53 protein-coding genes and 1 pseudogene (1 of these 54 running past the window's edge) are annotated in these 57,671 nt (G+C 39.2%); 21 read left to right on the forward strand and 33 right to left on the reverse strand.

The window, feature by feature from the left end; translation table 11 throughout:
• Positions 1-403: 403 nt before the first annotated feature.
• Positions 404-663: pseudogene (locus PSH54_RS17645) on the reverse strand (transposase); the annotation flags it as partial.
• A 285-nt stretch (positions 664-948) separates the two neighbouring features.
• Here PSH54_RS17645 and PSH54_RS17650 point away from each other — a divergent pair.
• Together PSH54_RS17650 and PSH54_RS17655 are read left to right on the forward strand one after the other, a co-directional pair.
• The gene (locus PSH54_RS17650) at positions 949-1,260 is read left to right on the forward strand and encodes a hypothetical protein (protein WP_055253528.1); all 312 of its coding nucleotides are present in this window, start codon (positions 949-951) and stop codon (positions 1,258-1,260) included.
• A 95-nt stretch (positions 1,261-1,355) separates the two neighbouring features.
• Entirely contained in the window at positions 1,356-1,721 is a 366-nt protein-coding gene (locus PSH54_RS17655) for a hypothetical protein (protein WP_273606721.1), read from the forward strand.
• Positions 1,722-1,867: 146 nt separating this feature from the next.
• On the opposite strand, the gene PSH54_RS17660 is transcribed toward PSH54_RS17655, so the two are convergent.
• Complete coding sequence (locus PSH54_RS17660; RefSeq protein ID WP_273606722.1) at positions 1,868-2,899, reverse strand: methionine synthase; 1,032 nt, start codon at positions 2,897-2,899, stop codon at positions 1,868-1,870.
• 29 nt (positions 2,900-2,928) lie between these two features.
• Entirely contained in the window at positions 2,929-3,903 is a 975-nt protein-coding gene (locus PSH54_RS17665) for a DUF1852 domain-containing protein (protein WP_273606723.1), read from the reverse strand.
• Between the two features lie 556 nt (positions 3,904-4,459).
• Here PSH54_RS17665 and PSH54_RS17670 point away from each other — a divergent pair.
• The 4 genes from PSH54_RS17670 (at position 4,460) to PSH54_RS17685 (ending at position 7,235) form a co-directional block, all read left to right on the forward strand.
• Positions 4,460-5,473 (forward strand): DUF5924 family protein, encoded by a 1,014-nt coding sequence (locus PSH54_RS17670; protein WP_273606724.1) that lies wholly within the window; start codon positions 4,460-4,462, stop codon positions 5,471-5,473.
• Positions 5,474-5,544: 71 nt separating this feature from the next.
• Complete coding sequence (locus tag PSH54_RS17675) at positions 5,545-5,781, forward strand: hypothetical protein (protein ID WP_029772273.1); 237 nt, start codon at positions 5,545-5,547, stop codon at positions 5,779-5,781.
• Positions 5,782-5,798: 17 nt separating this feature from the next.
• A complete protein-coding gene (locus PSH54_RS17680) occupies positions 5,799-6,254 on the forward strand; it encodes a hypothetical protein (RefSeq protein WP_273606725.1) in 456 nt (151 codons plus the stop codon).
• Between the two features lie 75 nt (positions 6,255-6,329).
• Complete coding sequence (locus PSH54_RS17685) at positions 6,330-7,235, forward strand: cation diffusion facilitator family transporter (protein ID WP_138685729.1); 906 nt, start codon at positions 6,330-6,332, stop codon at positions 7,233-7,235.
• Between the two features lie 13 nt (positions 7,236-7,248).
• Here PSH54_RS17685 and PSH54_RS17690 read toward each other — a convergent pair whose 3' ends face one another.
• Complete coding sequence (locus PSH54_RS17690) at positions 7,249-8,448, reverse strand: Nramp family divalent metal transporter (RefSeq protein ID WP_024032231.1); 1,200 nt, start codon at positions 8,446-8,448, stop codon at positions 7,249-7,251.
• 429 nt (positions 8,449-8,877) lie between these two features.
• Between PSH54_RS17690 and PSH54_RS17695 the strand changes: the two genes are divergently transcribed.
• Together PSH54_RS17695 and PSH54_RS17700 are read left to right on the forward strand one after the other, a co-directional pair.
• Positions 8,878-9,678 (forward strand): hypothetical protein, encoded by an 801-nt coding sequence (locus PSH54_RS17695; protein WP_273606726.1) that lies wholly within the window; start codon positions 8,878-8,880, stop codon positions 9,676-9,678.
• A 162-nt stretch (positions 9,679-9,840) separates the two neighbouring features.
• Positions 9,841-10,500: an NADPH-dependent FMN reductase gene (locus tag PSH54_RS17700; protein WP_273606727.1), complete on the forward strand. Its 660-nt coding sequence runs from the start codon at positions 9,841-9,843 to the stop codon at positions 10,498-10,500.
• A 58-nt stretch (positions 10,501-10,558) separates the two neighbouring features.
• Here the strand turns inward: PSH54_RS17700 and PSH54_RS17705 are convergent, their stop codons facing one another.
• A complete protein-coding gene (locus PSH54_RS17705; RefSeq protein WP_273606728.1) occupies positions 10,559-12,574 on the reverse strand; it encodes a TonB-dependent receptor in 2,016 nt (671 codons plus the stop codon).
• 235 nt (positions 12,575-12,809) lie between these two features.
• On the opposite strand from PSH54_RS17705, the gene PSH54_RS17710 reads away from it, so the two are divergent.
• On the forward strand, positions 12,810-14,627 hold the full coding sequence (locus tag PSH54_RS17710) for a protein kinase domain-containing protein (protein WP_273606729.1): 1,818 nt from the start codon (positions 12,810-12,812) through the stop codon (positions 14,625-14,627).
• A 54-nt stretch (positions 14,628-14,681) separates the two neighbouring features.
• Here PSH54_RS17710 and PSH54_RS17715 read toward each other — a convergent pair whose 3' ends face one another.
• The gene (locus tag PSH54_RS17715; RefSeq protein ID WP_273606730.1) at positions 14,682-15,206 is read right to left on the reverse strand and encodes a hypothetical protein; all 525 of its coding nucleotides are present in this window, start codon (positions 15,204-15,206) and stop codon (positions 14,682-14,684) included.
• Positions 15,207-15,229: 23 nt separating this feature from the next.
• Positions 15,230-16,225: a YHYH protein gene (locus tag PSH54_RS17720; RefSeq protein ID WP_443197782.1), complete on the reverse strand. Its 996-nt coding sequence runs from the start codon at positions 16,223-16,225 to the stop codon at positions 15,230-15,232.
• A gap of 164 nt (positions 16,226-16,389) precedes the next feature.
• On the opposite strand from PSH54_RS17720, the gene PSH54_RS17725 reads away from it, so the two are divergent.
• Positions 16,390-16,821 carry a DUF3859 domain-containing protein gene (locus PSH54_RS17725; RefSeq protein WP_004586517.1) on the forward strand — a complete coding sequence of 144 codons (432 nt, stop codon included), beginning with the start codon at positions 16,390-16,392 and terminating at the stop codon, positions 16,819-16,821.
• A gap of 255 nt (positions 16,822-17,076) precedes the next feature.
• Here PSH54_RS17725 and PSH54_RS17730 read toward each other — a convergent pair whose 3' ends face one another.
• The 3 genes from PSH54_RS17730 to acuR all read right to left on the reverse strand — a co-directional run bounded on the left by PSH54_RS17730 (position 17,077) and on the right by acuR (position 19,239).
• Positions 17,077-17,493 carry a VF530 family DNA-binding protein gene (locus PSH54_RS17730; protein ID WP_004586518.1) on the reverse strand — a complete coding sequence of 139 codons (417 nt, stop codon included), beginning with the start codon at positions 17,491-17,493 and terminating at the stop codon, positions 17,077-17,079.
• Positions 17,494-17,566: 73 nt separating this feature from the next.
• Positions 17,567-18,556, reverse strand: coding sequence for an acrylyl-CoA reductase (NADPH) (gene acuI / locus PSH54_RS17735; RefSeq protein WP_273606731.1), 990 nt, complete (start codon positions 18,554-18,556; stop codon positions 17,567-17,569).
• Between the two features lie 50 nt (positions 18,557-18,606).
• Positions 18,607-19,239 (reverse strand): acrylate utilization transcriptional regulator AcuR, encoded by a 633-nt coding sequence (gene acuR, locus PSH54_RS17740; RefSeq protein ID WP_273606732.1) that lies wholly within the window; start codon positions 19,237-19,239, stop codon positions 18,607-18,609.
• Positions 19,240-19,847: 608 nt separating this feature from the next.
• On the opposite strand from acuR, the gene rmf reads away from it, so the two are divergent.
• Positions 19,848-20,018: a ribosome modulation factor gene (gene rmf, locus PSH54_RS17745; RefSeq protein ID WP_004586522.1), complete on the forward strand. Its 171-nt coding sequence runs from the start codon at positions 19,848-19,850 to the stop codon at positions 20,016-20,018.
• Positions 20,019-20,087: 69 nt separating this feature from the next.
• Here the strand turns inward: rmf and fabA are convergent, their stop codons facing one another.
• Positions 20,088-20,603, reverse strand: coding sequence for a bifunctional 3-hydroxydecanoyl-ACP dehydratase/trans-2-decenoyl-ACP isomerase (gene fabA / locus PSH54_RS17750; protein ID WP_004586523.1), 516 nt, complete (start codon positions 20,601-20,603; stop codon positions 20,088-20,090).
• 204 nt (positions 20,604-20,807) lie between these two features.
• Here fabA and PSH54_RS17755 point away from each other — a divergent pair, with 204 nt between their 5' ends.
• Genes PSH54_RS17755 through PSH54_RS17765 form a run of 3 tightly spaced genes read left to right on the forward strand, consistent with a single transcriptional unit; the run spans position 20,808 to position 22,916 of the window.
• The gene (locus PSH54_RS17755) at positions 20,808-21,665 is read left to right on the forward strand and encodes a 6-carboxytetrahydropterin synthase (protein ID WP_024033642.1); all 858 of its coding nucleotides are present in this window, start codon (positions 20,808-20,810) and stop codon (positions 21,663-21,665) included.
• A complete protein-coding gene (locus tag PSH54_RS17760; protein WP_273606733.1) occupies positions 21,658-22,476 on the forward strand; it encodes a M23 family metallopeptidase in 819 nt (272 codons plus the stop codon). The genes PSH54_RS17755 and PSH54_RS17760 overlap by 8 nt, the downstream gene beginning before the upstream one ends.
• Positions 22,477-22,481: 5 nt before the next feature.
• Positions 22,482-22,916, forward strand: a complete 435-nt coding sequence (locus PSH54_RS17765; RefSeq protein ID WP_024033640.1) for an acyl-CoA thioesterase — start codon at positions 22,482-22,484, stop codon at positions 22,914-22,916.
• A gap of 209 nt (positions 22,917-23,125) precedes the next feature.
• On the opposite strand, the gene PSH54_RS17770 is transcribed toward PSH54_RS17765, so the two are convergent.
• The 5 genes from PSH54_RS17770 to PSH54_RS17790 are packed head-to-tail and all read right to left on the reverse strand — an operon-like array spanning position 23,126 to position 28,709.
• Positions 23,126-24,448 carry a Na+/H+ antiporter family protein gene (locus PSH54_RS17770; RefSeq protein WP_273606734.1) on the reverse strand — a complete coding sequence of 441 codons (1,323 nt, stop codon included), beginning with the start codon at positions 24,446-24,448 and terminating at the stop codon, positions 23,126-23,128.
• Positions 24,449-24,456: 8 nt separating this feature from the next.
• Positions 24,457-26,418, reverse strand: coding sequence for a transglutaminase family protein (locus PSH54_RS17775; protein WP_273606735.1), 1,962 nt, complete (start codon positions 26,416-26,418; stop codon positions 24,457-24,459).
• On the reverse strand, positions 26,411-27,424 hold the full coding sequence (locus PSH54_RS17780; RefSeq protein WP_443197783.1) for a DUF58 domain-containing protein: 1,014 nt from the start codon (positions 27,422-27,424) through the stop codon (positions 26,411-26,413). Before PSH54_RS17780 ends, PSH54_RS17775 begins: the two co-directional genes overlap by 8 nt.
• Positions 27,408-28,313: an AAA family ATPase gene (locus PSH54_RS17785; RefSeq protein WP_096041756.1), complete on the reverse strand. Its 906-nt coding sequence runs from the start codon at positions 28,311-28,313 to the stop codon at positions 27,408-27,410. The genes PSH54_RS17780 and PSH54_RS17785 overlap by 17 nt, the downstream gene beginning before the upstream one ends.
• A 12-nt stretch (positions 28,314-28,325) precedes the next feature.
• Positions 28,326-28,709, reverse strand: coding sequence for a response regulator (locus tag PSH54_RS17790; RefSeq protein ID WP_273588242.1), 384 nt, complete (start codon positions 28,707-28,709; stop codon positions 28,326-28,328).
• 466 nt (positions 28,710-29,175) lie between these two features.
• On the opposite strand from PSH54_RS17790, the gene PSH54_RS17795 reads away from it, so the two are divergent.
• The 6 genes from PSH54_RS17795 (at position 29,176) to PSH54_RS17820 (ending at position 35,914) form a co-directional block, all read left to right on the forward strand.
• Positions 29,176-30,498 (forward strand): hypothetical protein, encoded by a 1,323-nt coding sequence (locus PSH54_RS17795; RefSeq protein WP_273606737.1) that lies wholly within the window; start codon positions 29,176-29,178, stop codon positions 30,496-30,498.
• A gap of 139 nt (positions 30,499-30,637) precedes the next feature.
• Positions 30,638-31,942: an ABC transporter substrate-binding protein gene (locus PSH54_RS17800; RefSeq protein ID WP_273606738.1), complete on the forward strand. Its 1,305-nt coding sequence runs from the start codon at positions 30,638-30,640 to the stop codon at positions 31,940-31,942.
• Positions 31,943-32,060: 118 nt separating this feature from the next.
• Positions 32,061-32,933: a carbohydrate ABC transporter permease gene (locus PSH54_RS17805; RefSeq protein ID WP_024033631.1), complete on the forward strand. Its 873-nt coding sequence runs from the start codon at positions 32,061-32,063 to the stop codon at positions 32,931-32,933.
• Positions 32,934-32,935: 2 nt separating this feature from the next.
• A complete protein-coding gene (locus tag PSH54_RS17810; protein ID WP_273606739.1) occupies positions 32,936-33,766 on the forward strand; it encodes a carbohydrate ABC transporter permease in 831 nt (276 codons plus the stop codon).
• Positions 33,767-33,776: 10 nt separating this feature from the next.
• Complete coding sequence (locus tag PSH54_RS17815; protein ID WP_273606740.1) at positions 33,777-34,790, forward strand: ABC transporter ATP-binding protein; 1,014 nt, start codon at positions 33,777-33,779, stop codon at positions 34,788-34,790.
• A 164-nt stretch (positions 34,791-34,954) separates the two neighbouring features.
• Positions 34,955-35,914, forward strand: a complete 960-nt coding sequence (locus PSH54_RS17820) for a sugar-binding transcriptional regulator (RefSeq protein ID WP_004586535.1) — start codon at positions 34,955-34,957, stop codon at positions 35,912-35,914.
• Positions 35,915-36,797: 883 nt separating this feature from the next.
• Here the strand turns inward: PSH54_RS17820 and PSH54_RS17825 are convergent.
• The 14 genes from PSH54_RS17825 to PSH54_RS17890 all read right to left on the reverse strand — a co-directional run bounded on the left by PSH54_RS17825 (position 36,798) and on the right by PSH54_RS17890 (position 52,247).
• Positions 36,798-37,574 carry a DNA/RNA non-specific endonuclease gene (locus PSH54_RS17825; RefSeq protein ID WP_248530882.1) on the reverse strand — a complete coding sequence of 259 codons (777 nt, stop codon included), beginning with the start codon at positions 37,572-37,574 and terminating at the stop codon, positions 36,798-36,800.
• Positions 37,575-38,040: 466 nt separating this feature from the next.
• Positions 38,041-38,865, reverse strand: a complete 825-nt coding sequence (locus PSH54_RS17830) for an alpha/beta fold hydrolase (RefSeq protein WP_273606741.1) — start codon at positions 38,863-38,865, stop codon at positions 38,041-38,043.
• A gap of 338 nt (positions 38,866-39,203) precedes the next feature.
• A complete protein-coding gene (locus PSH54_RS17835; RefSeq protein WP_273606742.1) occupies positions 39,204-42,035 on the reverse strand; it encodes a response regulator in 2,832 nt (943 codons plus the stop codon).
• Entirely contained in the window at positions 42,032-43,195 is a 1,164-nt protein-coding gene (locus PSH54_RS17840) for a hypothetical protein (RefSeq protein WP_273606743.1), read from the reverse strand. The genes PSH54_RS17835 and PSH54_RS17840 overlap by 4 nt, the downstream gene beginning before the upstream one ends.
• 9 nt (positions 43,196-43,204) lie before the next feature.
• Positions 43,205-44,020 carry a type II secretion system F family protein gene (locus PSH54_RS17845; RefSeq protein WP_273606744.1) on the reverse strand — a complete coding sequence of 272 codons (816 nt, stop codon included), beginning with the start codon at positions 44,018-44,020 and terminating at the stop codon, positions 43,205-43,207.
• Positions 44,017-44,892: a type II secretion system F family protein gene (locus tag PSH54_RS17850; RefSeq protein WP_264389527.1), complete on the reverse strand. Its 876-nt coding sequence runs from the start codon at positions 44,890-44,892 to the stop codon at positions 44,017-44,019. Before PSH54_RS17850 ends, PSH54_RS17845 begins: the two co-directional genes overlap by 4 nt.
• Entirely contained in the window at positions 44,885-46,183 is a 1,299-nt protein-coding gene (locus tag PSH54_RS17855; protein ID WP_273606745.1) for a CpaF family protein, read from the reverse strand. The genes PSH54_RS17850 and PSH54_RS17855 overlap by 8 nt, the downstream gene beginning before the upstream one ends.
• A 6-nt stretch (positions 46,184-46,189) precedes the next feature.
• Positions 46,190-46,957, reverse strand: a complete 768-nt coding sequence (locus PSH54_RS17860; RefSeq protein ID WP_054982510.1) for a hypothetical protein — start codon at positions 46,955-46,957, stop codon at positions 46,190-46,192.
• Between the two features lie 64 nt (positions 46,958-47,021).
• Positions 47,022-47,411, reverse strand: a complete 390-nt coding sequence (locus PSH54_RS17865) for a hypothetical protein (protein ID WP_248461479.1) — start codon at positions 47,409-47,411, stop codon at positions 47,022-47,024.
• A 395-nt stretch (positions 47,412-47,806) separates the two neighbouring features.
• Positions 47,807-48,484, reverse strand: coding sequence for a tetratricopeptide repeat protein (locus PSH54_RS17870; protein ID WP_273606746.1), 678 nt, complete (start codon positions 48,482-48,484; stop codon positions 47,807-47,809).
• Complete coding sequence (locus PSH54_RS17875) at positions 48,481-50,400, reverse strand: pilus assembly protein N-terminal domain-containing protein (RefSeq protein WP_273606747.1); 1,920 nt, start codon at positions 50,398-50,400, stop codon at positions 48,481-48,483. The genes PSH54_RS17870 and PSH54_RS17875 overlap by 4 nt, the downstream gene beginning before the upstream one ends.
• Positions 50,401-50,583: 183 nt before the next feature.
• A complete protein-coding gene (locus tag PSH54_RS17880; RefSeq protein WP_055014789.1) occupies positions 50,584-51,156 on the reverse strand; it encodes a tRNA-(ms[2]io[6]A)-hydroxylase in 573 nt (190 codons plus the stop codon).
• 75 nt (positions 51,157-51,231) lie between these two features.
• Positions 51,232-51,861: a sulfotransferase gene (locus PSH54_RS17885; protein WP_273606748.1), complete on the reverse strand. Its 630-nt coding sequence runs from the start codon at positions 51,859-51,861 to the stop codon at positions 51,232-51,234.
• Between the two features lie 11 nt (positions 51,862-51,872).
• Entirely contained in the window at positions 51,873-52,247 is a 375-nt protein-coding gene (locus tag PSH54_RS17890; protein WP_054982679.1) for an MAPEG family protein, read from the reverse strand.
• A gap of 118 nt (positions 52,248-52,365) precedes the next feature.
• Between PSH54_RS17890 and PSH54_RS17895 the strand changes: the two genes are divergently transcribed.
• A complete protein-coding gene (locus PSH54_RS17895; RefSeq protein WP_004586600.1) occupies positions 52,366-53,724 on the forward strand; it encodes a DUF2254 domain-containing protein in 1,359 nt (452 codons plus the stop codon).
• Here the strand turns inward: PSH54_RS17895 and PSH54_RS17900 are convergent.
• The 3 genes from PSH54_RS17900 to ggt form a co-directional block, all read right to left on the reverse strand.
• Positions 53,714-54,442, reverse strand: coding sequence for an SIMPL domain-containing protein (locus tag PSH54_RS17900; protein WP_004586601.1), 729 nt, complete (start codon positions 54,440-54,442; stop codon positions 53,714-53,716). The genes PSH54_RS17895 and PSH54_RS17900 overlap by 11 nt on opposite strands.
• Before the next feature lie 152 nt (positions 54,443-54,594).
• Positions 54,595-56,289: an NAD-dependent malic enzyme gene (locus PSH54_RS17905; RefSeq protein WP_273606749.1), complete on the reverse strand. Its 1,695-nt coding sequence runs from the start codon at positions 56,287-56,289 to the stop codon at positions 54,595-54,597.
• A gap of 142 nt (positions 56,290-56,431) precedes the next feature.
• Positions 56,432-57,671 carry the 3' portion of a gamma-glutamyltransferase gene (gene ggt, locus PSH54_RS17910; protein WP_273606750.1) on the reverse strand. 539 nt of this gene lie beyond the right edge of the window, so only the last 1,240 of its 1,779 coding nucleotides appear in the window; its start codon lies off the right edge, out of view — the gene reads right to left on this strand; it ends in the stop codon at positions 56,432-56,434.

Consider the following 57,671-nt stretch of genomic DNA (forward strand, 5'->3'; position numbering starts at 1 on the left):
GTTATATACAGAGTATTTTGTGCCTTACCAAGGTGGTGGTGCTTCTATGTGGCCGGTCGCACTACTTTTCGGCGGAACTGCCGCTGCAGTAATAGGCGTTGTAGTGTTTTTCGTGGCTCGTAAGTTCATCTGGCCAATTAAAGATGCTCACTAACAAGTTGCCTAAGTTCGCCGCAAAAAGCGCGGCATTAGCAAAGTAAGCCATCAGCAATTAAAAAAGGTAGAGGAGCAACTAAATAATCGCCCTAGAAAATGTTTAGGATTTAAAACACCAAATGAAGTCTATAATGAATTAGGTGGTGCACTTCCAATTAGAATCTAGGTAGTGGGTGTCAGATTTAATAAAGTGGGTGTCAAATTTAATAATTTTCAGATTTAATAATTTACTCAGAAGCCTTCACCACTTTTTTGCCATTGTCTCTTGAATAAAATCAGATTTAACCGCTCTTCAGCATACATTTTCTTTAAACGACGATTTTCATCTTCAAGTTCTTTAATTCGTGTCATTAAAGACGCATCCATACCGCCGTATTTAGCGCGCCATTAATAAAAGGTTGAATTGCCCATGCCATGTTCGCGGCACAGCTCAGGAATAGGCACGCCGCTTTCTGCTTGTTTTAAAACGGCAAGGATTTGGCTGTCTGTAAAATGTGTTTTTTTCATAATTTTCTCCTGTGTTTACAATAAGAGAAAGTTCTACATTTGGCTTCTATTATTTTTTTGGGGAGATTACCCCCTTTCACCCTAAATAAAAGCCACTCAAACACCCGTAATCCCTTCAAAACGCCAATTAAAACAAATATCAAACACTTTAATATTCTGCGTAAAAATACAGTAATCAATTGAACCAAAATAGGAACACAGCTATGGTTTGTTAATCAATAAAAACAAATTTAATAACGAGTTAATCTAAAGGCTCATCATATGCCTAAAAAGGAGTTTTAAACAATGAAGCTTTTTCTAATACCATTATCAATAGTTGTTCTTTGTTCTTGCGCTACAACATCAATTCCAGAAGCTACAAAAACGGAAATGGATAGTGATATAAAAAGATATCTAAATTATAGGAATCAGAAAGCTTATGCAGTTGCCGTGGAAAAAGACGGCGCATGGGTAAGTGGCTATGGGTATGGATATCCGAATCAAGAACTCGCCAACAAAAGAGCTTTACTAGAGTGCGAAGTACAAAAACAGTCTCGTAAAATTAGTGCAGACTGTTTTGTTCTTTATGAAGATGGACGTAGAAAAAACGGCATATAACAAAACGCTAAACACGTTCACTGGGACAGTAACGCAGCGGCTCTTCGCAATTATGCAGCTACGTCACTGCTCGTTAGCTTTACAAGGAAAATTTGGTGTTTGATAGGATAAAAATAGCGATGTCAAAGGGGTTTTGGCACGCTTTAGCGGTAATCATAGTCATGCTATTAGCTGGGCCAGAAATAATGGTAAGTATTGAACTTATGGCCATGGTAGAAGTGCTTGGGGCTTCTACTTTTGTATTGATGTATCTCTCAGGTATCAAGCTGTTTTTCTCAAAGGTGTGGGATAAATATAAAAATTTTGAAAAGCATTCAGTTTTCTTTTTTCCAACTTTTCCTGTTTTAAAAAAAATGCCATCACTGATAGTTCATTCTATTCCTGAGCGGACTGTGGTTATTGGAGTTCTTACGTTTATTACTGTTGCAATGATAATATTTTACATACAAATTTTAATTTAATTTAGTAAAGCTAATTAGCACCCTGAATCAACTTTGCTAAACATACGCTTGAGCTTGCAAGCCACTTAGTAGCTATACGTATTAGCGCACTTAATTTTAAAATAAGTGCGCAGGTTTTAATTACATAGCTGGTTTTAAAGCAAGCTTTACTGCGTTAATAGCTCTTTTCTTACTATTTCCGCGCCTTTACTCAATGCATTAAGCTTAGCGTTTGCAACTTCGCGCGAAAGCGGGGCCATGCCGCAGTTTGTGCAGGGGTAGAGTTTGTCGGCATCTACAAACTGTAGGGCTTTGCGTAAAGTAGCGGCTACTTCTTCGGGTGTTTCTATTTCATTGGTGGCTACATCAATAGCGCCTACCATTACTTTTTTACCTCTGATCAGTTCAAGTAAGTCCATAGGTACGTGTGAGTTGTGACACTCAAGTGAGATAATATCAATATTTGATTGCTGTAATTTAGGAAAAGCTTCTTCGTACTGGCGCCATTCATTGCCAAGTGTTTTTTTCCAATCGGTGTTGGCTTTAATGCCGTAGCCATAACAAATATGCACAGCAGTTTCGCATTTTAACCCTTCAATTGCGCGCTCTAAACAGGCAATGCCCCAATCGTTTACTTCATCAAAAAATACATTAAACGCGGGCTCATCAAATTGGATAATATCTACACCTGCGGCTTCTAGTTCTTTGGCTTCTTGGTTGAGTATTTTGGCAAATTCCCAGGCTAGTTTTTCACGGCTTTTGTAGTGGTCGTCATAAAGTGTATCTATCATGGTCATTGGGCCGGGTAGTGCCCACTTTATAGGTTGGTTAGTTTGCGAGCGCAAAAACTTAGCGTTTTCTACAAATACAGGTTTTTGTCGGCTAACAGGGCCCACTACGCTTGGTACACTTGCATCGTAACGGTCGCGTATTTTTACCGTTTTTCGTTTTTCAAAATCTACACCGTTTAGGTGCTCTATAAATGTAGTTACAAAATGTTGGCGTGTTTGCTCGCCATCGCTCACTATGTCAATACCAACGAGTTGTTGTGAGTGAAGTGCAATGCGCAGGGCGTCTTTTTTGCCTTCAATAAGTTCGTTGTTTTGAAGCTTCCACGGTGACCAAAGGGTTTCTGGCTCTGCAAGCCATAAGGGCTTTGGTAAACTGCCAGCTGTAGATGTAGGTAATAATGTTTTCATAATAAGAGTGACCCTTTATTAAAATAAGGTTAAACGTTTGCTAATGTAAATTGCTCAAGCACTGATTTATACGGTTTTATAAAATGCTCTTCAGCAAACTTGCCTTGCTCGGCGGCTAATTTACTGCGCTCATCTCTGTCGTAAATAATTTGCGTAAGTGAGTGGTCGGCATTTTTTAAATTAGGCTTAAAGGCGTTACCCGCTTTGGCATTGGCGTTATAAATTTCTGGGCGATAAATTTTTTGAAAGGTTTCCATTGTGCTAATGGTGCTTATTAGCTCAAGGTTGGTGTAATCGTTTAGTAAGTCACCAAAGAAAAACAAGGCAAAAGGTGCGGCACTATTTGCAGGCATAAAGTAACGCACCTGTAGGCCCATTTTTTTAAAGTATTGCTCTGTTAACGAAGATTCGTTTGGTTGGTATTCAATACCTAAAATAGGGTGCTCGTTGGCAGTGCGATGATAGGTTTTGTTATCTGACACACTGAGGCATATTACCGGTGGCTTTTTAAAGTGTTGCTTATAGGTGTTTGAGCTTACAAACGATTGAAATAATTTACCATGCAGCTCACCAAAATTATCGGGAATACTAAATTGTGGTTTATTTTTATTATGTTGCTGAAGTAACACGCTAAAGTCGTAGTCGCGAACGTACGATGAAAAGTTATTACCAACAATACCTTCTATGCGCTTGTTTGTTTTGGTATCAATAATATTCGTTTTTAATATTTCTATAGAAGGAAAGCTTTGGCTGTTTTCATCTAAACCAATATCTACAGAAATAATCTCAAGCTCTACACTGTAGCGCTCAGCGTTTGGGTTATCCCAATTAGCAAGGGTGTTAAAGCGGTTGTTGATCATATTTAGCGCTTTTCTTAAGTTTTGTTGGCGGTGCTCGCCTCGTGCTAAGTTTGCAAAATTAGTGGTAATACGGGTGTTTTCAGCGGGTTGGTAGTTTTCATCAAGGCGCTGACTTTTAATATTAAATGTAATGTTTTTACTCATGGTGACTCTATCCATATTGTATATTTAAAACCTGAGCCTTTAGCGTGCTCAAAGGGTGGTTTTGTAATAAACAGGCTTAGTGCTTATAAGCGCTGGCCGATGGATAATTTATACGTTGATTGGTGCTTTAATAAAAACGGTTTAATTTCACATAAAACATGAGTTTGATTCATTTATATAAATTAAATGTGTTACTGAGAGAACATAAACCTGTTTTTAGGCATGTAAAAAAATAGTGCAGCGTATAATATATAGGTGTTTAGACGTCTAGATGTGTTTGTTGTGGTAAATTCACGTTAAGCATTAATAAAATTCAGGCACGGCTGTAACCCTTATTTTAATTAATGCTTAAAGTTACAGTTTTAAAAATTACTGTAGTTTTACGGCGAGTTATAGGCACTTATTAATTAAGAAAGCGGTTAAAAGGGAGTGGTTTTTAATGCAACAACTAACAATAATACCTGCAGGCATCTATGTGTTGTTCATCTACGCTTAGTTACACTGATTTAGCTAACTTGATAATAATAAAGTACATTATGTACGGACACTAAAATAAATGAACAAACTAAAAAATCTCATTACTCAATTTATAGTGGCAATGCAAAAGCGACCAGGGCTATTGGCTGTATTGGCGTTTTGCTCAGGTGTTGCAAGCTATGTAATGGTTGATAGAAAAGAGTCGTTCTCGCAGGTTATTGCCATTGTTTTACTGGTGAGCTGGTTTTGGTTGATTATCGACAATTGGCTACGCGATAAAGTACAAGAGCGCTTTGGGGTAGCCGTATCTCCTAATGTAATGCGCTTTGCACTGCAAATGGTGCAACAAGAAAGCCTATTTTTTGCGTTACCGTTTTTTTTAGCGGCTACCCAGTGGGATCACCCACAAGCACTATTCACATCGCTGATTATTATATGTGCCTTTATATCGGTAATAGATCCAATTTACTATAAAAAGTTAGCTAAAAACCGCACACTGTTTACAGTATTTCATAACTTTGCATTATTTGTGGTTTTGCTTGTTACGTTACCTATTTTATTAAACCTAACTACGAGCCAAAGCTTAGCAATTGCGCTTGTAACCTCAGTGCTTATTACTTTACCTAGCTTAACAAACTTAATGCCTGATGCGCGCTGGTGGCGTTTTCCTATTTTAGTTTTAATTTTATGTGTAATAAGCGCTGGGGTTTGGCAGCTTCGCAGCTTTGTACCGCCAGCAGCTCTGCGTTTAACCGATATTACCTTGGCACACAAAGTAGATGTTGAGCATAAAAAACCACTAGGTAGCATTGATACTCTTGATTTATATACACTTCATCATGAAGGGTTATACACATGGACCGCAGTAAAAGCGCCAAGAGGCCTAAACGAAAAAATATTCCATGTATGGATACACAATAAAAAAGAGGTCGACAGAATTACGCTCAATATTAATGGCGGGCGAAAACAAGGCTACAGAGCATGGACTCATAAAGTAAATTTTCCGCATGATGCTAAAGGCAAGTGGCAAGTAAAAGTGGTAACTGAGTCGGGGCAATTAATAGGGCTTACGAAATTTATTGTTACACCTTAACGCTATAAATACGCTGATAATCAACTAGAGATTTGATACGCTGTTTTTACATTACTTAATGGATGAGTGTTATGAGCATTGCTTTAGATATTGTTATGTGGCTAATGATAGAAACCATTTTAGGGTTTATTTTGTACTCTACCGGCTGTGCAATTTTAAACGTATTCACCTTTGGTAAGTTTAAAGCTGACATTAAAGATTATGTGAGCTTTAAGGCAAATAAAGCTAAAAACGTTTACCTAATATGTTTACTTGGCTTTAGCTTTTACGCAGCGTTAATTGGTTTTGTTGCTTACATAAGCCAATAACTTAGGTTTATAAGTATATGAAGTTTAATAAGCTATTGGTTATAGCGGGGGTTTTAAGTTTTATAGCGTCACTTTTACATATTGCCTGTATTTTTGGCGGCCCTGATTGGTATCGCTTTTTTGGTGCTGGTGAGCACATGGCGCAGTTGGCTGAGCAGGGAAGTACGTATCCTACCTTTGTTACTTTAATTATATCAGCCATACTGGCTATATGGGGCATGTATGCGCTCTCTGGCGCGGGTGTTATTATAAAGCTGCCTTTATTAAAAACGGCTTTGGTATTAATAACAGGTGTTTATTTACTAAGGGGGATAGCAGGATTAATCGCTCCTTTTGTAACAACCAGTCAGTTTATTCATCACAACTCAATTGTATTTTGGATTGTAAGCTCAATTGTATGCAGTATTTATGGGCTGTTTTATTTATTAGGTACACTTAAACTTTTCCGAACACATACCTCATTAACCTTATAAATTAAAAACAGTGAGCGCTAAAAATAGATTTCTACAGCTCAGGTTAATCAAGTTATTTACTATGTAAGGAGCAACATGAGTCACGATCACAGCCATCATATTAGTCACTATAATCGCGCGTTTGCTATAGGCGTTTTACTCAATCTTATATTTGTCGTGATAGAAGCAGGGTACGGTTTTTTTGCCAACTCCCTTGCGCTTTTAGCCGACGCAGGGCATAACCTAAGCGACGTGGTTAGTTTATTACTTGCGTGGGGGGCAAATGTTTTGGCAAGTAAAGCAGCTACCGACAAGCGCACCTTTGGCTATAAAAAATCAACGGTGTTAGCGTCTTTAATGAGCTCTGTTTTACTTATGGCTGCCCTTGCTAGCATAGCTTGGCATGCCATAGAGCGTTTTGAAAATCCTCAGCCGGTTACAGGCATGACAGTTATAGTGGTTTCGCTTATTGGTGTAGTAATTAACACATTAACTGCGTTGTTGTTTGTGCAGGGGCAAAAGCACGATTTAAATATTAGAGGTGCCTTTTTACATATGGCGGCCGATGCAGCGGTGTCTTTAGGGGTGGTAATTGCTGGCATTGTTATTTTATTTAAAAACTGGCAGTGGGTAGACCCTGTTGTAAGTTTGAGTATTGTCGTGATTGTGTTTATTGGCACATGGGGATTATTTAAAGACTCGCTTAATTACGCCACAGACGCCGTACCCAAAAATATTAGTATAGAAAAACTAAAGCAGTATTTTTTAAGCATTGAGCATGTAACAGGTGTGCATGGGCTACATGTGTGGCCACTAAGTACCACAGAGTCTGCGCTTATTGTTCACTTAGTAACGGACAACAACGCATTAAATAACGACTTTTTAATTGAAGTACAGAGCCATTTACATGACCACTTTGACATTGAACACGCCACCATTCAAGTTGAAAGCAGCCAAGGCAGCGCAGGTTGTATGTTTAACCATGGGCATGCCCATGGTTAAACGTTAATTGGTTTTAAAAAATTAACCCTGATAGCTTGTAACAACTTAACGAAAAAATGAGTAGTAGCACGGGTAATATAACTACATTTAAAAGTGTTGAGTTGGTGTATTTTCCCATGACTGATTTTTGATTCACTAACCACACCAAATATGCGGTAATGATGGGCAGTAGTAATCCATTTGCAGCTTGTGCAAATATAATTACCGCAACAGGGTCAAGCCCCAGTGAGGCCACAAACGCACCAAAAGCTAAAATAGTAATGGCGACTGTTTTAAAGCGGGTGTTACTCATTTCACTTGACCAACCAAGCATGCCACATACCGCATACGCGCCTGCTAATGGGGCTGTTATTGCGCTGGTTAATCCTGCGGCAAATAAGCCAATAGCAAAAAAGTAATGCGCTGCTTCGCCAAGTAATGGCTCAAGTTGCACGGCCATATTTGCTGCACTAATTTTACCGGCATCGGTGCCATAAAACGCAACAGACGCGGTTGATAAAATGGCCAGGGTGATCACCCCACCTAGCGTAATTGATAAACCTGTATCTAAGTTAGTTTGTTTAATAACAGTGTCTTTATCACTTTTAGAATGATCTTGCGCTGCTAAAACACCAGAGTGCAAAAATAAGTTATACGGTACAATGGTTGTGCCAATGAGGGCCAATACCGTTGTAATTGAGCCACTTGGCATTGTAGGTATAAACCCAGCGAGTACTTTAGCCATTGGTGGTGCAGCCATAATTAGGGTAGATATAAATACTAGGCTCATAAGGATCACCAGCAGTATTAATGCATTTTCTACCACTTTGTGCTTACCACTGTATAAAAGAATAGCGCTACATACAGCAATTAACGGCGTCCATATTTGTGCACTTACCCCTGGGAAAATACCAACTAGCCCCATACTTGCACCACTGAGGTTTCCGGCTTCATATGCAGCGCTACCTACACCAATAGCACTTATTACTAAAAAACTAGCAAGCGCTTTAAGATAAGGGGTTTTAATGTGTGCACGTAACGCTTGTGCTAAATCTTGCCCTGTTGCTACTCCTAATCGAGCAGCCATAGACTGCAACAAAATAGTGGCAATAACCGAAAAAAGTAATGTCCAAATTAATGCAAACCCAAAGTTTGCACCGGCAACACTTGCCGTTGTGATTGTTCCGGGGCCAATAAATGCGGCTGTTACAAGTAATCCTGGGCCAAATCGCATACTGTTACCTTAATATTTGCTTTTAAATTTAGAACAACGTTTTATTACGTTGAACCTAGATTGCTGCCACTTTACGTGCCATGCAGCGAGAGCCCCACCTTGGCTAATTAACCTTAAACTCTCGGTAATTATTTTAATATGATTATCAAAAAGCCGCGTAGGATACCAACTTATATATAGATTTAAAGAGCCAAACGATTACCTGCTTGTTAAATGCACAATGTGCGCGAGTTATATTTATAAATCAGCCATGTGCGTTGTTGGTTTCTCATTTTTATCCTACCTTATAGATTGTAAAATGAGCAAGTTACTTAGTTTTTTAATGATATGAGCCATTTTTTAAATAAATTGTTTAAAAAGGCATCTTTTTATTGCTGGGCTTCGTTAAATAGCACTATTATGCGCAACTTTTTGGTTTTGGACCTTTTAATGAAAACTAATTTAAAAATCTCTCACTTGATCTGCATTATGTCGCTGGCTTTAGGTACGAGTAAAAGCGCTGCGAATGAATCGCTACAAGAGCTTGAGGTAGGTGTAGGGGGTAATATAAAAAGCGTTGCACACCCTGATCACGAAAATGAAAAATTAAATATTCATATTCATCCTTTATGGGAAAGCCATTATGTGACAGAAGGGCGCGATAACTTGCCCGGTAGCGCTTTAGCCTCTATTGCGGGCGAAATAAATTACAATGACTTTACGTTTATCCCTTGGTTAGCAACAGACACTGATAATGACTACGATGAGCTAAATTTAAATGCTATTTATTCAACTGAGCTTGCAGAGCACCTAACTTTGTATGCAGGTTACAACCATATAAAAGCACGCGAGGAAGGAGTAAATTCCCATGATAATGAGCTTAGCCTAGATATAAGCTATGCATATGATTGGGATATACATGCAATGGCGAGTATTTACCACTCGTTATCGCTCAGTGGCTCTTTTATAGAGCTGGCAATTACAAAAGAGTATGCATTTAGTGATTTAATGCGATTGGAGCTGCAAACTGCGGCGGGTTTTAATAGTGGTTATGTAAGTGATGGCCACAATGGCCTTAATAACGTAAAACTTGCTGCTAATTTATCTTATCAACTATTAAATAATGTCATGCTATCTGGCTATGCCAGTTACAGCGTTGCAATAAACAAAGATGCTGCACACTATAGCGATGATGAACATTTACGCTCCTTATTTTGGGCAGGGTTTGGTGTTAGTTATCAATTTAATTGAGGGTAGGCTTGGCGTTAGCATTAAAGCGTAAGTGATGGGTGCCACCCTTATTAATTTTTGTTTAGAGTGCTAAAAATTGTGCAAACAAATAAAAGTCTCGCATTTTTAATATGTTTTAGGTTCAAGGTATAGTGGGTACAACACTCAATTAAGGAGGCTTTTATGAAATTTTTAGTTTTTTTAGGCACCGTTAGAGATAGCACACCCCCTAAGCCAGCACGATTAGGAGAGCGAGTAGCTGAGTCATGCCTCAAATGTTTAAACCAGCGCTACAGCGAGCACGAGTTTGAACTTATAGACGCGCTCGACTTTCCTTCAGAGGATGTGTTTAAACCTCATTTTGCCTATGCAAAAAGCCAAGCTCCAGCACATTTAACAGCCTTAGCAGATAAAATTACCCAAGCCGATGGCTATATAATGGTAAGCCCAGAGTACAATCATAGTATGAGCCCGGCATTAGCTGATTTGCTAAACCATTTTGGCAGTTCTTTGTTCTCGTATAAGCCAAGCGCTATTGTCACCTATTCGGCAGGGCAATGGGGAGGGTTACGTGCGGCAATTAGTTTACGTACCTTTTTATCAGAACTTGGGTGTTTGCCAGTCTCTGCAATGGTTCATGTACCAAAGGCGCAAGAGGTGCTAAATAGCGATGGTTCAATGCAAGAGGGCGAAGAAGAAAAATCGTGGTTTAATTATTATTCGCGTACTTTTAGCCAACTGATGTGGTGGGCACAGGCGAGCAGCCAACATAGTAAAAACGTAGATCCCCACGCTATGTTAAAAAGTTTTAAAACAGTGCCATCTCAGCGAAATGCACCTTAAAAAATGTATTAAGGTGCGCCTTTATATATACTGTTTTTATATACAGTGTTTTGCTCGGTTAAAACAATAAGCTAATTGATAAGCGGGCTGTGCGAGGCTCAATAGGATGAAAGTGGTTATCTTCTACACCATGTGCAGGCTCGCCCGGTAAGCGCGAAGCGTAGTAGTAATCTATATCGTGATCGTTACTATCAAATAAATTCAGTAGTTCAAAATCGACTTTCCAGTGAGTTTGTTTATAGCTAATAGCACTATTAACTACCGTTAATGGTTCAGAGCGAATATCACCAGAGTCAGAAAGCGTACGTTTACCTATGTGGCGTACTCTAAATGATGATTGCCACATTTGACTTATATGCCAATTTAAACCTGCACTTGCAACAACAGGTACTGCGCCTTCTATATAGTTCTTGTCAGAGTTTATATTTAATCTTGAACGAGTAAACGAGGCTTCCATGTCTAGGCTAAAGCGTTCATTAATCCAGTAATACGCGCTTAGCTCTAGACCATAACGTTTTGATGCATCACTGGGCTCTGTATTACCCGCATCACCTACAAATAAAAGCTCTGAGTCGAGTGTAAGCCACCATAAAGCGGCGGATAAATTAACGTTTTGATCATCGGCAAAACGCAGGCCTAGTTCAGCACCTTCACTTTTTACCAGTAAATCTACTTTTTCGGCATTTTGTCGGCTAACAGGGTCAATATTAATGGTAGTGCCGCGGGCATCGTTTGAATGAAAAGACTGCCCCCAGTTTGCATAAGCGACTAACAAATCAGTAAGTTTATAATTTAAACTGCCTTTAAAGCTTACTAAGTCATCGTTTGCTTTGCCCGAATTTACCTGTGTGATACTGCTTACATCGGTATCAAAATAGTCGTACCGCACGCCTGCTGTTGCCTCTAATTTAGGTGTGAAAAGTATTTTTGTTTGCCAATAACTCGAATAGCTTGTTTGTTTTATGGCATCTTGTCTTATTGTATTGAGTCTCTCTCGCGCTTTAGTGTTATAAAGTCCTACCTTGTCTATATCGTCATGGCGAACCTCAAGCCCAGCAGTGTGCTGCATATTTAAACCAGCAGTAAGGGAGTCAAATTGATAACTTAGCTCACCACCATAAATAGTGCGGCTATCTTGTTGGTTAAACTGATCGCCATTTATAGGGTCGTTTAAAAAATAGCTAAAGTTAGAAAACAGCGTTAAATCGTAATTTATGGCATAAATACTGGTTTTTATATGCTTGCCTTGCCAAACACTTGATAGGCTATAGCGACTCGAACTCCCCCCAAGGGTGGTATCAAGCGACCCTAAGGGTGACGTTATATTTTGTGACACTGCGCGCTGTGGAATTTGATCGGCTGATTGCCATGTGTTGTCGTAGGCCATTGCTGTAATAGATAAATCTCCATTTAAAGCTTTGCCAACATAACGAAGTAGGGCATTTTTTTTATTTACGTTTTCGTTTATATCATCCCATGGGCCATCGTAGCCTTGCCACTCAGCTGCTGCTATTAACTTGGCATTAGATACATCAACTGCACTAAGCACTACTGCACGTTTATAGTTATCTTCACCAATGCTTAGCTCTATTTGCTTGTGCTTTAAGTTATTAGCTAAATTAAATTGCGCACTCCCCGCACTTGAAAAGTCCCCTTGTGTAGCGCTGTATGATCCTTTTTGGTAATTAATAGTTGAAATAGCTTCTGGAATAATAAAATTAAGATCGGTATAACCTTGCCCGTGTCCATGGCTTCGCATATTTATGGGCATGCCCTCAATGCTGGTGGCAAAGTCGGTGCCATGATCTAAATTAAAGCCTCTAATAAAGTATTGATTAGCCTTACCCGAGCCACTATGTTGTGTAACCGCCATGCCTGGAATAAGCTCTAACATTTCGGCGCTTCTGAGCATGGGGCGCTGCTGTATTTCTCCTTGACCAATGATACCGCTTGAGGCACTGATAGACTCGCCAATTAAACCATCTCTATGCCCATAAACAGTAAGGGTCTCTATATTAGCGTAGGTGCTAATGCTATATAACGTGCTCAGTGTAAGTAAAGCTAATCTCTTCATCGCTAAAATCCCTATGTATTTACTATCTAAAATAAGCAGATAGTTTAAATACGGCTTAGCTAATCGATTGGATGCAACATTTGTTAGCAAGGTGTAATAGTGCATGTTTAGCACTTGGCTAGTTAGCTTTTTAGGTATTAGTAAAAACTACTTAGTGAGTATTGTAATCTGGCTATATAACACTAATAATCATGTGGCTAACTCACTATTTAACCTATAAAACAAAGAGCCTGTATTGAAAGCCAAAGAAATTCGCAATTTTTATATTAACGAAGAGCAATCTGTTTATTTGCTGTCACATAGAGATGCCAAAAAACACCGTCAATGGCTTAATATTTGTATTAAACAACTGAGTGCGCTTGGGTATAAAAATGTAGAGATGATTGGCTCAGGCGCGTTTGGGTTTGTGTTTGCTGGCAATGACGAAAATGCCTTACCTTGGGTGTTTAAGTTCTCGCGTATTACGCTTGCCCAAAGTGTGCGCGACCGCCTAGAAGACGAAGCGTATATGCTCTCGCAAATTAATAACCCGCTAGTGCCTACCTTTTATGCTTTTGAGCGTATAAAAAAGCAAGGTATTCTAATGATGGCCCGTGCCATTGGAGAAGACCTTGAAAAAGTATCGCTAAAAAAAGGGCGTTTTAGTGCCGCCCATATAATGCAATTAGCGGTGCGGCTACGTAATGTATTAATTGATTTGCGTAATCATAAAAATGGTTTAACCCCTCAACCTATAGTGCATGGCGATATTAAACCTTCTAACTTAGTATGGGATGAGCAAAGCGATGCGCTGTCTTTAGTTGATTGGGGAAGTTCTGTTTACGCACAGGTTGATAGTAAGGGGGAGCCTATAGCCAGTAATTTTATGGATTTAATGTCGGGAGATTTAAGCACTACCAATGCCAGAATGGGCGATGTGTATTTTATAGGTGATGCGCAAATGTCGGGTGAGAAGTCATCCCCACGCTTTGATGAACAAGGTGTGGCTTCTACCTTATATGCACTTGCCTCCGCTCAGTCGTGTCGTTTTGGTGCGCAAGCCATTCCTGCAAGCTCGCTTGGCTTACCCAAAGAGCTTGCAAATGTTATTGATGGCATGCTGTCTAAAAATAAAACCATACGCGATGGCGCAGGCGATTACTTTATGCGTAACATTACCAAAATGGCTAAGGCGTATTTACCTGAGCTTAAAAAAGCGGAGCCTCGTCCTGCTATTCCGTATTGGTTTGGTAAAGGCGATAAGCCCGACACCGTAGTATATAGCTCGCGAAAACAGTTTTTACGACAAGCCGATCATAATCAACAATTGCTTGATGTAAACGATGCTCAATTAGATCGCTACTATAAAGAGTTTTTGTTTGATACCGGCGATACCGAAAAAGCCTTTTTGGCCTCTATCAGCCGCCTAGCTAAATACCCGGTAGTGGGTGGATTGAGCTTTCATTGGAAAGATGAGTCGGTGTTTGTTGAGTCATCGCTTATTATGCATGATGAAAGTTTAAAAACAGCCTTTACCGATGCCATTAATAATACCGTGATGCTTGCACAAGCGATAAGTCAAAAAGGTTTATTTAAGTGTTGTTTATTTGATGCGCGTAAAACTATTCAATTAGAGCGAGATGGCACCGGGGCGTTTAAGTTTGATAACCTCCCTGAGCTTGATTATGAAGTTGTTAGCATGAAGGCAAACGAAATTGCACGTCCACATTCTTACTTTGAAGACGGTAAAGACCCTGATGAGCAGCTGCAACTTCCTAAAAAAGTGATTAGATGCGTGTTTGAGCTAAACCAAATTCATCATACTGGCTGTATTATATTTGAAGCCCTGCCAGATAGAATGAAAATACACCATTACTATCGCTTACTCGATGAAAGCAAAGAAGTAGAGTTTAAACGGTTACTTAATAAATTAATGCAGTATGCAGTTAACATTACTGATGTGGGAGTAGCAGGATTTATGAAGCTTCCTTATAAAAACACTCGCGAATTTTCGCTTTGTGAAAAACAACCAGAGAATTTCTTTCCTAAAAATCCAAAATTATTAGCGCAATAAATTAAAAAAGGGCAGCTTAATATTAAGTCTGCCCTTGGCTACTTAATTGTTAGTTTAAAACACTGTGCTAAAAGGCGTACGCGGTGTTAAGGCAAACTGATGAGTCATTTTTTGCTGTTTGTTAGTGGCGGTAATGTGGTACTTATTTAAATCAGAGTTTTGACTAAATAACCTAACGTTTAATTTTAGCTGTGCGCTTATATCGGGCACTGTATATCGGCCCGTAATCGTTATGTACTCAATGTTATTAGTATCAGTATGCGACACTTCAGGGTTTAGTAATAAGCCCTCTAAAGAAAACTTATAATGATGATCGTTTAAATAAACCCCTCGCATTATGGTTTTGCTGATTTGTTTTTTATGGGCGTTAAATTCATCCATAGATACTTTTTTATTTAAATCATCATCAAGGTTATTAAATGCTGAAATGGGCAGCGAGAGCACTATAAAGGCATGGTTATCAATCACGTTTAATGTTCCGTGTTGAGCCACCATTAAATGTGCATAAACAACCGGTGCTATAACAATATTGGCCACTAAAATAAGTGCAACCAGTGCTTTTTTATGTATTTTCATCATATTCACTCTGCTTATAAGTAAATTTATAGCTCGCCTTTAACACAGCGTTGAAAAAACGGATAAGTGTCAGTTGCATAGTAATGGTATATGCCTTGTGGAAATTCAGGGGTCACACCAAAGCGCCCGTTACACTCATCTAAATCGCCAGAGCCAGCTACATACTCCCAATCTTGTGCAAAAGTTCCCAGTGGATAAATATCGGTAGAAGGGCGGTTATCGCTCACAGTACAAATATGTTGGTAGCTACCTGTCATCACTTTAAGTGACGAACTTGCATCATCCGCGGTGCTATAGCCATAGCGCGCATAAATAGGAAACCCATCAGCCGCCCATGCAATTAGAGTCATTGTTGAGCTGTTGCCGCCTCTAAGGGAGATAAATCCCTCAGGCATGCCATGATAATGATATGTGCCATCGGGCTGTACGTGAGCGTTGTTATCGTCAGTACCAAAACTAAAGGTATCTTGGCTTAGTGCTTCAATACTCCAGTTGCCACTGTTATCGCCAAGCGAGCAATTTTCGCCAGAGTCATCACAACTGCCGCCGGTACCAGCATCAATTTTAACGCCATTTAGTACTATGCCTAACACGCCTCGAGGGCCGCCCATTAAGGTTGCGGTATCGCTTTGTATAGGCGTTAACGTAAAGCTCTCACTCACTGTTTGCTCAGAAATGGTGTTTGGATTATCGGGGTTAGGAAACGTGCCCACATCATGATCTGGAATGCCATTAGCAACTACATCGCGTGTTGTACCTGTGCATGCCCAATCAGCAGAACTGGTGGTTTGCACTGATGTTGAGTCGTTGTATTCATTGTAACTGTATTCACATAGGACTTGCTCGGTTGAGCTGGTGCCACTTGTTGCTGTTGTACGTTCACTGCTTGAACTTGTACTTTCATCAGTGGCGGTTGTTAGGTTTTGCTCATCACTGCCACATGCAACAAGAGAAGAAATTGCCGCACTTAATAACAATATTTTTAATAGTTTAACTTTATTACATAGAGTGTGATTCATCATACACAGCCAATTAAGTACTAATTGACGCTATTTTTGATCTTAAATGTGCAAGTAATGTGCAAAAATAAATCAACATTGAGTATGTTTGTTAATCAGGTGATTTTACTTAAGCTGCATGTATTATAAAATCAGTGCATTAACAGCCTAAAGTAAAGAATGGTGTAATGGCAAAATCAAAACCTGAGGTGTCGATTCAAAGTTGTGGGATTTATTCTACCTGGGATAGCAAAAGTAAAGCATTGCCACAAATTGAGCAGTTTACAACAAATGTAATTGCCAAGCTTGATGTTGAATTTGGTTTAATAATTAATATCAAAAAAGCAAAAGGCGAAAAACTTCACTTTTGCATCTATCACCCCGATATTCCAGACAGTAATGGCGAAATAATGCCGCCCTTTGAAGGCGTTGAATACATTAAAGAGAACGACTGGCAGTTTTATTTAGGTGATACTCTTTGGGAGCCTATTGAAAATAAATTAGGTGATTGGCGAATGACACTCACCCTAAATAATAAAATTATTGCCGATAAAACATTTAACGTTGCACTTGAAGAGCAAGGCTCTGTTAATGATTTTTGGCGTAAACGAGGTTACTAAGCCCTAAAATTGCAGGGCTAAAAAAAGCCAATATACATTGGCTTTAAAAATATAACTTAACCTTAACTCTGGTTAAGAGATAGACCAACATAATTTATCATGATGATCTTTAAGCTTTATTCTCTAGCCAGCGGTTTTCGGTGAAAAAAAGTCGAATTTACGCGTCAATAGCTAGCCTATTGCAAGTAAATTCAACGCTGTTAGCGCTGAAAATAGCTGCTAGAGATAGATTTATTATCTAGAGTTGAGGTTAACTTAGTTACCCCACGGGTTAGTTGCATTTGAGCGTTGTTTTCGTGCCCTGGCACGTTGTTTAGTGGCCTTTTTTTCCATAATTCGCTTTGCATCACTAAAACTTAATTCGCACGGCTCCCCCGGTTTATGATCCGCAGGAATAACTCTATCTCGTGGCGGTAATTCGTATTGCACATCGTCGGGTTTAGGTAAGTTTTTAAGGCGGTATAGGTAAAAGTTATCTACCTTTTCTTGTGCCCATTGTGTTTTACGTAAAAACTTAACCGCCGATTTTACATCTGGGTTGTTTTTAAAACAGTTTAATTGCAAATAAGCGTGTAGTAGCTCCCACCCATATTGCTCAACCAGTTCTTCAACCACTTGCTCTAATTTTACGCCTTGCAGTGGGTTATTACTGTAAAGATCTTGGTTGCTCATAGGTGTTGCCTCATTAATAAAAATACAAATGCCATTATAAATTTAATAACGAGGCTTTAATAGATAAAATTGCTTAACTTTGGCAATTAACAACTACGCGGCCGCGAATTTTACCTTCCATAAGTTGCTCGGCATTTTCAATTACTTGCTCAAGTGTAATTTCGGTTGAAATTTTATCAAGGTAATCGGCTTTTACTAAGCTTGCTAGTCTGTCCCATGCTTCTACTCTGTCTTTTTTAGGGCGCATAACGCTGTCTATACCAATTAAAGATACACCACGTAAAATAAAGGGCGCTACAGAGGCGGGTAAATCCATGCCTTGGGCTAAACCACACGCAGTAACCACGCCACCGTATTTAAGCGATGCACAAATATTAGCAAGCGTGTGGCTGCCTACCGAATCTATAGCACCAGCAAAGCGTTCTTTTTGAAGTGGCTTACCTGGGTTTGAAAGCTCATCGCGGCTAATAATTTGTGACGCACCCAGTTCTTTTAAGTAATCGCTTTGCTCCATTCTTCCTGTTGCAGCGGTTACGTTATAGCCCAGCTGATTTAATAAATAAATGGCAAAGCTGCCAACACCGCCGTTTGCACCGGTCACTAATATTTCGCCATCACTTGGAGTGATGCCTTGTTTTTCAAGGGCAATAACACTCAGCATTGCTGTGTAGCCCGCGGTGCCAATTTGCATTGCTTGTTTTGGCGAAAGCGTTGCAGGGAGGGGGATTAACCAATCACTATTAAGCGATGCCTTTTGTGCAAGGCCGCCCCAGTGTTTTTCACCCACACCAAAGCCATTTAGAATTACATTATCGCCAACAGTAAATTCATCCGTACTTGTTTCACTTACTGTGCCCACTAAATCGATGCCTGGCACCATAGGAAAACTACGTACCACAGGGCCTTTACCAGTAATGGCTAGCCCATCTTTGTAATTGAGCGTGCTGTAAAGTACATCAAGTTGCACGTTTTGATCTGGTAGGTCACTTTGCTGCACTTCACTAAGCGCCACAGCGTAGTTTTCGTCTTTCGTAATTACAATAGCTTTAACTGAGTTACTCATAACATATCCTTTTAGACCGATCGGTTTTTAATGGCTAAATAAAATGCGCACTAGGTAAGTAATGCGCGTAAAAACATTTCTGTATACAACGTAAGGGGTTTACTTGATTGGGTAAGTTTAGCTCGCATAACGGCGCCTTCCCAGCCAATCCAAAAATATTCACTCATAAGCTGCGTATCAACAGTTTTAGCAATCGTGCCTTGTTGCTGTGCTTCATTTAAACACTGCTCCACTTGCTGCTGCCATGCTACGTAGCTTTGTAGTAAGCGGATTTTAAATTCATCACTTAAATGATTTAGCTCTTGATTTAAATTGCCGACCAAACAACCGCGTTTGTACTGGTATTTTTGCATGCCCATAATGGCACTTTGCGTAAAGTGAATTAAGCGCTCGAGGGGCGGGGTTTTGCTATCGGTTAAATATTTTTTGAGCTTAGTAATAAAGTAGTCATCGTAGGCATTTACTAACGCAATACCAAACGCTTCTTTACTTTTAAAGTAATGATAAAACGAGCCTTTAGGCACGCCGGCTTTTTTTAAAATGGTATCAAGGCCAGTTGCGCTAAAACCAAATTCAGTTAAGGTTTCTAGGCCAACCCTAATAAGGTGCGCTTTGGTATCGGCGTTTTCGCGAGGTATTTTAGGGGGTCTTCCGCGCCGTGCAGGTGCCTGAGCAGTGTTCATTATAAGTAACCCCTAATAGCCTTTTTAAAGTTAACCCATATTAGACCGATCGACTTTAATTAATCAAGCATAAATACCAATTGTTTAAAAATAAATCGTTAAAGTTGTTTTTTAAACAAAAGGGCAAATTGCAATAAAATCGTCATGATTACATTTTTGTTTGGAACTTAGCCAAAAAAGCTGTGTCGGATAAATAGGTCGTGTTGATTTTTGCTGGTTAAATTTGCAGTGGTGTTTGGCATTTAGACAAGGCGGTAAAGCACCATAAATACCAACTATATGCTGCCCATTAGGTGCTTTTATTAAGCAGTTATTTAATCGCTTTAATGGAGATATTTAAATCAGCAAAGTAGAACACGCCTTAGCACATAAGTGCATTTAAGCGGTTAGATAGCCGTATTGTAAATTAAAGAAGCAGTAAGAAATGAAGTGGTATGACCACTGTGTTTTTATTAATGTTAAATTATCTTTGCATCAGCATGTTAGTTAATGTCAAACAAATTAATTAATTTTGCTATTTGAATTTAACATTTTTATTAACTATTCATTAAATGTAGATTTCACTAATGCTACAAAATTTATAATTAAAAAAGGTGAGGATATTACCGATGAAGAGACAAAAAAGAGATCGTTTAGAAAGAGCTCATTCTCAAGGTTTTAAAGCAGGTTTAGCCGGGCGCTCAAAAGAGCTATGCCCTTATCAGCAAATCGATCCTAAGTCAGAATGGTTAGGCGGTTGGCGTGAAGCAATTGAAAACCGAAACATGTATAAAACCTAATTCATCAGATAAGAATTAACGTAAAAAGGCCTCCAACTGGAGGCCTTTTTGCATAGATTCATTACTAATTTAGAATGCGCTTGTGTCTTGAAATAAGCCCACTTTTAAATCTTTTGCTTCGTAAATTACGCGGCCATCTACTTCAACTGTGCCATCAGCCATGCCCATAAATAATTTACGCTTAATTACACGTTTCATATCAAGGCGGTATGTTACTTTTTTAGCTGTAGGTAAAATTTGACCGGTAAATTTAACTTCACCCACGCCTAAAGCACGGCCTAAACCTGGGCCACCAGACCAGCCTAAGAAAAAGCCAACGAGTTGCCACATAGCATCTAGTCCTAAACAACCTGGCATAACTGGGTCGCCTTTAAAATGGCAATCGAAAAACCATAGGCTTGGGTCAATATCAAGCTCAGCTACAATTTGGCCTTTACCGTGCTCGCCGCCATCAGCAGTGATTGAAGTAATACGGTCCATCATTAACATGTTGTCGCTTGGTAAACGGCAGTTACCTTCACCAAACATTTCACCTTGACCACATAGGATCAAATCTTCTTTTGTATAGCTATTTTTAGGTTCCATAACACTTATCTTCGCTTAGAAATTGCCAAGTACTTTAGCGTACACTTGTACGCTAAACAACTCGGAGCAGTTGAAAAAAACACTTTTTTGCGTGATTTATCGCCAATCAGTAGTGGCGATTGCTTTTTGCACTATAAAACCGCGCAATTACAATCAGAAATCATTATAATTACCCCTGACTTATAACCAGTTTAAAGGAAGTTTATGATCCTTTTTGTTAACTCACTAACAGTGATTGATTTTTCTTACTTATGTAACAAACGCGGCGCCGTTGGCGAGAGCTGGATTGTTGACTTAACGTTGCATGGCAAGCTAAATGAAGAGTCTATGGTGTTAGACTTTGGCTTAGTTAAAAAGCAAATTAAAGGCATAATTGACGACTGTTTAGACCACAAACTAGCAATTGCTAAAGGTTTAAATGGCACAGTACAAGAATTTGATTCGCACAAAACGCTCGATTGCACATTTGGTGATAACCACCATTTAGCCATGAGTGCTCCGCATCAAGCTTATTGCATGATAGACGCGCCAGAAATTAGCGTTGAATCAGTGACTGAATTTTTAATAGACACTATTTTACCAAAACTGCCAGGAAACATTGAAAAAATTGAGTTGTCGCTTAAACCAGAGCACAGCCAAAGTTTTTATTACCATTACAGCCATGGCCTTAAAAAGCACGATGGCAACTGTCAGCGTATTATTCATGGTCATCGCTCGCAAATTGGTATTAGTTTAGATGGTATGTCTATGCCACGCTTACAAAAACAATGGGCAGAAAAATGGCAAGATATTTACTTAGCTACACGTGAAGACCAAATCGCTGCAAGCGAATTAAAACACATAAGCGCTAAAAACGATGATGTGTGTTTTGCTTACACCGCTGCACAAGGTTACTTTGAAATGGCGATTAGCGAGTCACGCTGTGACATTTTACCTGTTGATACAACGGTAGAATGTATTGCTCAACACCTTGCTGAGCAAGTTAAGGCAGAATACCCAGACAAAGACGTAAAAATTACCGCATATGAAGGCGTAGGAAAGGGATCGATTAGTTATGCTTAAAACTCTTTTAGCCACAGCGCTTGTAACCACAACTAGCTTTAGTGCATTAGCGCTTGAGCTAAAAGGGCACCTTACGCAGGGCGGCTTAGTGACAGGCAAGCTTGAAAACGTAAAGTTGGTATCGCTAGATGGTAAAACATTAAAGTTATCAGACTCTGGCGATTTTGTGTTTGGCTTTGGTCGCGACGCGAAAGCAAAACACGCCCTTACGTGGGTAGATAATAACGGTAAAACACACACGCAAGATTTAATGATCACTAAACGCGATTATAAAATTGATAAAATTACCGGTGTGGCTAAAAAGTATGTGTCGCCCCCTAAAGAAGTAAGCGCACGTATTAGCCGTGAGGCGCAAGCAATACGTAAAGCGCGCGCGGTTAACTCTGATTTACAGTACTTTTTAGACCCGGTATTAAAGCCTGCACAAGGACGTATATCGGGTGTTTATGGTAGCCAACGTTATTTTAACGGCGAACCGCGACGCCCACATTTCGGTTTAGATATTGCCAATAAAACCGGCTCGCCTGTTTATGCTCCGATTAGTGGCACCGTGGTGTTTGCTGACCCCGATTTATACTACTCTGGCGGTACGCTTATTATTGACCACGGCCATGGCGTTACCTCTACATATATTCATTTAAGCAAATTAGATGTAAAAGTAGGCGATACAATAAGCCAAGGCGACAAAGTTGCCGAAATAGGTGCAACAGGGCGTGTAACAGGCCCACACCTTGATTGGCGTTTTAACTGGGAAGGCGAGCGCCTAGACCCAGCATTATTGATGCAAGATAAGCTTGCTAATAAAAAGTAGATACTATGACAGACATTAACCGCGATGCAATTATTGCAAAGCGTATTGAAGACTCAACGACCTCGGTTACTAAAACGGTGTTTCCTGGGCGCACTAATCATCACAACACATTATTTGGTGGCGATGCGTTAGCATGGATGGACGAGGTTGCTTTTATTGCCGCCACTCGTTTTTGCCGAAAGCCGTTAGTGACTATTTCATCTGATAGAGTTGATTTTAAAGAGGCTATTCCAGCGGGCACTTTTGCTGAGCTAATTGCTAAAGTTGTGCATGTGGGCAATACATCACTAAAAGTGGATGTGGATATTTGTTTAGAAACCATGCATAAAGATGATAAGCACTCGGCTATTTCAGGCAGCTTTACCTTTGTAGCGGTAGATGATGATCACAGACCGACACCGGTTGTGTGCGATAAAATGATTTACGGTTTTGATAAGTAAATATTAAGGCAAGCGGCCTTTAAATAAGCACCTTTATTAGGTGCTTATTTAATTATATAAAAAGAACACATCATACTGGTTTGTTATAAAAAGCAATCTTCGCAGCTATGAAGATATATAAATTAGGTCAGCAAAATAGGGAGGTATAAAAAGGCATGAAATACATGCCTTAAAAATAATGAATTATACACTCTATAAGTGCAGAAGTCTTAAAGCACCATAGCCGCAATCCAACCAAATATAAGTAATGAAATATTAAAATGTATAAAGGTGGGGATCACCGAATCTCGTATATGGTCATGTTGACCATCGGCATTTAAACCCGAGGTTGGCCCAAGTGTAGAGTCAGAGGCTGGAGAGCCCGCATCACCTAATGCACCCGCTGTACCCACTAAAGCCGCTGTTGCCATAACCGAGAAACCTAAATCTAAACATAAAGGAACAAATAAGGTAGCTATAATTGGCACTGTAGAAAACGAACTACCAATACCCATTGTTATCAATAATCCCACCAATAAAATAGAGGCCGCAGCGAGGGGCTTATTGCCATCAAATAACGCCGCGCCACTGTGAACTAAACTTGCTACATCACCGGTTGCTTTCATTACTGAGGCAAATCCTTGAGCCGAAATCATAATAAAGCCAATCATCGCCATCATGGCGACGCCTTTACTAAATACGTCGCCGTTTTCTTCCCACTTAACAACACCAAAAACACTAAATATCATTACGCCAACAAGGCCGCCTAATATCATAGAGCCACTCAGGTTCTGTGCAACCAATGATGAAAGTACAGCAAACAAACCCACGATCATCACTTTTTTTGGTTTCTCAATGTCGCTAGCTTTGCTTTGTGTTGTTAACGGTTGCGCTTGGTAGTCACGGCGTTTTGCGTAACTTATAAATACCGCAATAATTAACCCAACCAACATACCGCAGGCAGGAATAATCATTGCCATAGGCACTTGTGTGTTAACTATGTCTAGGCCGTTATCAACTAAGTTTTTATGCAAAATAGAGTATAAGTAAATGCCACCAAATCCATAAGGCAATACCATGTAAGAGGTAGCTAAACCAAACGTTAATATACAGGCAATGGCGCGGCGGTCTAAACGTAGTTGATTAAACACAACCAGCAAAGGGGGGATTAAAATAGGTATAAAGGCTATGTGCACAGGCACTAAATTTTGAGAAGAAATAGCGCAGCCTAATATAATTAATAAAATAAAATAGCTTAAAAAGGTTTCGCTGCCAGCACCTTGTGCATTCACTTTGTTTAATAGCTTTTCGGCGAGGATACGGGTTAATCCCGATTTTGAAATAGCCACTGCAAAGGCACCTAACATTGCGTAACTTAGTGCAATTTCAGCGCCGGCCGACAAGCCAGAATTAAATGCATCAACACTTTCTTTTATCCCTAAACCCGCTGTTAAACCAGCTACAAGTGCACTAATTATCATAGCTACAATGACATTTACACGGGCTAAGGAGAGCCCAAGCATTAAAATAACGCCTATAACAACCGCATTCATAGTTTTCTCTATTTTGAAGATTTAATTAATTTTATCAGATCTTTAGCCTGATTTTTACGTTCTTTAGTAAAAGGTTTTTTAGCGTAGCGCACTTGGTTAAATAAATAGCTAAATTCGCTTAATGGTTCCGCAGCATCAGGGATTTGCTCAGCAAAGTATATTAACTGCTGATTAGGTGAATAGTGACTAGGCGCCGCTATGTCGTTTTTATCTGCCCAGTGCTTAACTGCTTCAAATTCTGAAACTAACGGCGGCCGTTTACTTTTATTGCGTGGCCAATTTAAATAAATAAAGTAAGCAGCAAAGCTAAAAGCAAGTCCTATAATAACCGCTAAAGGTACCAGCCAAAGATGTTTACTACCAAAAAGTGATTTTAAAAAGTTGCTTTGCTTTTCTTCGTCAAAGCCAAGTACCCAGCTGGTCCATTGGTAATCAAGGGTTTCTAGTTTGAGCCTTAACCAATTAACGGCTGCAAAGTTACTTAAACTCACTAAGCCAAAATCGAGATTACTTTTAAATTCATCATTGAGTTCTTCGTTTTGTGAAAGTGAACCATTTAACCGCTCGGGGGCGACCACCGCAGTGGCATCAAAAATTTGCCACTGATTATTAATATACACTTCAACCCAAGCGTGGGCATCGTATTGACGAACCGATAAATAATTATTTGTTTGGTTTTTTTCACCACCTAAATAACCGCTGGCCAAGCGCGCGGGAATACCGGCGCTTCTAAAAATATACGCTGCTGCACTGGCGTAATGGCCGCAAAAGCCGCGCTTTTTATCAAATAAAAATTGATCAATAGTGCTGTCACCGGTCATAGGCTCGGGGGTTAACGTGTAACTAAATTCTTGTTTAGCAAAGTAGCTAAGCAATGCATTATAAAAGTCGCTTTGCGAGGTGGTTGATTGTTTAAGTTTGGCAGCAAGCTTGGCTGCTTGTTGGTTTGTTTGGTTATTTAAGCGTGTGTAATAAGCGGTTTGCCAATCTGAAAGTTGCTCTGTACTCAGTGCTGTACTTGATACCTGATACTGCAAGCTTTTAGCTTGATATTGTTTTTTTCGTAATAGCCCTAGCGCATTACTTTCAACATTTTTATTGTTACTGGTTGCGTAACCAAGCCCATATAACCATTTTTGATTAGCAGGCTCGGCAATAATTGTGTAGGTATTTTGTACTGCAATTTGTTTATTGGGATCAGCACTTTGATTATTATATTTTAATAAATCAGATGTTTTCCACGCTTTACCATCAAAGGTATCATGTACAAGTGCTCGCCAATAATAAGGTGAGGCGGGCGTGTCGTTATCAAAACGCGCTCTAAAAACCAGTTCATCAGAATTAGACAGCTTTGCAATATCAAACGGATCAACCTGTTCAGAGAGCCCTGTTTTAGCAAGCTTGGGCCCAGGTAACTGCCAAAAAGCGGGCATTTTAGGTAAAAACAACAGCAAAAATATAGCTAAGGGCAAAGCAATAAATAACAACTTAGCACTTTGCTTAGAGGCTAATTTTAAACTATGAGAAGATTCAATTAAACTCAATACAGCAAAGTTGAGTAAAAATAGGGCGCTCATGGTTAAGGTGGTTATTATGCTTTGGTTAAACAAATACGCCGATGAAATAGAAAAAAACGTGAGTGTGACAATAATATGGTAATGTTTTTTTGTTTTAGCCTGCAGTAATTTAAAAATACTAGAGAGCAATAACATAGCAACAAACAATATGACTGTATCGCCTATACCTATGGTGTAAATCATTAATATTAAAGCTAATCCAGCCAAAATATTTGCAAGCCACGCGTTAGGTTTAGGGTTGTTAGTCAGTGTTAAGTACACGTTCCAAATGCATAAAAGCGATAAAACCCCAATAAACAGTATGGGCATATGCGATAAATAAAACGCAAATAAGCAGGCATATATAAAGCTCATTGCTAAATTAATTGCCCGGTAATTTAATAGCTCAGCCATTATTTGCTCCGCCGTATTCGCTCAGAAGTGCTAAACACTGTGATTTATCGTGCTTGTCGTTAGTTGCTTTGTAATTTGCTGAGGGTAAAATTAGTGTAAACGGCGTGTTGTTTTCGCATGCATTACACACTAAAAAGCAAAGCTGACTCAAGCGTTGCTCGGTGTTACCCGTTAGCAGGTTAAAATCAAAAACAATATCGGACTTTTTATAATCTATAAATTCTTTTACGAGTAACTGCTGCGATTTAGCGTAATGTTTCCATGAAATTCGCTGCAATCCCATTTCTGGTAAATGCGTAATTAGCTCATCAAACTCTTCGCTGCCGGGCTCTTTAATACTGCCTGTTTGCGTTGTGTGTTCAAACGTACTGTTGTAAGTGTCGTTTAATACATGCTCTGGCGCAGGGTAAACGTAAACAGAGTCATTGGGTTGTATATAACTCCACACGCTTACCAGCCCAAATGGGTAATTACTGTGTATTTTAAAACGTTCAAGGGTATATTTACCGCGGGCATTATAAGGTAGGTTAATAATTAAAGCGCTGTCTTTGGGCGTAACTTGCGCTAAGTGCTTTGCATATTCAGGGTCACTCGAGTAGCTAAGCGATACTGATTGCGTAAGTGTAGGGGCTTTTAAAATAAATTTAACCGAGCCTTTATTTGGTGAGAAGCTGGCAAAACTTTTTATATATTCAACTTTTAGCCCTTTGGCATTTGTATAACCAAGCAGAACGGCAATAATCATCACCACAAACATTAAATAAGCCATCACCAAAATTAAGTTATTTTGATAATTAATGCCCATAACAAAATTTAAAATAGCCACAATAATAAAGTAAAAGCCGAGTTGCGAGGGCACTACATATATATTGTTATGAGCCAGCGTAATGGATTGCTTTGAATGCTTGTTTTTAAGTAGTTTATTAAGTAAACGCTTTTTTAATGCGCCTAATATACTGACCTTTTTGGCTTTTTTTTTAAATAACACGTTAAACTGGCACAGCAACGGTTTTTAAAATTTCATTTACTTGCGCTTCGCCTGACTCGTTATGCAGTCCTAAGCGGTGTTGGCACACACTTGCAAATACAGCTTGTACATCGTCAGGGGTTACAAACTCGCGCCCTTCAATAAATGCCCACGACTTAGCCGCTTTAGCCAGCGCCATACTTGCCCGAGGAGAGAGCGAGCCTGCAAATGCTGCGCTTTGACGAGTATGCGTTACTAATTCAATAATATAATCGATTACAGGGCTACTTATCACAATTTGGTTAATTAAGGTTTGAATTTGTTGTAGCTGCTTAGCGTCTATTCTTTGTGGTAATTGGCTGTAGTCTCGCGGTTTAATGTTTAAAATAAGTTGTTTTTCAGCCTCTTTAGGAGGAAAACCTAAACTTATACGCATTAAAAATCGATCTAACTGCGATTCTGGTAGTGGGTAAGTACCCGACTGATAAAGCGGGTTTTGCGTGGCAATTACAAAAAAAGGATTTAGTAATGTGTACTTAGTACCATCTACTGTAACTTGCTGCTCTTCCATTGCCTCAAGCAATGCACTTTGCGTTTTAGGGCCCGCGCGGTTTATTTCATCTGCTAATACAACTTGGCTAAAAATCGGCCCTTTATGAAATGTAAACGTGTGCTCATTAGCGTTAAATACATTAGTTCCTAAAATATCGGCAGGTAAAAGATCGCTTGTAAATTGTATACGCTGATACGACAGCCCAAGCACAGCAGCAAGTGCATGTGAGAGCGTAGTTTTGCCCATACCGGGTAAATCTTCTATCAGTAAATGTCCTTCACTGAATAAGCAGGTGAGTGCTAGTTTTATTTGTTGTTTTTTTCCAAAAATAACACTCGATAAATCGTCGATAATTGCCGTAACAGTGCTTTGCATACTGACCTTATATTATTCGCTTAGTTCGAGGCGTTTCATAACAGAATTAACTTTTTTAGCGTTAAAAGGTTTTTCTATAAAGCCTTTAGCGCCTAATTCCCATGTGTTTTGCACGTTTTCAAGGGTGTTATGACCCGAGCACATAACAACGTGAGCGTGAGGGTAGCTATCATTAATATGTTCTAGAATATCAGAGCTTTCAGAATCAGGTAAGTCCACATCCAAAAATATGACATTGGGTAATTTTTTATCAAGAAGGGGTTTTGCAGAAAGGTAATCGTTGCTTTCTAAAATATCTTCAAAGCCTAGCTCCGTTAATATTTGGTTTAGGTAGTCACGTATTTCCTTAACATCATCAATAATAAGTATAGGCTCAAGCGGGCGCACAAATTCCATATGTTAATTACTTCTATTTTTTATACATCTAAAGTAATTTAATTTTATGCTAAGCACTGTATAAGCTCAAGAAAGTAAATCAAAAAACAACCAATTAGCGCTTTTACGCGCCTAAACCTGCCGTATTAATTAAACGCCCATACCATTTAATTGGTTAATAAATGTTAAATAACGATCTTCAATAGCCCTCTACAGAACACTTTAAATAAGACTTTAGTCATAACTGGCAATTTTATTTTGGAATTCAAAACTATTAAACCCTTGTTTATAAATGTAAATTTTTATAAGTGCGATTTCATGTAAATGTTTTGTAATAAAAGATGTTGACGTTACATTATTCATTTGTGATTATGCTCATTAGCTGAGCCAATGCCCATTACGAAGTTTAAAAACACATTTAAATAAAATGCCCATTTGCTTTAGCTGCACACTGAAAATACACAACACACTAAATAGAGAGTTCATTATGTTAAATAATAAGAAAGCTAAATTTGCGCTAACTTTAGTAGCAGCAGCGTTGGCGGCGCCTGCACAAGCAGAAATGTCAGATTACTTTGACCGCCTTGACGTTAACTTTCTAGCAATGCAAAACTTTCAGTCTATTCAAGCTAAAGACGGTGCATTTCGTCCTGGAGATGAAGAGCAATCATCAGGTTTTGGGCGTATTAGAGCTAACTTAATGCTTAAGTTTCATATAAATGAATACATTACTGCCGACATTGATATAGCCGAAGAGCCAAACGATTTTGGCGGCGGCGACCGTGATTTTTCGTTCCATAACGACTTTGCAGGTATTGAATTTGATTTACTTGGCTTATACGGCACACCAAACGAAAACGAAAATTTAACGCTTCGTTTAGGTAATATTGGTGCGTCTCCATTTCAGTTTAAAGGTTTTCAAGACGGCGCTGATAACCAAGGTAATGCCTTAATTGGTAACGGCATTAACGACTACGCAACCGCAGAAAACGGTGCACAATTAAGCTACACAGAAACTTTTGACAGTGGTGTGCTTCGATCTTATAACGTAGCGGGACACATTACTACATCAAGCTTTGGCGAAGCATTTCAAGAAGATAGGGGCTTTAACTACCGCTTACAAGGTACATTAGAGTTTGAAGGTGGCTTTAAAGTTGGCTTAAATTACTTACAAGCTAACCAAGGCGACCAACTTCGTTTTGAAAATGGCGTAGCGAGCTTAGATGGACTCACAACAACAAATTACCGTTTTGGTGATGGCGAAAACTATAACTTTTCGGCTTCTCCTTCAAGCGAACGTGATACTCACGTAGGTGTTATGCCAGGGCTTGATCAGTCTATCATTCAATTAAATTTAGCGTATCAGCCATCAGATCAAACCAGCATCATTTTAATGTTGGGTAAATCGTCTGACGATTATACCTTTGCAGACTCTGCAGGTAACGCAGTGGCAGGTATTACCTACTTTGGTACAGATGGCGTGGCAGACGAAAACGGTACTACGTTTGATTCTAACAGTGTAATTAAAGGCGAAAGCTCAGTAGAATATTACGCAGCTGAAGTACAGCAATATATCATTCCTGAAAAACTTTACGTAGCCGCACGCTATGCAGAGTCAGAAAACACTTCCGATTTAATCAGCCAAAACGATAACACCGTTGAGCGCTTACAAGTAGCCGCAGGTTACTGGTTTACAGATTCTACACTTTTAAAAGTTGAGTATGTAAACCAAGAAGAAGGCGCAAACTCAGGCGGCCAAATTGGTCGTGGTTTTGACGGTTTCACCTCAGAAATCTCAGTTAAATTTTAAATAGCTTACTAACTTACTGTTTGGTTTAAAGGTAATTTCAGCGCTGTAAATACGTTGAAATTACTCACCGCTTTATTTACTAAGGCGCTTTACAGTTATTTTTTAAGCGTCATTTAACATATTTATGAGGGTTAACCCGATGAAAACTAAATTATTAATGCTCGCGTGTTCAGTTATGGCTATTAACGTAGCCGCTAAAGAAACCATAACCATTGCCACTGTTAATAATGGTGACATGATCACCATGAAAGAGCTAAGCAATCATTTTGAAGAACAAAACCCAGATATTTCATTAAAATGGGTAACACTAGAAGAAAATATTTTACGTCAACGTGTAACAACCGATGTTGCCACAAAAGGCGGCCAATACGATGTAATGACAATTGGCACATATGAAGTGCCAATTTGGGGTAAACAAAACTGGCTAACTGAGCTTGATAACCTAGGTGAAAATTACGACGTTGATGACTTACTACCGGCTATTCGCAGTGGTTTAACCATAGATAACAAATTATACGCGGCCCCATTTTATGGCGAAAGCTCTATGGTTATGTACCGTACAGACCTAATGGAAAAAGCCGGCCTAGAAATGCCAAACGCGCCTACGTGGAGCTTTATTCAAAAATCTGCAAAAGCGATGACCAATAAAGATGAAGGTGTTTATGGCCTTTGCTTACGTGGTAAAGCAGGTTGGGGCGAAAATGTTGCTTTAATTACTTCAATGGCAAATTCGTTTGGCGCTCGCTGGTTTGATGAAAATTGGAAACCACAATTTAATACCCCTGAGTGGAAAGCCACACTCCAGTACTATGTAGATGTTATGAAAGAGTCTGGACCTGCGGGGTCGTCAGCAAATGGGTTTAACGAAAACCTAGCGTTATTTCAAACGGGTAAATGTGGTATCTGGATTGATGCAACAGTTGCTGGCGCATTTGTAACCAATAAAAAAGATTCTGAAGTCGCTGATAAAGTAGGCTTTGCACTTGCACCAGATATTGGCCTAGGTAAACGTGGTAACTGGCTATGGTCATGGACACTTGCAATTCCTTCTAGCAGTAAAAAATCTGATGCTGCAATGAAATTTATTAGCTGGGCTACATCAAAAGAGTACAGCCAATTAGTTGCCGATAACAAAGGCTGGGCAAAAGTACCGCCGGGTACTCGCGCATCACTTTATGAAAACGAGCAATACATGAATGCAGCACCGTTTGCACAAATAACGCTTGATTCTATTAATTCGGCCGACCCGAAAAACCCTACTGTTAAACCCGTGCCTTATGTTGGCATTCAGTTTGTTGCTATCCCTGAATTTCAAGGAATTGGCACTGCTGTTGGGCAGCAGTTTTCCGCTGCACTTACTGGGCAAATGACTGTTGAGCAAGCGCTTAACACATCACAACGCCTAGTTGAGCGCACAATGCGTAAAGCACGCTACCCAAAATAAATAAGTAGGCGGGTAAGTTTAACGCTTACCTCGTATTTTTCGTCAGCATTAGCATGTTATCTAGTAGCCGCTTGTCGTTGTTGCTAAGGTTAATGCTGACTTTTTGAAGGTCACTGATATGGCAACTACACAGTCTCGTACGCTTGCACGCATAATGCTATTTCCTAGTGTAATTTTATTACTTGGATGGATGATAGTGCCGCTGTGCATGACACTCTATTTCTCGTTTGTAGATTACAACTTACTTATTCCTGGTGAACGTGAATTTGTAGGCTTTTTAAACTACGAGTTTTTTTTAACAGATCCCGCATTTGTTGAATCCTTTTTTAATACCCTTTATTTAGTAACGGGTGTATTAGCTATCACAATTTGTGGTGGTATCGGTTTAGCTGTTCTCCTCGACCAAGCAATATGGGGGCGAAACTATGTTCGTATTATGGTTCTCGCCCCATTTTTTGTTATGCCAACCGTATCGGCTTTGGTGTGGAAAAACATGTTTATGAACCCTGTAAACGGATTATTTGCACACTTTGCAATTTGGCTCGGGTTTGAACCTATCGACTTTTTTGCGCAAATGCCTTTGTTTTCAATCATTATTATTGTTTCTTGGCAGTGGTTACCGTTTGCTGCGTTGATATTACTCACAGCAATTCAATCCCTTGACCGCGAACAACTCGAAGCTGCCGATTTAGATGGTGCAGGACCTTTTAGTAAGTTTTTTTACATCGTGCTGCCGCATTTATCACGCGCCGTTACAGCTGTTATTTTAATTGAAACTATATTTTTACTGTCTATTTTTGCAGAAATTTTAGTGACAACCAGTGGCGGGCCTGGGTATGCATCAACCAATATTACTTACTTAATTTACACCCAATCGTTATTACAATTTGATGTAGGCGGGGGCTCAGCAGGGGGCATAGTTGCAGTAATTATTGCCAATATTGTAGCCATATTTTTAATGCGCCTTATTGGTAAAAACTTAGAGGGTTAATCATGGCTAGTGCAGCAAATAAAAAATCAAAACTAATTTATACCCTGGCAGCATGGACCATCAGTGGGATGATATTTTTCCCAATTTTATGGACAATAATCACCAGTTTTAAAACTGAAGCAGAAGCAATATCAGCCACACCAGCGTTATTTGCTTTTGATTGGACACTGGAAAACTATCAAGATGTGTTAGCCCGCTCGCCGTATTTTGATCACTTTTGGAACTCGGTGGTTATATCACTCGGCTCAAGTTTATTGGGCTTATTAATAGCCGTACCAGCCGCGTGGTCAATGGCGTTTGTGCAAACGAAAAAAACTAAAAACCTACTTATGTGGATGCTTTCTACAAAAATGCTCCCGCCGGTAGGGGTGTTAATTCCTATTTATTTACTCTTTAGAGACTTTGCTTTATTAGATACAAAACTGGGCTTAGTTATTGTTATGACCTTAATAAACTTACCGATTATGGTATGGATGTTATACACCTACTTTAGAGAAATTCCGGGTGAAATTTTAGAGGCGTCACGAATGGATGGTGCAACTATTGGCGAGGAAATATTTCATGTATTACTGCCAATCGCATTACCCGGCATAGCCTCAACATTACTGTTAAACGTAATTTTGGCATGGAACGAAGCATTTTGGACACTCATTTTAACCGCTGCGAATGCCGCACCACTAACGGCATTTATTGCCAGTTACTCAAGCCCAGAAGGGTTATTTTACGCCAAGTTGTCGGCAGCATCTGCCATGGCCATTGTGCCAATATTAATTCTTGGTTGGTTTAGTCAAAAACAATTAGTGCGCGGCTTAAGCTTTGGCGCAGTAAAGTAGGAGAACACACATGGGCAGCATCACACTAAAAAAAGTAACTAAAAGTTTTGATGAAGTTAACGTAATTAAACCGCTTGATTTAGAGATAAAAGACGGTGAATTTATTGTATTTGTAGGGCCATCGGGCTGTGGTAAATCAACATTACTACGTATGATTGCCGGATTGGAAGACACAACCAGCGGCACAATTGAGATTGATGGCCAAGATGCAACACAGACGCCACCGGCAAAACGTGGATTAGCTATGGTCTTTCAGTCGTACGCTCTGTACCCGCACATGAGTGTACGCAATAATATTGCGTTTCCACTAAAACGTGTAAAAGTAAGCCCTGCTGAAATTGAAAGTAAAATAGCAAATGCCGCTAAAATACTTAATTTAACTGATTACTTAGACCGTAAACCAGGGCAATTATCGGGCGGGCAACGCCAACGTGTTGCAATAGGGCGTGCAATTGTTAGGCAACCGTCGGCTTTTTTGTTTGACGAACCACTTTCAAATTTAGATGCATCGCTGCGTGTAAATATGCGCTTAGAAATTTCTGAGCTACACAAAAGCTTAGCTACAACAATGATTTATGTAACACATGACCAAGTTGAAGCGATGACAATGGCAGACAGAATTGCGGTATTTAATGGGGGGATTATTGAGCAAGTTGGTACGCCACTTGAGCTGTATCAGCACCCGGTAAATAAATTTGTGGCAGGCTTTATTGGTTCACCAAAAATGAACTTTATTGAAGTAGATAACGATAGCCATGCACAAACGCACAGTTTGGGTGTACGTCCTGAGCACTTTGAAATTTCCACTGAGTCAGGAACTTGGCAAGGTACTGTGGGCGTAATCGAGCATTTAGGTTCTGAAAGCTTTTTACATGTAACTATTAACGATGGCAGTACGGTTACGGTAAAAGCAGATGGCGATTGCCCACTACAATATGGCGATACAATTTATTTAAGTGCGCCTGAGCACAAGGTACATAGATTTGATAAAAATGGTTTAACGATTAAAAACCCAACAGTTTAATCCGCCGTTTTCAGCCAATACTTTAGGAATAGCAAATTTACCTAAAGTATTGGTTATTAAATTAATGTGACACTTCGGCATTTTATAAATGAATGATATATTTGCAAATATTATAAAATGATTTATCGCTAAAACTAAGCGGCTTATCAAAATAAGAGGTTTATGTGGCAAAGCTATCAAATACAGAAATACGTAAGCTCGATGATGCAGCTAGAGCAGGGTGGCTCTATTATGTTGCGGGTAAAACACAAGACGAAATTGCCAAAAAGCTCAATGTATCCCGTCAATCGGCTCAACGTATGGTGGCATTATCTGTAAGCCAAGGGCTTATTAAAGTAAGGCTCGATCATCCTATTGCTAAATGTATGGATTTAGCGGAAAAAATTAAAAGCCGTTTTGGCTTAGACTCTTGTGAAGTAGTGCCTAGCGATGGCTCAGATCCAAACTCAACAGTGGGTTTAGCTCAAGCCGGTGCTGCTGAAATACAACGCCATTTAAAATCAGAAACACCGAAAATTTTAGCTATGGGTACTGGGCGCGTATTACGTGCATGCGTTGATGAACTGCCAACGTTAGATTGTAGCCAACACAAAGTAGTGGCGATGCTAGGTAACATGGCACTTGATGGGTCGGCTTCACCTTATGATGTAGTTGTTAGAATGGCCGAGCATATAAATGCAAAGCATTACCCAATGCCGCTTCCTGTATTACCAAGAAGTGTTGAAGAAAAACAGCAATTGCATTCACAACATAATATTACCAGTAACTTAAAATTGGCCACTCAAGCCGACGTAACGTTTGTGGGTGTAGGTAGCCTAGGTGAAAAATCGCCATTGCATATTGATGGCTTTGTTGATGAGCAAGAGCTAAAAGAGCTACAAAATTTAGGGGCTGTGGGCGAAATGATCAGCTGGGTTTACGATAAACGCGGCCAATTAATTGACTGCACTGTAAACCAACGCGTTGCCAGTACGCCATTAAAAATTGAAGGTAATAAACAAATTTACGCTATAGCCGCCGGTGAAGATAAAGTACTTGCGATACTTGGTGCAGTTAGATCGAATATGATCAGCGGTTTAATTACTAACGAATACACAGCAGAACGTATTTTAAGTATGGATTAGCTAAGGTTGTTTTAGGTAGTTTTTTAAAGTCTACGGATAATAACTGACAGAATGAGCCTTTTATTTTTCAAACAGGAAAATTAACAGGCTCATTTAAAATACCAATAAATTTAGGCTTTTTAGAAAACGTTTTAAATAGCGCTTTAATAAAAGAGCGCCGCAATGAAAGAACGTTGATGAAAATAGCAAAGCAAAAACTGATGTGGTTAAAATTTTAAAGTAGCCAATGCTTAAAGTTCTTTGTAACTAATATAGCTAGTAAAGTTTAAGTGTAATGGATAATAAAAGCATAATGACCAGGAATAAACTAAAAACACATAGCAAAGTAAGGCTTGATAAAGCTTGGTAAAAACAACCTTAATGTCCGATACCGTCTAGTATTGGACATAGCAAGAGTGTAATACACACTCCTTATTATAATATACATAACTTCCTATAATTTATATTATGTTAAATAGGCTGAGTTAATACATAATCATAGTAACTATGCGTCTATTATTTAGGTATAAACCCCTATTTCTGGTGTTTTGTAATAGTCTTTTAAAGTTGGTCTTTCAGTTAACCGTTTAAATTGTTATGCACAGTAACTTTTAACAACAACTTACGGACTACTTTTTACACTGATATTTTCGCAACTATTTATGTAGCCTTTCAATCTTATAAAACCAAGCAATTACAAATTCCATATAGCAGCCTCTATATTCCCTTTATAAAAATTAATTACCTTTTTTAAACAGGCTCAAATTTTGTAATTTTCGTTTCTATCATTTTATTTAAAGCTAACTTATTGCTACAAGATTTATCTCGCCTCATATCAGGTTTAATTTAAAGCCTTAGATTTAAGTTCTTCAAAACCTAAGGCTTTACTCAAAAATAATATGACTTAGTTACAACCTAGTTCTGACCTTAAACCATACACTGATGATTCAATTGTTTGTGCACTGTTGTACGATAAGTTTGGCATTACATTTATACCCGAGCGCGATTCAACTTCATCAATACTTACCTCGGTATTACAAAAGTTATCACTGCGATTTGCTGTTTGCTCCATAATAAATGCAGATGCTTTAATTGTGCTACCAGTTTGCTGCATAACAATTTTAAAATAGCCACTTGGAATCGTATGGGCTTCGTTAGCTTGTGGTAACTCTGCAAAATAATATTCGTATAATGGACCTGTTACTACATATAAATCATTTCCATTTCCTACGTGATTTCGAACTGCAGATTCAAGCCTAACCCATGGGCCTTGATTTAATGCGGATGATTGCGGCGTAATATTAGAAAGTAAGTTTGTTAGTTTCCAATCAGCCGTATTGCTAAAAGATGCTAATGGAACTTGATGGCCTCTATCGGTATTTATTGTTGCATATGCATCGGTGTAATCACTAGGCTCTAACGTGTAATGTGAGTATAGATCAGGATCGGCTTTCCAACTTCTGCTTCTCGATGGTCCACTCATAGTGCTAGTCGTAACATGGTAAGCCACCCAATCTGCAAACTTTGTATAACGATTATTTTTTAAAGTATAAATACTTCGCTCAATTGTATTGCCATTATCTAAACCTGTTGGGCAACCTTGTAAACAGTTGTCTGCACTTGCGCTGTGTGCAAAACATAAACCTGTAAGTACTATTGATGCCTTTATTATTGTCTTCATTGTTTTATCCTCAATTAAATGAGGGGAAAAATTACCAGTGCATTATTACAGCAATATGTATCTAACTAATTGTTTATAAATACAATAATATCGTCTTAGGCTTTTGGTATTACTAATAAAAGTCGCGAGTATACAGCTACCCTCGCCTTATATTCAACGTAGTAACGTCACTTGTAGACCTAGCGATTAAAGGGGTTTTTATACAACTACACACATTATGTTAAATTAGCTTATTTTTAGTTTCTCATGCGTAATCACCCTAATTTAAAGCGTATACGCACACTTTTAATGTATGAATATCGAGCAATTAATAGCGACTTTACTTAAATGGTTTAATACAAAAAATAGATGAAAACAAAAAAGCCGTTCGAGTAACTAATTATACAAAAATTAATACAGCTCAAACGGCATGGTGTTATATACATGTTAGCCAAAGTGGCTAACTAGGCTTTTAAATTAAGATATTTTAAAACTTTTTATCAGCCAAAAATTCACCCATTAACGAAGTTACTCGTTCTGGTTTTTCATCTATAACCCAGTGCCCTGCTTTTTCTATCCAAGTTAGTGTTGCATTTGGTAAGGTTTGAGCTAACTGAGGTGCATATTTAGGTTTTTGAAAGTTATCTTCATCACCCCATAAAATGAGGGTTTCATGCTTTAAGCTTTTAAGCTCACCGGCAATTGCTTGTGTGTACTCTTTATTAAGTCGGCGCATATTATTGAATAACGCTGCTTTACCTTGCTCATTACTCCATTGCTTTAAATACTGTTTTTTCAGCTCATCGGTCATTATGCTTTTATCGTATACACCTTTTGGCATAAATTCATTTAGCGTATCAACAAACTCATCAACCGATGTTTCTTGCTCTACACCAGGCTCAAGCAAAGGTTCAAACTCGGGTATTGGCCAAGAATCAAAGCAAACACTATCAATTAATATTAAGCTGTTTACTTTTTCTGGATAATTTACCGCCATGAGTTGTGCTATTCCGCCACCTATATCATGAGAGGCAACGTTTGCTTTAGCAATACCTAGCTCATCCATAAATTGACTGATTATTTTGCATTGGGCATTAATTGATACATCGGTATTTTTTGGCATATCCGATTCGCCGTAATTGAGTAAATCAGGTGCAATAACACGATGTTGCTCACTCAGTGTTGGCATAACATTTCGCCATAACGATTTATTAGTCGGAATACCATGTAATAATAGTAGAGGTGTGCCCTCGCCCATTTCTTGATACGCTATTTTGTGGCCTTCAACGGTAATGGTTTGTGTTTTACTCATACTTAATATCCTCATCAATATTTAAAATTTAGCCTAAACCTTTGTATGTATAGTGATGAGCAATTATCATCCCAGCTTGTTTTTAAAATATTTTTTTTGATGTTTTAATAATTACAAAAACCTGAGAGCGTTTTAAAATGCGGTCTGCGGCTATTAATAGTAAGTAGGATTTATTTTGAGTTAAGCGAAAACAATAAAAAATAAAGAGTTATAAAATAACCTTCATTTTTAAAATTATGAAATAAAGTAGCAGCTACATGAAATAATTACTGCCAGTTTGGGCCTATTAAAAATAATAGGCCCTGTGTATTTTACAGTTTTATATTGTTTAATTTGGACTAGCTTAGCAAATGCTTAATTTTATTAATTAATACTTGCTGCTTTACTGGTTTTTCAAGCATGTCGTCAAACCCAAGTTCAACATACTTAGCATTACTATTTGTGTCAGAATCTGAAGTGTGGGCAATAATTTTGGTTTGCTTGTCTGCGTTATGTTTTTTTATTTTAAGCATCGCGTCAGTGCCCGAGAGTTCTGGCATAACAATATCCATTAAAATAATATCGTAATTATTTTGCGACACCATCAACATAGCTTCTATTGCATTGCTTGCATAATCTATTGCTACGTTTTCATCTTTCAGCATGGCTTTAATAACCATTTCTACGAGCGGTTCATCATCAACTAACAACAACGATTTGGTGTTGTTAAATTCTGTATGCGTTGTAGTTACAGTAATGGACTCTTGCTTGTTTGCACTTACGGGTAACAATTCTACGGTGTTAACTAATAACGATAAATTAATAGATGTTGTTTTACCGCGCTCGTGCACAGTAATATTTTTACCGCCGAGCATTTTAAAAATTGAGATAAAAAACCGCAGCTCTAATGTAGCATCAAAATTAATATCGCTTTCAAAAGACTGTTGTTTGCATACCATTTGTAACTGACTATAAAAACTCCCCTGATTTGCTAAGTTATTTATAGAAAAACCCAGCGACAAATAATGTTTACCTTGCTCGTTAATCAGCTCAGAATTTAACGACAATTTGCCTTGATGTGTGCTTTCTATAAGCTCACTAGCAAGCTGAATAATTAATTGCATAATCAGTTTTTCATCACTGCTTATGCCTTTATCTATGGGCATATTGTTATTAATGATTATATTTTTATCATCAGAGTCTTTATTAAGAATATCGGCCGTATTTTTAAGTAAGTCAGCTAAATTAATAGCGCTCATTTTAAGCTTTAATTTACCGGTATCGGTTTTATTTATATTAACTAATTGCTGCACAACACAACTTAACTGTGTGCATGCATTTTCTAACTCATTGTTAAAATTGCCTTTACTGTTTTTATAATTAAGCTCTACTATAGATTGCAGTGAACTAAGTGGTGCTTTTAATTGCATTGCTAAGCGTGCTACAAATTTATCTTTTAGCTGGTTAGCTTGCTTAGATTTTTCTACTACTTGGGCAAGTAATAACTCTTTTTGATGCGCTTGTGTTTCATCTCTAAAGTAACAAACAAAGCCACCAAAGTCGGTATGCCTTTGCACAACGGTGATCCAGCGGCCATCACTAAAGCCGATATCTATTAATTGGCTATGTTCATTAGCTAATTTATTATGCTCTTTATAATGCGTAATAATATTATTTTGTTGAGATATACTCATTATTTGGCTGTAACTTAATTGCTTATTGTTTTGAATAACATGAGAAAACAATTCGTTAAATGCCTGGTTAGTTATTACCGGAAATTCGTTACTATTAAAAATGGCAAAGCCATGCGGCAGCGCATCAAGCGAGCTTGAAAACAGCGATTCTCTATTAAGTATAAGGGTGTTTTTTTGTTTAATTTCGTCATGTAAGCGCCTTGGTAAACGTAAAAAATAATAAACAAATGCAAATATAGCTAAGCTAATTAATGCCAGTTTAAATAAGTCGAACCTAGATACATTAGCAGGCGTTATCGGTTTAATGGGTTGCACATGCAAGCGCCACGTAGCAGGAAAACGGCTACTTGCTGCGCTTATGCTGTTAGGGATAGTTTTAACATTTAGCTCCCCCCTACTTCCTAATATAAACTGAGGGGTTGATATAAATAAATTATAATTTTGCGTATTTAGCTTACCTATTATGGCATTTAAAAACTTACTTAAATCAAAGGCTGTGAGTGTATAAATAGCGCTATTACCCATGTTTATTTCTGAAATTAAAAACGCTGTATCGGCTACAGTAAATACCTCTACTGATTGTTTATTTGCTCGCATTGAAAATGCATTTAGCCAATTAGTAAAGCCGTAAGCTGCTAAATCAAAGTTGTTTTTAGACCATATGGCAAGTTGTTTATAGTCATTATCAAATACAACAAAACCTTTATACGTTAAACTGCTTGATACCTGCGTTTTTACTAAATCACTTAATTGTTGCTGAGTATAACTTTGTTGGCTTTTTAAAAAGCCTGCGACAATTTTATCTTTTTGAGTAATATAAAGTGCTTGGTTGTCAAAACGCTCTAATGCATCAAACAGCGTTTGCCTTAACTGCTGAGTTTGTATGGCATAGGCACTTTTTTTGTCTTTTTTATCTAACGTATATAAAAGCAAAGCCGAGAACGAGCAAATAACCAGCGCAATTAAAAAGGCCACCGGCGCTAAGCTAAATAAGTGAACAAATCTATTCAGTGATTTTGTCTCACTCGGTTTAATTGTCTTAGTTAGGGTAAAATGCTTATTAAGCTGGGTTTGCAGTAATTGCGCAAAAGATACAAATTGCTCTTTTTGAGAGCCAATAAGTGTTTTAGGTGAAATATCGGCAATGATCAGTACGCCAATTAAGCTGTTATCTAAATTATAAATGGGGTATTGAGAGTAAAAACGGACCTGTTGGCAGCGCCCTTTTGTTAGTGGGTCAAATAAGGTGTCTTCAATTATGTAGAGTTTTTCTTGTGTGCACGTTTGTGCCAAGCTATTTAATTCACTGTCGGCTTTGTATGGGTCATCGCAGCTAATAATTTGTTGCGTATACAAGGCATTATAATCAACGAATTTAACAATAGAAACATCATAAAACTGCTTCATTAGGGTCAGTGTTTCGGTTATTTCTTGTTTTATTTCATCTACTTGTGTGTTGTTAAATTCATTTATATTATTTGCATATGAGCTGTTCATGGGCGCACTCCTTCACCTTTCGGCGGTGTAGAAATCCAACGCGTACTGTTAGCACTTGTATGTGATGGAAGTTTTACTCTAAATGGCGGAAGTAAGTTATTTAAAGCAGGTTCGCCTTGTGCATTTAACACCGGCTCTGCCGAGGTTAAATTGAGCGAAGCCTCGCAGTAAGTTACGCCAGGCTCTATGCCAATAAGGGCCAGCGTTTGAATAATTATGTCGTTATTTATTAAATCGATACCTAGCAGCTCAAAAGTTGTTTCTAAAATAGTAAATACCAGTGTTTCTACTATATTTTCATCTTCTTCTAGTTGCGTACCTTGGGGGCAGCAAATACTGCCTAGCTCTACATCTACACTGCTTGCTACACCTATGAGCGAAAGTGCATCAAGCGCGGTTCCTAATAACACTTCAACTTGTGGCAAATATAAATCAAGAATATCGCCTTGCGGCTCATACCCTGTTTGGCAACTATTGCACGACTGCGATAATTGCTGACTGTCTATGCCTAGTAACGGATTACCAAGCGCAGTTACACCAACCAAGCAACTACTATCGGCTTGTTTTTTAGCAATTGAAAAGCTTTCGCATGGGTTACCAGTAACTACCTTTTGAGACATATAGCGCGATACAATCTCGTCACCTGTTGCGGGGCACGCTAATGCTGTACTTTTTAGTAATTGCCCCATTACGGAGTTACTTAATTGGCCAATGGCATAATTAGGGCCTTGTTGTAGCGCATTTATATAACTTACATTGCCACTATTAGCGGTGTTACTAACTCCTAAACTATCTGAAAACTCATCACTTAAACTTTTTATACACGGGTTGCCTTGGCAATTAGGCGCATCGTAATAAATGGCTTCTCGTGAGGTGAACCTGTCATCGCGTATCCCAATTAAAGCGCGGTATGTTGCATTTGCTTGGCGGTCTGTGTAAAAAATTAAAGGGGCTTGGTGCTCATCAAACCCAATGGCGATTCCTAAAGGAGTGTTATTAGCATCAACCACTGTTATTTGGTTATCTACTTTTGTGTGATAGCGCTTAATAAGTGCATCGCGCACTAAAATAACACCCCCAATAGAGCCAATAATTAAAATGGTAATAATTAAAATCAGCTCAATAGTGAGTATGTAGCCCTGTTGGTATTGTTTATTCATAGAGCGCTCCTATAGCACTTCAACCAGCATTTTTAGTACATTCATTACCTGCAACGCCGCAGGAAAAAACACCAGTACTAAAAACATAGGAAAACAAATTAAGATAATGGGAAAGGTGGTATGCAATGCTTTTTTATTTACTTTTTTAGCTAATAAAATATTTTTTTTAAGCGCAAAGCTTTCTAATTGTGACTCAACCGCCTGTATTAACGGGGTGCCAAGCTTAGAGCCAATAAGCATTAAATTAGCTAATTTTTTTAAACCCGAAACCCCTGTTCTGTCATATAACGAATTAAAGGCTGTTTCGCGGTCTTTACCAGCACTGAGCTCAAACAAAAATAGTTTAAGCTCTTTATATAAAGGGTGTTTTTTACTTAACCCATGATCAACCGCTAAAGCAAATGCGCGCTCTAGCGAAAAGCCAGCGCGCATATACACTAACAGCACACTTAAAAAAAACTCTAAGCTATTGTTTATTTGCACTTTACGCTGGCCTTTTTTAAATAAAAACCACATATCAGGCGCAAAAAAGCTAATAAAACAGATAATGGCTACAAGCGGTGTACTTAATACATAACCAGTGATCTCTATGGCAGTATAAGCACAAAATGTGGCGGCCATTTTAAAGCAGTACATGCTCAATAAAATTTTATTTAACTGATACCCTGCCTGTCTAAATTGGCTTTTTGAAATAACAATTAATGGATACCAATTTATATTGGTTCTGATAGGTTGCTGAACCTCAGCCTTTAATGACTGCTTTTGAATATGGATAAATGCACCCATACTCACCAATAAGCCAACAAATAAAAATAGGTCTATCATAGCGTTACCCTCAAGCTTAGGCGAAGCCATAAAAAGCCAAATAACTGGCAAAGCACCGCAACGGTAATAAAGGCCATGCCATTGGGGTTATTTAACAGCGGATCGAACCAGGTTGGATCGGTGTAATTAAATAAAGGCACTAAAGCGTAGGGTAAAACGCCACTAAACAGCGCAGCGTATTTAGTACCAGAAAGCTTAGCTTTGAGCTGCTGGCGATCTAGCGTTCTTAACGACATCATTTTGCATACACTTTTAAGCATGTCAGTTAAATCGCACTGGCTTTGTGTATGAGTAATTATGCTATGTGCAAATAACCGCACGGTTTCACAGTTGTAGCGTTTAATTAAAGGGGCAAACGAGCTTTGTATATCACTGCCCATATTTAAGCGCTGCAGTAATAAATGACTTTGCGGTTTAATGTATTTATCGGCGTGTTCGTCGGCAAATTGCATAGCCTGAACAAGTGAAAGCCCAGTACTTAAACACGATTGTACGGTTTCTATGTACTCTAAAAATAAGTGCTCAAACTTGGCTAATTTATAGTGCGCTAAATCAATAATCACAATAAAGCAGGTTATAAATACAACCAAAGAAACGATTAATGCACTCGTAGTTGCTTGAGGATAAAAGTACTGTGCAACATACCAAGTACTGGTGGCAAGCGAGCAAGCAACGCTTATAAATAAAGCATTACTGATGTTAATCCCAAGTACCCGCAGTGACACTGTGATAATGTCTTTTTCTTCGAGTACATCGACCTCGTGCTTAGTATTTGTAGCGTGTGTTTTTACTTTAAGTGTTATAAAAACACTCAGTGCTAAAGTAAATGACATAATACTTGCTATGGCCAGTAAGTAATCAAGTTTATTCATAATTACGCTCCCTGGCCGGTTGCAGTAATGCACTTATTTCGTTTGCATTGGCACCTTGGCTTTGCATAAAGCTCACCACGCTTGAGGTACTAATTGCCTTATCATTTACTTGCTCGGTATCACTTACGCTATACAGCGCAGAGTATTGCGCACGTGCGTCTACTCGCTTTATTTCGCCAATACTTTTTAGGGTTCTTACACCGTTTGTATTTCGAGAAACATGCACAATTAACTGAATGCTTGATGCGATTAATGCGCTGGTGTGGGTATCGCTTAGCTGCGCGTTATGTAATTGCACTAGCGTTGATAATCGGGTTACCGCATCGCTTGCACTATTAGCATGTACGGTGGTCATTGAGCCTTGGTGCCCGCAGTTCATGGCTTGCAGCATGTCTATTACTTCACCTGCGCGTACTTCACCTACAAGTATTCTATCGGCGCGCATTCTTAGTGCCGCTTTTACTAAATCACGCAGGGTAACGGCGCCTTTGCCATCGTTGTTGGTGTCGTGCGCCTCTAATTGCACCACATGATTATGGTGCAAATTTAGCTCTGCACTTTCTTCTATAGTTACTACCCGCTCGTTAGTATTTATTGAATTAGCCAGTACATTTAACAAAGTAGTTTTGCCTGCGCCGGCATTACCACACACTAAAATATTAACCCCTAAGGCCACCGCGGTTTTTAAAAAAGTGAGGCAGTTTTTGCTTAAAAACTTATTGTCGATTAAAAAATCATCGTTAATTTTTTTGTGGTTAAATTTTCTAATCGAAACAATAGCAGCACTGGTGCATGCCGGTGGCACCACAATATGTACCCTGCTGCCATCTTTTAGTTTGCCATCTACAATGGGAGTCAGTGCGTTAACTTGTCGAGCGCAACTATCAAGTAATCTATCAACAAAACGACGTAAGTGACGTTCATCGTCAAACTTACTGGCTGTACATAGCAATTTACCTTGCTTATCTATCCAAATATTTTGCGTATCGTTAATTAGAATATCGCTTACTTGGTCATCCAGCATAAATTGCGCTATTGGCCCTAAACCTTGTATTTCGTCGTAAACGGCTTGTACTACTTGAGCTTGTTGATGGCTGTTAAATGATGATTGTGCAAATTCGTCAATATCACTGCAAAGGGCAGATATTTTTTCGAGCAACGCATCATTCAGTAAAGCACTTGGGTCTTGCTCGTATTCTTCAATTACTGCATCGTGGAGAATTTTTTTAAGTGATTCAAACGTATTTAAATTGGTTTCTACAGACTCTGGTTTACTTGATAAATTAAACATAGCGCCTCACTTAGCTACATAAACAGCTTGGTTTTTAACGCCTTTAACCACTTGAATTGTTCGGCTAGTTTGTAATTGGGAGAAATTTTGTAAGCGCCCTTGTTCAATGTCATAAGCGCTGTGCACAATTATCGATACCTTATCTTGGGTATCAATTGCGGCTAACGAATACACATCTTTAGGAAGTACAGCCAACACTAATGACACACCTGCGCTGGTTGCCGGCTCTTTTTTTGCTAGGCTGTCCATCACGCCATTTTTTTGCGCTTTACTGCCAGGACCCTTTGAAATGCCAATAAGCTGCACATCACGCGCAACGGTTCTTACAAGCCGGTTTGTTTTAGCAACAATATCTAAGCGGTCGCCTTTGTGCACCCGCGATAATGGAATATCTAAAGTGGTTAATTTTAATGTATAAAGCACTCTGCCTGCGGGGATCGCCTCTGATAAATTTTGGCTTTTAACCTGCATAAAATCTGTTTCAAATAGTGGTTGTTCACCCATTTTATTAGTGGCTAATTGCTTACCAATAAAGGCGCGGGGATTTTGTATACTTAGCGCCATATTTGCATAGTTACTGGGGTTTACATCTTTTTGGGCAATGTCGTGCACACTCACTACTTGCCCCGCCGACATATTTTTATTTACCACCCAAGCAGTAACTAAGTCTTGTTCATTTACTTGTCTGATGCCAAGCGCTGAGGCCAACATGCCAGAGGTGATAAGTAAGGTGAGTGCAGCGGTAGTCGCCCCTTTATTATTTTTACTTTTCATAATTTCCTCCTGACAAATTTCACTGCCACACGGTTGTGGCAGTGTGATTTAGGTAGTTATAATTTTAATTACCTTGTGAACCACCTGCTGCTGTACGTGTTGCAGCATCGCCACTTGGGGTTGCATTAATAAGTGCAGCACTTTCACTAAAGTCAGAGGCAACAAAAGTAAACGAGCTACCATCGCCTGCGTAAACATCTACTGCATCAACAAAGCCAGAGCCTGAAATTTCTGCAGTGCCTTCGGCGTTGATCATGCCATCAAATACATAGCTTTGATCTAACGAGCCAATTGCTTCTGCTACATCTTCAAGCTCGCTGGTTACAGAGTCTCGTAAGGTTGATAAACCAATTACCAGCGCTGCCACCATAGAAGTTGAAAGAATAATTAGCTCAGAAGTAAGTACAAAGCCTTGTTGTTTTTTACCGTTTAAGTTGCTTTTCATAGTTTTCATAATGATCACCTTAAATGTGTTAGAGCTTATGCCCACTTTATATATAGCGAGGACCGTGCCATTTATTAAGTACATAAAAATCAGTTAGTTACTTTTATTTTTTAAAATATGCTTTGCTTATCCTTGTTATGATTCGCATTTTGCAAATCATTATTAAAGTGCGTTAAAACGCAAGCAGAGATTAATTAAAAGGCAAGGTGTTAACTCATTTATGGCAAGCTTTTAAAAGTAAGAGAGACGAGCAATTAGTTGGGATTATTCACAAAGCGAGATAGGTTTAAACAACGACGAGTAAGGATATTTTAATTGTTTAGGTAGGTACGTTGCTTATACTTTTTATGAGCGGGTTTAACTAAGGAGTGCGCAGTTTTATAAAATAAAAAGGCCTTGCGGCCTTAACTTTTACAATTACCAAGTACCGAAAGCTTCGCGTAGCGTGCTGTGGCTTGGCTGTGCTGCGCATCAAAACCTATTGCCTCATTATAATAATGACACGCCAATGCGTTATCAGGTGTCGCCTCAGCTATTAGCCCTTTGTGATAGTAATAATGGCTTTTATGCGTGCCAAATTTATAGGCAAGCTCTAAATAATTAGCTGCGATAACATAATGCCCTTGCGCATAATAAATAGACGCCATTTGTAAATACGGTGAAGCCTCAGTACCAAATTCATCAATAGCGTACTGGGCAATTTGTTTTGCTTTGGCTAAATTGCCTTGCTCAATAGCCAAGTTAATACCTAAAGATAGCGCATTTAAAGGCGGATTAGGTAAATTAAGAAGCTTGTTTATTACCGATTGCGCCTGATTAGCTCGTTCGCTTTTATACAGCGCATAAGCTGATACAGATAAAATAACCTTATTGTTTGGGTGCTCAAGCATTAACTGATTAAGCTCATGCACTAAGGCTAAACAATTAACCGCGCTTACCCCTTCACAAGTTAAATCACTGCTGTTTAGTGCATACTTAGTAACAATTTCACTTAGTGCAGTATGTGGGTTTACACTGGGCGCATAATCTATATGTGCGCAGCCCGATATACTCAGTAAAATAACGATATATATTATTCTCATAACCCTTGCTCCTGTATAAAACTGGCCATTTGGCTATCTAAATCAACTGTTTGCCATACGCGTAAATTATTAACCGGCTCGCGGACTAAATTAGGGGTAACCACAATAATCAACTCACGGTTGTTTTCGCTTTTACTGGTTGTTTCGCTTAATTTACCAAACAGGCTCTCGCCGTTTGCATCGGGTACAAAGTCGTGACTGGCGTTGTTATCTGTACTAATTAAGCCACCAATAATTAAAGGTTGCCCGTCTTGTAAACGGGTAGAAGTTTGCATGCTGCGCGTATTAAATGCACTGCTGTTTAAACTACTGCCGGTGCTTTGCGCTATTTCTGCTGTGAGTGTGGTGTCTGGCAATGAAATAACCGGATTTAAATCAAGGGTTATGCGGTCTTTGTCATCCACTAAAGCACGAACATTAAGCTCAACGCCGAACGATTTAAACTCAGTACCGCTAAATACTGAACCGCTATTACCTTGTTGCCCGCTGGTAACGCCAGATGGGCTGTAGCTTGTAGGTACTGGCACTTCGCCGCCTACTTTAAATACCGCGCTTTCGCCTGCAAGTACGGTAAGTGTAGGTCGCGAAAGCGTTCTTGAAATTCCCTCTTGCTCTAGCAAAGAAAACAACATATCAATGGCAAATTGCGAGGTTGATAACTGCAAGTTATTTGTTAATTGTCCGCCAATTAATTGCAGTGCGTTTTCTATTGATGCTGAGCCAGACTCACGGGCATTCATGCCTTCTAGGCCAAATAAACCTTGCTCGTTGTTATACCCATTCGAAAGCACACTAATATCTGGACGCCATTGCTTTAAGCGGCGCTGATTAACTTCATAAAGCTGCACCGACACCCTCACTTGAGGTAAGTCTTCTACTTCAATGCTTGAGAGCACTTTACCTTTAGCCACCGAAAGCAAAGTTGCCCGCGCTACGTTTGAATTTACATTGCTTAAAGTCAGGCCTGAATCGCCATTTAATAACCCGCCAGACTCATTTGCGAGTACTTCAATAGCGCTTGTTTCGTTTTGCGTTGCACTACTGATAAGCCCGTTTGGATCTAGTGCCGAAGTGGGTGCTTGGCTTGCTTGCTCTGGTTCAAATAATTTATTGATGGTATTTAACAAACGCACCAGTTCAATTTGATTTTTAACTGTGCCGCTGAGCATAAACACATCGTTATCATCGTTTGACAACTCATCAACCGAAATACGTTTTACAGTTACTTTGTCAGCCCCCATCGATTTTAACACCTGCGCTATGCGCGCCTCCTTAGGCTTTGGCGCTTGCGTAACTTTAATAAGGTTAATAATCGCAACTTTACTTGAGCTTTGTGCTAAGCCATTGTTTAAATTACCCATGCCCTGTAAGCGCTGCGCTAAAGAATTAAACATTCCTTGGTTAGGCGCAGAGGTAATAACAGGTTGCGCCGATTGCGAGCTACTTGCATATAAATAGTTTTTTGCCGCTTCGTGGGCTGCATGGCGATAATTAAGCGTAGGTACTTCGCCACGTAGAACTACCGCGTGTCTATCAGGTGCGATGGTGAGCGCTAAGTTAGGATGAATATCGTTAAGGGCATTTTCAAGTACACTGTAGTCTTCGGTCACGCCCAGTAAAAATGTTTCTGATGTGTTGTCGTCATACCATACCATCATAGAGGTGCGGCCCAACTTTTTAGCTAAAATTAACAGCTCGCGTCCGTTTACTACGTTTACATCGAGTGTGGTTTCGTGGCCTAGCGCAACACGTGCTATATCGCGGTTAAATACAAAGCGAGTATGAGTCCACTTAACTAAGTGAGATACTTTTTTTACTCTATCGCCATTGGCGTTTTCTATGTAATTTAAACTGCTTTGCTTGGCGTATACACAGCACGGTAAAAAAAGTATTACAAAAATAATGGCTTTAAACATATGCGCGTCCTCAAGTATGCGTTGAATTAACAGAGCAAGTTTAAGGCCAGCAAATATTTAGCTTTAAATTCAATAAATTAAAATGATTGGAGATATAAGCACAGGCGGCTTTAGTATTTTGATTTGCAAAATGCAAATGAAGTTAGGAGAGAAGGCACAAAGCAGTGCTTTGTGCCAAAAGTATTAATGCAGTGCGGCAGTAAAAGGAATGCTTTTACAAATTTCAGCTTCAGCGACTAGTAGCTCTTCTAGACGGACATCAACTTCTTCTTTATCAAAGTATTCGTACGCTAACTCTACAAATAAGTTTTTATGTTTTTCTTCTGATTTAGCAATCGCCACATAAAAGTCTTTTTCTTTACCCTCTGGTAATGCTTGGGCAACCAATGAAAAACGCTCGTGGCCGCGGGCTTCAATAACGCCGCCAACCAGTAATCTATCCATTAAAAATCCATCACGGCCATGTCTAAATAAAGCGCGTATTTGTTTTATGTATGGATCTTTTTTGTCATCACCTAAATTAGTATCGCGTTCAATAAGCAGTTTAAGCACTTGTTTAAAGTGTATTAACTCCTCAAGCGCTAAATCGGTCATGGCTTTTACCAGTTTACGTTTGTCTGGGTAATGAGACAGCATAGAAATAGCCATGCCCGATGCCTTTTTCTCAGCAGCAGCGTGGTCTTGTAAAAACGTATTAAAGTCGGCTAAAACCGCTTCGGTCCATTCAAAGGGGGTGTTGTATTTTAATTCAAACATTTTTTGTACTACTTAAAAAATAATGCGGGGATTTTAGCGTATTTAATAGTAAAAATCTTGCAGCGCAGGGCAAAATTAACACATATAAGGTAAATGCTTATCTATGCGCCCTTTTGCTGTTGAGTCAATTTTTAACGGGTGTTTAATATCGTTCCATGCGGTCACTTTGCCGCCTATGTTCATTTTTTCAAAGTCGGTACGCTCGCTTTTAATGCCCAAAAACGCAGTAAGCTCGGCAAAACTTTGTGGCTTTGCTATATCAATTTCTAAGTAGTCGTTACTGCGGTGCTTAAAATACTCACGCGCGTTTGCTAAATGTGTGTTGTAGCACTTTGTTAAATAATCATCTTGGTTAATATTATCAATCGATAAGTCAGTAAAGGTCGTTAAGTAACAGCGCTTTATATGAATATTAAAACCACCGTCTGGGCGCGTTAAATTAGTATGCATTCGCAGCAGCAACTGCCTAATTGAGGCAACCCAGGGTGTTTTTTCGCGCGCTAAATATATAAATTTAGCGCCGGGGTAATGGCTATCTAATGCTCGGTAGTCATTAAACACAGGGGTATCGGCTATGGCTGTGGCGTTTTCAAAACAATACGAGGTGTACGCAGTGTGCGCCGTGGCAATGCCAAACTCTAAAAAAGCGTGGCATACACTGGTGGTGCCTGTACGCGGAAGCCCTATTATAAATATTTTACTCATAACAGCTATTACTAACTATTGCGTGTTACAAGCAACAAAAAGGCACTAATAACCATCACTAAAAAGGTGGCAATGGTACCAATTTGGCGATACTTAAGGTTGTTTTCAACAATGCCTAAATTGTGAAAAACGCGCCCTATTAATAATGCGCCACCTAAAATATTACAATAATGGCTGGCAAGGCCTTGGTATTCGGCTAAAAAAAGCAAAATAATCGCAAAGGGTACGTATTCCATAAAATTAGCATGGGCACGCACAGCACGTTGTAATTTAGGGTTGCCGTTATCGCCAAGCGACACTTGTTCGCTGCGGCGCACTTTGATCACATTAAAACTTAAGTAAATATAATAAAACGCTAAAAGCGCAGCATACGTAGAAACTATCACGGTGTTGTCCAGTTTTATTTTTGGCAATAATAACATAGTTTTGCACAATCATAAGTTTACTTAGTAACTATGCTACAGTGTGTATTAGTTGAATTTTATAACGCAATGAAAGGAATTTATGTTTGTCCCTCGCAAAGTAGCCGACCGCTATCGTGAAATGATCAACAGCATTGGCTTTTACCCTTCTGTACTTTCGGTTGGTTTTTTACTTTTTGCTGTAATTACCATGTCGCTTGAATACATAGCACCTGTAGAGCAGCTCAAGGCGTTTATATCTGTTGTGCTGGTAGATAGCGCCGAAAATGCCCGCACCATTTTAAGCACGCTAGCAGGCAGTATTATATCGCTTACGGTGTTTAGTTTTTCTATGGTGATGGTGGTTTTAAATTCGGCCAGCGCCAGTTTATCTCCGCGGGTTGTACCTGGGCTTATTACCCGTAAGTCACATCAAATGGTATTGGGCTTTTATTTAGGCAGCATAATTTACTCAATTATTATGCTCATTAACATTAATAAGCTTGAAGGTGGCGATACCGCTATTCCATCGCTTGGGGTGCTGCTGTCATTGGTGTTTGGTTTAGTATCACTTGGCTTGTTTGTATTTTTTATTCATTCAATATCTAAAGCTATTCAAGTAGATAATGTACTTAACGGTTTATTTAGCCAAACTAAACGCGAAATTAAAGCCATTGTCGATAGGCAATCAGAAAAACCGTTCACTGACTTTCCTGATTTTACACAGTGGCACTCAGTTAATAGCACCACCGAGGGTTATTACAAAGGGGTGCATACAGATAAGTTATGCGCCATATTAGCCGAGGAAAATATTCGGGTGTATATCTCGGTAAACCAAGGTTACTTTACCGTTAAAGGCTATCCGTTTTTAAAATGCGATAAAGACATTTCTAACAACGAAGAACTTATCGCTAAAATTTTAGACTGCTTTATTTTTTATATAGAAGAGTACATTAGCGATCATTACCGTTATGGATTAACGCAAATTTCAGAAATTGCCGTTAAAGCAATGAGCCCAGGTATTAATGACCCTGGTACTGCGGTTAAATCGATAGATATGCTGAGTATTTTATTAATTGAGCGCCTGTCGCTTAACGATACAAACTATTCGTTTAAACACAGCGACAACGCCCCGTTACTCTTTATACACGAAACCAGTTTTGATGAGTTACTGCACGATAACTTTACCCCACTGCGTAATTACGCAAAAGGCGATGCGTATGTAATGACGAACGTTTTAGAGGCATTTAAAAATATATTGTTTGTGGCGCATGGCAATGATGCAGCCCGAAACAGCCTATTTAATTACTTAAATGCCATTGTAGATGACATAAACGAGCATGTAAGTAACGAATACGACAGACAAGAAATTACCAACATGCTTAACGCGATTGCCCGCATTAGCAAGCCACAAGGGGATAAACTAGTGGCTCGTTTTACCTGCCAACATACTAGTCAATAAAGTAAACCGCATAGCTAGACGCTGTTACTTTAATTTCTCCAGCATGATACGCATCAGGAACAAAGTTACCGGGTGCGCTATCTGCCACCATCATGGTTTTTTCTGAGCGAGCATAAGGCTGAGCAGGTACGTTCATTGGGCTTAGCGACGCCGTATATAACCCTTTAAGCTCAACGCCGTAATCGGCACTTAATTCTTTGGCGGCTTTACGGGCATCTTGAATGGCCAGTTTTTGCGCCTGTTTGTGCAGCTCTTCATAGTTACTCGCTAAAAATTGAGTTTGGTTTATTTGGTTAATGCCGTTATTTACCAGGTTTTGTAACAGCTGAGGGTATTTTTCGATTTGCGAGAGTTTAACGCTTAACGTGCGCGACACTCTAAAGCCTTTAAACTCTTGCTCGCCAGAGCTTCTGTTGTATTGGCTTTCGCGATTTATAGAAATATGCCCTGCATTAATATTACCGTCTTTAATGCCAAGCTCTTTTACTAATTTGATCGCTTTGGCCATGGTTTTATCGGCCTTGTTTTTAGCATCAATTAGGTCTTTATCTATTTCTACAATGCCTACGCTTAATTGTACGTAATCAGGCATAGTGGTTACGGTTGCTTCACCTTTAACATAAATATGAGGAGCGTTAGGTGTTGAGTTTGCATGCGCATCAACACTTAAGGTACTTAAGGCAATTGCGCTACTTAATAAAAGAATGTGTGTTTTCATTGCATTATCCATTGTATTTTTGTTGTCACCATTAAAGAGCCTACGTGGTTAACAATAAATGAACAAGCACAAAAAAACAGGCAATTGCCTGTTTTTTGTAACTGGCTGTAACGCAACGTACAGCCTTATTTACTTTACGTTACTTAGCGTAATTAAATGCTACAACGTTTGTAGTTACGGTATTTAGGTAACCAGTAATTTCTATCAATAGCAGCCCACAGTGCATCGTCGCTAATCTCAAGAGCTACGCCCTCTTCAATTGCTTTTTTAGCCACTGCAAATGCAATACGCTTACTTAACGTTTCAATTTCAGTCAGTGCAGGTAATAAGCTGCCTTTACCGGTATTTGCACGTGGTGATGACTCAGCAAGCATTTCGCTCGACATACTCAGCATTGCATCGGTAATGCGTGTTGCTTTTGCTGCAATTACACCTAGGCCAATACCTGGGAAAATATAACTGTTGTTACACTGTGGAATTGGGAACACTTCACCATTAAACTCTACTGGCTCAAATGGGCTACCCGTTGCTACAAGTGCTTTACCTTCAGTCCATTTAATAACATCAGCTGGGTGTGCTTCAACCTGCTTAGATGGATTACTTAATGGGAAAATAATCGGCTGCTCACAGCCTGAGTGCATAGCGCGGATAACTTGCTCGGTAAATAAACCCGGTTGACCCGATACACCAATTAAAATATCAGGTGCTGCACAGTGCATTACATCTAATAATGAAGCGTATTCGCCGCTGTAAGTCCAGTCGCTTAATGCAGCTTGTGGTTGCGCTAGTGCTTGTTGGAAATCGCGTAAGCCTTCCATGCCTTCAGTGAGTAGGCCAAAACGGTCAACCATAAATACTTGGCTGCGCGCTTGTGCTTCGCTAATACCTTCAAACACCATTTGGCTAATAATTTGCTCAGCAATACCACAACCGGCTGAGCCTGCGCCAACAAATACCACTTTTTGCTCGCTAAGGGTTGAGCCTTTAACACGACACGCAGCTAATAAAGAGCCTACAGTTACTGCTGCAGTACCTTGAATGTCATCGTTAAAGCTACAAATTTCGTTACGGTAGCGTTTAAGTAATGGCATAGCATTTGGCTGTGCAAAATCTTCAAACTGCAGTAATACATTTGGCCAGCGACGTTTAACCGCTTTAATGAACAAGTCTAAAAACTCATCGTACTCATCTTGCGCAATACGCTTATGACGCGCGCCCATGTACATAGGATCATTAAGAAGTTTTTCGTTGTTAGTACCTACATCAAGCATTACAGGTAATGTGTACGCTGGGCTAATGCCACCACACGCTGTGTAAAGTGATAACTTACCAATAGGAATACCCATGCCACCAATACCCTGATCGCCTAGGCCTAAAATACGTTCGCCATCGGTAACTACAATTACTTTTACTTTGCCTTTGGTGGCGTTACGTAGAATGTCGTCAATTTGATAGCGATCTTCGTAAGAAATAAATAAGCCACGTGCACTGCGGTAAATATCTGAGAATTTTTCACAGGCATCACCAACCGTTGGCGTGTAAATAATTGGCATCATTTCTTCAAGATGATCACGCACTAAACGGTAGTAAAGTGTTTCGTTGTTATCTTGAATGGCACGCAAGTAAATATGCTTGTTTAAGTTATCGTTAAAGCTTGAATACTGCTGATAACAACGCTCAACCTGCTCTTCAATTGTTTCAAAACGTGGAGGAAGCAAACCCGCAAGGTTAAAGTTTTCGCGTTCTTTTTTACTAAACGCGCTGCCTTTGTTTAAAAGCGGAGTTTCAATTAGGCCAGGGCCAGAGTAAGGAATATAAAGGTAGTTAGGATCAGTATTAGTTGTCATATTTCCAGGCTTTAACGGAGTCTTAAGTTATGATCTGCCATTATCATTGTAAAAGGTTAAATTGCAATGACAATTAAGCTTGTCAGACCATTGAGAGAAAACACATGCAGGCTTCACTGCCTGCATGGCTATTATACATAAATTAAAATTTGATAGTGGCGTTTTTGTCAGTTAAATCCGACAAAGCAACCCCTTCACGGCGCGGATCGGCACCGCCATACAATTTATTGTTTTTAACCTCTACGGCATGTAAGCCAGAGTTTAAATCAAGTACGCGCACCGCATGGCCGCGTTTAGTTAATTGTGGGGCTATGGCTTCAAGCGCAGTGCCTTTTTCAAGGCTCGTGTAATCGTTACGATTGGTGGTTCTTGGCAGGTTAATCGCCTCTTGCGCCGATAAGTTCCAATCCAGTACACCAATAACCACTTGCGCTACGTAATCAATGATACGGCTGCCACCTGGCGAGCCAACCACTAAGCGTAAGCTGCCGTCGTTGTTAAACACCATTACCGGCGACATAGAGCTGCGTGGGCGTTTGCCCGCCTCAACGCGGTTAGCTACTAATTTGCCGTCAATGCGTGGCGAAAGCGCAAAATCGGTTAATTGGTTATTTAAAATAAAGCCATTAACCATCACAGTTGAGCCAAATGCCATTTCAATTGAACTGGTCATTGATACGGCATTACCAAAGCTATCTACAATGGATACATGCGATGTTGATGGCAGTTCAAAAGAATCATCTTTTGCGTAGCTTAAGTAGCCTACCGGATTACCTGCTACTGCTTTTGTGTCTTGCTCAGTAATAAGCGTGGCGCGCGATGCAATGTACTTTTTATTTAACAGCTCTTTGGTAGGCACTTGTGTAAAATCTGGGTCGCCCATGTACATATTACGATCAGCAAATGCTATGCGTGAGGCTTGGCTAAAGTAATGAATTGCCTCTTCGCTATTAGGTTTAAGCGCGCTCATGTCTTTGTGTTCAAGCAAGCCCAAAATTTGTAATACCGCTACACCACCACTGCTCGGTGGGGCCATAGAGCACACATTATAAGCACGGTATTTAATACATACTGCGTCGCGTTGCTTACTTTTGTAATTAGCCAGGTCTGATTCGCTTAATGTACCCGGTGCAATTTTTGAATTTTGCACTGCGTTTACCATTTGCTTAGCGTTATCGCCTTTATAAAATGCATCAATGCCTTGTTTAGCAATGTCTTTGTATAAATTAGCTAAGGGCTGATTTTTTTTAATCGTACCGGCTTTAATTAATTCGCCATTAGGGTAAAAGTACTCGTTAATCACCGGCATACTCATTACACCTGGGTTTAATTGGCGTGCCAATAAACCGTGTAAACGAGGCGACACTTCAAAGCCCTGCTCG

This window comes from Pseudoalteromonas sp. Angola-30 (genome assembly GCF_028599215.1).
GTDB lineage: Bacteria > Pseudomonadota > Gammaproteobacteria > Enterobacterales > Alteromonadaceae > Pseudoalteromonas > Pseudoalteromonas atlantica.

What these genes read in the sequence shown, in the direction of transcription:
- PSH54_RS17690 (WP_024032231.1), bottom strand. Translation starts at nt 8,448, where the DNA reads ATGCGATTTGGCCCAGGATTACTTGTAACAGCCGCATTTATTGGCCCC.
- PSH54_RS17770 (WP_273606734.1), bottom strand. Translation starts at nt 24,448, where the DNA reads ATGAATGCGGTTGTTATAGGCGTTATTTTAATGCTTGGGCTCTCCTTA.
- PSH54_RS17765 (WP_024033640.1), top strand. Translation starts at nt 22,482, where the DNA reads ATGACAGACATTAACCGCGATGCAATTATTGCAAAGCGTATTGAAGAC.
- PSH54_RS17650 (WP_055253528.1), top strand. Translation starts at nt 949, where the DNA reads ATGAAGCTTTTTCTAATACCATTATCAATAGTTGTTCTTTGTTCTTGC.
- PSH54_RS17695 (WP_273606726.1), top strand. Translation starts at nt 8,878, where the DNA reads ATGAAAACTAATTTAAAAATCTCTCACTTGATCTGCATTATGTCGCTG.
- PSH54_RS17715 (WP_273606730.1), bottom strand. Translation starts at nt 15,206, where the DNA reads ATGATGAAAATACATAAAAAAGCACTGGTTGCACTTATTTTAGTGGCC.
- PSH54_RS17800 (WP_273606738.1), top strand. Translation starts at nt 30,638, where the DNA reads ATGAAAACTAAATTATTAATGCTCGCGTGTTCAGTTATGGCTATTAAC.
- PSH54_RS17775 (WP_273606735.1), bottom strand. Translation starts at nt 26,418, where the DNA reads ATGGCTGAGCTATTAAATTACCGGGCAATTAATTTAGCAATGAGCTTT.
- PSH54_RS17805 (WP_024033631.1), top strand. Translation starts at nt 32,061, where the DNA reads ATGGCAACTACACAGTCTCGTACGCTTGCACGCATAATGCTATTTCCT.
- PSH54_RS17900 (WP_004586601.1), bottom strand. Translation starts at nt 54,442, where the DNA reads ATGAAAACACACATTCTTTTATTAAGTAGCGCAATTGCCTTAAGTACC.
- PSH54_RS17795 (WP_273606737.1), top strand. Translation starts at nt 29,176, where the DNA reads ATGTTAAATAATAAGAAAGCTAAATTTGCGCTAACTTTAGTAGCAGCA.
- acuR (WP_273606732.1), bottom strand. Translation starts at nt 19,239, where the DNA reads ATGAACACTGCTCAGGCACCTGCACGGCGCGGAAGACCCCCTAAAATA.
- PSH54_RS17700 (WP_273606727.1), top strand. Translation starts at nt 9,841, where the DNA reads ATGAAATTTTTAGTTTTTTTAGGCACCGTTAGAGATAGCACACCCCCT.
- PSH54_RS17895 (WP_004586600.1), top strand. Translation starts at nt 52,366, where the DNA reads ATGTTTGTCCCTCGCAAAGTAGCCGACCGCTATCGTGAAATGATCAAC.
- PSH54_RS17720 (WP_443197782.1), bottom strand. Translation starts at nt 16,225, where the DNA reads ATGATGAATCACACTCTATGTAATAAAGTTAAACTATTAAAAATATTG.
- PSH54_RS17830 (WP_273606741.1), bottom strand. Translation starts at nt 38,865, where the DNA reads ATGAGTAAAACACAAACCATTACCGTTGAAGGCCACAAAATAGCGTAT.
- PSH54_RS17875 (WP_273606747.1), bottom strand. Translation starts at nt 50,400, where the DNA reads ATGTTTAAAGCCATTATTTTTGTAATACTTTTTTTACCGTGCTGTGTA.
- PSH54_RS17685 (WP_138685729.1), top strand. Translation starts at nt 6,330, where the DNA reads ATGAGTCACGATCACAGCCATCATATTAGTCACTATAATCGCGCGTTT.
- PSH54_RS17845 (WP_273606744.1), bottom strand. Translation starts at nt 44,020, where the DNA reads ATGATAGACCTATTTTTATTTGTTGGCTTATTGGTGAGTATGGGTGCA.
- PSH54_RS17880 (WP_055014789.1), bottom strand. Translation starts at nt 51,156, where the DNA reads ATGTTTGAATTAAAATACAACACCCCCTTTGAATGGACCGAAGCGGTT.
- PSH54_RS17860 (WP_054982510.1), bottom strand. Translation starts at nt 46,957, where the DNA reads ATGAAAAGTAAAAATAATAAAGGGGCGACTACCGCTGCACTCACCTTA.
- PSH54_RS17785 (WP_096041756.1), bottom strand. Translation starts at nt 28,313, where the DNA reads ATGCAAAGCACTGTTACGGCAATTATCGACGATTTATCGAGTGTTATT.
- PSH54_RS17730 (WP_004586518.1), bottom strand. Translation starts at nt 17,493, where the DNA reads ATGAGCAACCAAGATCTTTACAGTAATAACCCACTGCAAGGCGTAAAA.
- PSH54_RS17755 (WP_024033642.1), top strand. Translation starts at nt 20,808, where the DNA reads ATGATCCTTTTTGTTAACTCACTAACAGTGATTGATTTTTCTTACTTA.
- PSH54_RS17855 (WP_273606745.1), bottom strand. Translation starts at nt 46,183, where the DNA reads ATGTTTAATTTATCAAGTAAACCAGAGTCTGTAGAAACCAATTTAAAT.
- PSH54_RS17905 (WP_273606749.1), bottom strand. Translation starts at nt 56,289, where the DNA reads ATGACAACTAATACTGATCCTAACTACCTTTATATTCCTTACTCTGGC.
- PSH54_RS17850 (WP_264389527.1), bottom strand. Translation starts at nt 44,892, where the DNA reads ATGAATAAACTTGATTACTTACTGGCCATAGCAAGTATTATGTCATTT.
- PSH54_RS17810 (WP_273606739.1), top strand. Translation starts at nt 32,936, where the DNA reads ATGGCTAGTGCAGCAAATAAAAAATCAAAACTAATTTATACCCTGGCA.
- PSH54_RS17870 (WP_273606746.1), bottom strand. Translation starts at nt 48,484, where the DNA reads ATGAGAATAATATATATCGTTATTTTACTGAGTATATCGGGCTGCGCA.
- PSH54_RS17790 (WP_273588242.1), bottom strand. Translation starts at nt 28,709, where the DNA reads ATGGAATTTGTGCGCCCGCTTGAGCCTATACTTATTATTGATGATGTT.
- PSH54_RS17840 (WP_273606743.1), bottom strand. Translation starts at nt 43,195, where the DNA reads ATGAATAAACAATACCAACAGGGCTACATACTCACTATTGAGCTGATT.
- PSH54_RS17725 (WP_004586517.1), top strand. Translation starts at nt 16,390, where the DNA reads ATGGCAAAATCAAAACCTGAGGTGTCGATTCAAAGTTGTGGGATTTAT.
- PSH54_RS17815 (WP_273606740.1), top strand. Translation starts at nt 33,777, where the DNA reads ATGGGCAGCATCACACTAAAAAAAGTAACTAAAAGTTTTGATGAAGTT.
- PSH54_RS17680 (WP_273606725.1), top strand. Translation starts at nt 5,799, where the DNA reads ATGAAGTTTAATAAGCTATTGGTTATAGCGGGGGTTTTAAGTTTTATA.
- acuI (WP_273606731.1), bottom strand. Translation starts at nt 18,556, where the DNA reads ATGAGTAACTCAGTTAAAGCTATTGTAATTACGAAAGACGAAAACTAC.
- PSH54_RS17760 (WP_273606733.1), top strand. Translation starts at nt 21,658, where the DNA reads ATGCTTAAAACTCTTTTAGCCACAGCGCTTGTAACCACAACTAGCTTT.
- PSH54_RS17705 (WP_273606728.1), bottom strand. Translation starts at nt 12,574, where the DNA reads ATGAAGAGATTAGCTTTACTTACACTGAGCACGTTATATAGCATTAGC.
- PSH54_RS17665 (WP_273606723.1), bottom strand. Translation starts at nt 3,903, where the DNA reads ATGAGTAAAAACATTACATTTAATATTAAAAGTCAGCGCCTTGATGAA.
- PSH54_RS17835 (WP_273606742.1), bottom strand. Translation starts at nt 42,035, where the DNA reads ATGAACAGCTCATATGCAAATAATATAAATGAATTTAACAACACACAA.
- PSH54_RS17865 (WP_248461479.1), bottom strand. Translation starts at nt 47,411, where the DNA reads ATGAAAACTATGAAAAGCAACTTAAACGGTAAAAAACAACAAGGCTTT.
- PSH54_RS17660 (WP_273606722.1), bottom strand. Translation starts at nt 2,899, where the DNA reads ATGAAAACATTATTACCTACATCTACAGCTGGCAGTTTACCAAAGCCC.
- rmf (WP_004586522.1), top strand. Translation starts at nt 19,848, where the DNA reads ATGAAGAGACAAAAAAGAGATCGTTTAGAAAGAGCTCATTCTCAAGGT.
- PSH54_RS17825 (WP_248530882.1), bottom strand. Translation starts at nt 37,574, where the DNA reads ATGAAGACAATAATAAAGGCATCAATAGTACTTACAGGTTTATGTTTT.
- PSH54_RS17670 (WP_273606724.1), top strand. Translation starts at nt 4,460, where the DNA reads ATGAACAAACTAAAAAATCTCATTACTCAATTTATAGTGGCAATGCAA.
- fabA (WP_004586523.1), bottom strand. Translation starts at nt 20,603, where the DNA reads ATGGAACCTAAAAATAGCTATACAAAAGAAGATTTGATCCTATGTGGT.
- PSH54_RS17885 (WP_273606748.1), bottom strand. Translation starts at nt 51,861, where the DNA reads ATGAGTAAAATATTTATAATAGGGCTTCCGCGTACAGGCACCACCAGT.
- PSH54_RS17675 (WP_029772273.1), top strand. Translation starts at nt 5,545, where the DNA reads ATGAGCATTGCTTTAGATATTGTTATGTGGCTAATGATAGAAACCATT.